The sequence below is a fragment of the Streptomyces sp. NPDC048636 genome (genome assembly GCF_040650655.1).
Classification (GTDB): Bacteria; Actinomycetota; Actinomycetes; order Streptomycetales; family Streptomycetaceae; genus Streptomyces.
On the sequence record NZ_JBEZHR010000015.1, the window covers coordinates 112,199 to 169,534 of the forward strand.

At 72.7% G+C, this 57,336-nt stretch carries 49 protein-coding genes, 1 pseudogene and 1 riboswitch (2 of these 51 only partly in view); of the genes and pseudogenes, 24 read left to right on the forward strand and 26 right to left on the reverse strand.

The genetic code is table 11. The features are described 5' to 3' along the window. The 4 genes from AB0C66_RS30255 to AB0C66_RS30270 form a co-directional block, all read left to right on the forward strand. Positions 1-1,319: the 3' portion of a penicillin-binding transpeptidase domain-containing protein gene (locus AB0C66_RS30255; protein ID WP_362445612.1), read on the forward strand. It extends 283 nt beyond the left edge of the window; 1,319 of the gene's 1,602 nt are visible here — the last part of the coding sequence; the start codon falls outside the window, past its left edge; the stop codon is at positions 1,317-1,319. Between the two features lie 168 nt (positions 1,320-1,487). Further along, positions 1,488-2,762, forward strand: a complete 1,275-nt coding sequence (locus AB0C66_RS30260) for an ROK family transcriptional regulator (protein WP_362445615.1) — start codon at positions 1,488-1,490, stop codon at positions 2,760-2,762. A gap of 16 nt (positions 2,763-2,778) precedes the next feature. Continuing rightward, positions 2,779-4,353: a glycoside hydrolase gene (locus tag AB0C66_RS30265; protein WP_362445618.1), complete on the forward strand. Its 1,575-nt coding sequence runs from the start codon at positions 2,779-2,781 to the stop codon at positions 4,351-4,353. Between the two features lie 12 nt (positions 4,354-4,365). Next, the gene (locus AB0C66_RS30270) at positions 4,366-7,293 is read left to right on the forward strand and encodes a glycoside hydrolase family 2 TIM barrel-domain containing protein (RefSeq protein ID WP_362445621.1); all 2,928 of its coding nucleotides are present in this window, start codon (positions 4,366-4,368) and stop codon (positions 7,291-7,293) included. Positions 7,294-7,365: 72 nt separating this feature from the next. On the opposite strand, the gene AB0C66_RS30275 is transcribed toward AB0C66_RS30270, so the two are convergent. From AB0C66_RS30275 to AB0C66_RS30295, 5 genes are all read right to left on the reverse strand, one after another. After that, complete coding sequence (locus AB0C66_RS30275; RefSeq protein ID WP_362445624.1) at positions 7,366-7,821, reverse strand: peroxiredoxin; 456 nt, start codon at positions 7,819-7,821, stop codon at positions 7,366-7,368. 125 nt (positions 7,822-7,946) lie between these two features. Next, positions 7,947-8,804: a glycoside hydrolase family 16 protein gene (locus AB0C66_RS30280; RefSeq protein WP_362445627.1), complete on the reverse strand. Its 858-nt coding sequence runs from the start codon at positions 8,802-8,804 to the stop codon at positions 7,947-7,949. A 173-nt stretch (positions 8,805-8,977) separates the two neighbouring features. Beyond that, the gene (locus tag AB0C66_RS30285; protein WP_362445630.1) at positions 8,978-10,204 is read right to left on the reverse strand and encodes an ROK family protein; all 1,227 of its coding nucleotides are present in this window, start codon (positions 10,202-10,204) and stop codon (positions 8,978-8,980) included. A 146-nt stretch (positions 10,205-10,350) separates the two neighbouring features. Beyond that, complete coding sequence (locus AB0C66_RS30290) at positions 10,351-11,601, reverse strand: ROK family transcriptional regulator (RefSeq protein WP_362445632.1); 1,251 nt, start codon at positions 11,599-11,601, stop codon at positions 10,351-10,353. A 101-nt stretch (positions 11,602-11,702) separates the two neighbouring features. Continuing rightward, the gene (locus tag AB0C66_RS30295; RefSeq protein ID WP_362445635.1) at positions 11,703-12,125 is read right to left on the reverse strand and encodes an ankyrin repeat domain-containing protein; all 423 of its coding nucleotides are present in this window, start codon (positions 12,123-12,125) and stop codon (positions 11,703-11,705) included. A 271-nt stretch (positions 12,126-12,396) separates the two neighbouring features. Between AB0C66_RS30295 and AB0C66_RS30300 the strand changes: the two genes are divergently transcribed. Both AB0C66_RS30300 and AB0C66_RS30305 read left to right on the forward strand, forming a co-directional pair. Further along, positions 12,397-12,591: a hypothetical protein gene (locus AB0C66_RS30300; protein ID WP_254741884.1), complete on the forward strand. Its 195-nt coding sequence runs from the start codon at positions 12,397-12,399 to the stop codon at positions 12,589-12,591. A 1-nt stretch (position 12,592) separates the two neighbouring features. Further along, the gene (locus tag AB0C66_RS30305; protein WP_362445638.1) at positions 12,593-14,260 is read left to right on the forward strand and encodes a hypothetical protein; all 1,668 of its coding nucleotides are present in this window, start codon (positions 12,593-12,595) and stop codon (positions 14,258-14,260) included. A 30-nt stretch (positions 14,261-14,290) separates the two neighbouring features. Here AB0C66_RS30305 and AB0C66_RS30310 read toward each other — a convergent pair whose 3' ends face one another. Continuing rightward, positions 14,291-15,814, reverse strand: coding sequence for a PLP-dependent aminotransferase family protein (locus tag AB0C66_RS30310; RefSeq protein ID WP_362445641.1), 1,524 nt, complete (start codon positions 15,812-15,814; stop codon positions 14,291-14,293). Positions 15,815-15,987: 173 nt separating this feature from the next. On the opposite strand from AB0C66_RS30310, the gene AB0C66_RS30315 reads away from it, so the two are divergent. Both AB0C66_RS30315 and AB0C66_RS30320 read left to right on the forward strand, forming a co-directional pair. Continuing rightward, positions 15,988-16,668 carry a hypothetical protein gene (locus AB0C66_RS30315; RefSeq protein WP_362445644.1) on the forward strand — a complete coding sequence of 227 codons (681 nt, stop codon included), beginning with the start codon at positions 15,988-15,990 and terminating at the stop codon, positions 16,666-16,668. A gap of 261 nt (positions 16,669-16,929) precedes the next feature. Beyond that, positions 16,930-17,304 (forward strand): RNA polymerase-binding protein RbpA, encoded by a 375-nt coding sequence (locus tag AB0C66_RS30320; RefSeq protein WP_014056358.1) that lies wholly within the window; start codon positions 16,930-16,932, stop codon positions 17,302-17,304. Positions 17,305-17,463: 159 nt separating this feature from the next. Here AB0C66_RS30320 and fxsA read toward each other — a convergent pair whose 3' ends face one another. From fxsA to AB0C66_RS30350, 6 genes are all read right to left on the reverse strand, one after another. Next, the gene (fxsA, locus tag AB0C66_RS30325; RefSeq protein WP_362445647.1) at positions 17,464-18,105 is read right to left on the reverse strand and encodes an FxsA family membrane protein; all 642 of its coding nucleotides are present in this window, start codon (positions 18,103-18,105) and stop codon (positions 17,464-17,466) included. A 179-nt stretch (positions 18,106-18,284) separates the two neighbouring features. Continuing rightward, positions 18,285-18,476, reverse strand: coding sequence for a Rho termination factor N-terminal domain-containing protein (locus AB0C66_RS30330; protein ID WP_362445650.1), 192 nt, complete (start codon positions 18,474-18,476; stop codon positions 18,285-18,287). An 85-nt stretch (positions 18,477-18,561) separates the two neighbouring features. Beyond that, complete coding sequence (locus tag AB0C66_RS30335; RefSeq protein ID WP_362445836.1) at positions 18,562-19,284, reverse strand: polyprenol monophosphomannose synthase; 723 nt, start codon at positions 19,282-19,284, stop codon at positions 18,562-18,564. 275 nt (positions 19,285-19,559) lie between these two features. Beyond that, positions 19,560-21,275 carry an apolipoprotein N-acyltransferase gene (lnt, locus tag AB0C66_RS30340; RefSeq protein ID WP_362445653.1) on the reverse strand — a complete coding sequence of 572 codons (1,716 nt, stop codon included), beginning with the start codon at positions 21,273-21,275 and terminating at the stop codon, positions 19,560-19,562. 573 nt (positions 21,276-21,848) lie between these two features. Further along, complete coding sequence (locus tag AB0C66_RS30345; protein ID WP_362445655.1) at positions 21,849-23,492, reverse strand: amidohydrolase; 1,644 nt, start codon at positions 23,490-23,492, stop codon at positions 21,849-21,851. Between the two features lie 92 nt (positions 23,493-23,584). Continuing rightward, positions 23,585-24,025 carry an Lrp/AsnC family transcriptional regulator gene (locus AB0C66_RS30350; RefSeq protein ID WP_020866923.1) on the reverse strand — a complete coding sequence of 147 codons (441 nt, stop codon included), beginning with the start codon at positions 24,023-24,025 and terminating at the stop codon, positions 23,585-23,587. A 228-nt stretch (positions 24,026-24,253) separates the two neighbouring features. Between AB0C66_RS30350 and AB0C66_RS30355 the strand changes: the two genes are divergently transcribed. After that, complete coding sequence (locus tag AB0C66_RS30355; protein ID WP_362445658.1) at positions 24,254-24,634, forward strand: hypothetical protein; 381 nt, start codon at positions 24,254-24,256, stop codon at positions 24,632-24,634. 94 nt (positions 24,635-24,728) lie between these two features. On the opposite strand, the gene AB0C66_RS30360 is transcribed toward AB0C66_RS30355, so the two are convergent. Continuing rightward, on the reverse strand, positions 24,729-25,901 hold the full coding sequence (locus AB0C66_RS30360; protein ID WP_362445661.1) for an acyl-CoA dehydrogenase family protein: 1,173 nt from the start codon (positions 25,899-25,901) through the stop codon (positions 24,729-24,731). A gap of 399 nt (positions 25,902-26,300) precedes the next feature. Between AB0C66_RS30360 and AB0C66_RS30365 the strand changes: the two genes are divergently transcribed. The 4 genes from AB0C66_RS30365 (at position 26,301) to AB0C66_RS30380 (ending at position 30,752) form a co-directional block, all read left to right on the forward strand. Further along, positions 26,301-27,557 (forward strand): glycoside hydrolase family 18 protein, encoded by a 1,257-nt coding sequence (locus AB0C66_RS30365; RefSeq protein ID WP_362445664.1) that lies wholly within the window; start codon positions 26,301-26,303, stop codon positions 27,555-27,557. Positions 27,558-27,730: 173 nt separating this feature from the next. Beyond that, positions 27,731-27,955, forward strand: coding sequence for a hypothetical protein (locus AB0C66_RS30370; protein ID WP_362445667.1), 225 nt, complete (start codon positions 27,731-27,733; stop codon positions 27,953-27,955). Continuing rightward, the gene (locus AB0C66_RS30375; protein ID WP_362445670.1) at positions 27,952-30,273 is read left to right on the forward strand and encodes a heavy metal translocating P-type ATPase; all 2,322 of its coding nucleotides are present in this window, start codon (positions 27,952-27,954) and stop codon (positions 30,271-30,273) included. The genes AB0C66_RS30370 and AB0C66_RS30375 overlap by 4 nt, the downstream gene beginning before the upstream one ends. Then, a complete protein-coding gene (locus AB0C66_RS30380; protein WP_362445673.1) occupies positions 30,270-30,752 on the forward strand; it encodes a copper chaperone PCu(A)C in 483 nt (160 codons plus the stop codon). The genes AB0C66_RS30375 and AB0C66_RS30380 overlap by 4 nt, the downstream gene beginning before the upstream one ends. 107 nt (positions 30,753-30,859) lie before the next feature. Here AB0C66_RS30380 and AB0C66_RS30385 read toward each other — a convergent pair whose 3' ends face one another. Then, complete coding sequence (locus AB0C66_RS30385; protein ID WP_362445676.1) at positions 30,860-31,447, reverse strand: sigma-70 family RNA polymerase sigma factor; 588 nt, start codon at positions 31,445-31,447, stop codon at positions 30,860-30,862. A gap of 46 nt (positions 31,448-31,493) precedes the next feature. On the opposite strand from AB0C66_RS30385, the gene AB0C66_RS30390 reads away from it, so the two are divergent. Further along, the gene (locus AB0C66_RS30390; RefSeq protein WP_362445679.1) at positions 31,494-31,685 is read left to right on the forward strand and encodes a zf-HC2 domain-containing protein; all 192 of its coding nucleotides are present in this window, start codon (positions 31,494-31,496) and stop codon (positions 31,683-31,685) included. A gap of 178 nt (positions 31,686-31,863) precedes the next feature. On the opposite strand, the gene AB0C66_RS30395 is transcribed toward AB0C66_RS30390, so the two are convergent. After that, positions 31,864-32,580 (reverse strand): hypothetical protein, encoded by a 717-nt coding sequence (locus tag AB0C66_RS30395; RefSeq protein ID WP_362445681.1) that lies wholly within the window; start codon positions 32,578-32,580, stop codon positions 31,864-31,866. Positions 32,581-32,787: 207 nt separating this feature from the next. Between AB0C66_RS30395 and AB0C66_RS30400 the strand changes: the two genes are divergently transcribed. From AB0C66_RS30400 to AB0C66_RS30415, 4 genes are all read left to right on the forward strand, one after another. Next, on the forward strand, positions 32,788-32,916 hold the full coding sequence (locus AB0C66_RS30400; protein ID WP_362445683.1) for a hypothetical protein: 129 nt from the start codon (positions 32,788-32,790) through the stop codon (positions 32,914-32,916). Between the two features lie 45 nt (positions 32,917-32,961). Beyond that, entirely contained in the window at positions 32,962-34,227 is a 1,266-nt protein-coding gene (locus AB0C66_RS30405; protein ID WP_362445686.1) for a GAF domain-containing protein, read from the forward strand. A 226-nt stretch (positions 34,228-34,453) separates the two neighbouring features. Continuing rightward, positions 34,454-35,977, forward strand: a complete 1,524-nt coding sequence (locus AB0C66_RS30410; RefSeq protein WP_362445689.1) for an aldehyde dehydrogenase family protein — start codon at positions 34,454-34,456, stop codon at positions 35,975-35,977. Positions 35,978-36,113: 136 nt separating this feature from the next. Continuing rightward, complete coding sequence (locus AB0C66_RS30415; RefSeq protein ID WP_362445691.1) at positions 36,114-36,497, forward strand: DUF779 domain-containing protein; 384 nt, start codon at positions 36,114-36,116, stop codon at positions 36,495-36,497. Positions 36,498-36,510: 13 nt separating this feature from the next. Here AB0C66_RS30415 and AB0C66_RS30420 read toward each other — a convergent pair whose 3' ends face one another. Beyond that, positions 36,511-38,757: an EAL domain-containing protein gene (locus tag AB0C66_RS30420; protein ID WP_362445694.1), complete on the reverse strand. Its 2,247-nt coding sequence runs from the start codon at positions 38,755-38,757 to the stop codon at positions 36,511-36,513. Positions 38,758-39,450: 693 nt separating this feature from the next. After that, complete coding sequence (locus tag AB0C66_RS30425; RefSeq protein ID WP_362445697.1) at positions 39,451-40,866, reverse strand: peptidase C39 family protein; 1,416 nt, start codon at positions 40,864-40,866, stop codon at positions 39,451-39,453. A 182-nt stretch (positions 40,867-41,048) separates the two neighbouring features. Here AB0C66_RS30425 and AB0C66_RS30430 point away from each other — a divergent pair, with 182 nt between their 5' ends. Beyond that, positions 41,049-41,723 (forward strand): hypothetical protein, encoded by a 675-nt coding sequence (locus AB0C66_RS30430; RefSeq protein ID WP_362445700.1) that lies wholly within the window; start codon positions 41,049-41,051, stop codon positions 41,721-41,723. Positions 41,724-42,134: 411 nt separating this feature from the next. Beyond that, positions 42,135-44,042, forward strand: coding sequence for an AAA family ATPase (locus AB0C66_RS30435; protein ID WP_362445703.1), 1,908 nt, complete (start codon positions 42,135-42,137; stop codon positions 44,040-44,042). A gap of 90 nt (positions 44,043-44,132) precedes the next feature. Here AB0C66_RS30435 and AB0C66_RS30440 read toward each other — a convergent pair whose 3' ends face one another. The 9 genes from AB0C66_RS30440 to ribD form a co-directional block, all read right to left on the reverse strand. Beyond that, complete coding sequence (locus tag AB0C66_RS30440) at positions 44,133-45,278, reverse strand: hemolysin family protein (RefSeq protein WP_362445706.1); 1,146 nt, start codon at positions 45,276-45,278, stop codon at positions 44,133-44,135. Then, positions 45,275-46,696, reverse strand: a complete 1,422-nt coding sequence (locus AB0C66_RS30445) for a hemolysin family protein (protein WP_362445709.1) — start codon at positions 46,694-46,696, stop codon at positions 45,275-45,277. Before AB0C66_RS30445 ends, AB0C66_RS30440 begins: the two co-directional genes overlap by 4 nt. Before the next feature lie 245 nt (positions 46,697-46,941). Next, a complete protein-coding gene (locus AB0C66_RS30450; protein WP_362445712.1) occupies positions 46,942-47,397 on the reverse strand; it encodes a PH domain-containing protein in 456 nt (151 codons plus the stop codon). 53 nt (positions 47,398-47,450) lie between these two features. After that, positions 47,451-48,299, reverse strand: a complete 849-nt coding sequence (gene hisG, locus AB0C66_RS30455; RefSeq protein ID WP_362445715.1) for an ATP phosphoribosyltransferase — start codon at positions 48,297-48,299, stop codon at positions 47,451-47,453. Positions 48,300-48,390: 91 nt separating this feature from the next. After that, positions 48,391-48,663, reverse strand: coding sequence for a phosphoribosyl-ATP diphosphatase (locus AB0C66_RS30460; protein ID WP_254741959.1), 273 nt, complete (start codon positions 48,661-48,663; stop codon positions 48,391-48,393). A gap of 36 nt (positions 48,664-48,699) precedes the next feature. Then, positions 48,700-49,185, reverse strand: a complete 486-nt coding sequence (gene ribH, locus AB0C66_RS30465; protein ID WP_362445718.1) for a 6,7-dimethyl-8-ribityllumazine synthase — start codon at positions 49,183-49,185, stop codon at positions 48,700-48,702. A 117-nt stretch (positions 49,186-49,302) separates the two neighbouring features. Then, positions 49,303-50,676: a bifunctional 3,4-dihydroxy-2-butanone-4-phosphate synthase/GTP cyclohydrolase II gene (locus AB0C66_RS30470; protein ID WP_362445839.1), complete on the reverse strand. Its 1,374-nt coding sequence runs from the start codon at positions 50,674-50,676 to the stop codon at positions 49,303-49,305. Positions 50,677-50,756: 80 nt separating this feature from the next. Next, positions 50,757-51,422 carry a riboflavin synthase gene (locus tag AB0C66_RS30475; RefSeq protein ID WP_362445721.1) on the reverse strand — a complete coding sequence of 222 codons (666 nt, stop codon included), beginning with the start codon at positions 51,420-51,422 and terminating at the stop codon, positions 50,757-50,759. 1 nt (position 51,423) lies between these two features. Beyond that, positions 51,424-52,503, reverse strand: a complete 1,080-nt coding sequence (ribD, locus tag AB0C66_RS30480; RefSeq protein WP_362445842.1) for a bifunctional diaminohydroxyphosphoribosylaminopyrimidine deaminase/5-amino-6-(5-phosphoribosylamino)uracil reductase RibD — start codon at positions 52,501-52,503, stop codon at positions 51,424-51,426. A 185-nt stretch (positions 52,504-52,688) separates the two neighbouring features. After that, positions 52,689-52,819, reverse strand: a riboswitch (FMN riboswitch). Positions 52,820-53,015: 196 nt separating this feature from the next. Here ribD and AB0C66_RS30485 point away from each other — a divergent pair. The 4 genes and pseudogenes from AB0C66_RS30485 to AB0C66_RS30500 form a co-directional block, all read left to right on the forward strand. Beyond that, positions 53,016-54,233 (forward strand): MFS transporter, encoded by a 1,218-nt coding sequence (locus AB0C66_RS30485; RefSeq protein WP_362445845.1) that lies wholly within the window; start codon positions 53,016-53,018, stop codon positions 54,231-54,233. A 102-nt stretch (positions 54,234-54,335) separates the two neighbouring features. Continuing rightward, positions 54,336-55,043 (forward strand): winged helix-turn-helix domain-containing protein, encoded by a 708-nt coding sequence (locus tag AB0C66_RS30490; protein WP_362445724.1) that lies wholly within the window; start codon positions 54,336-54,338, stop codon positions 55,041-55,043. 104 nt (positions 55,044-55,147) lie between these two features. Continuing rightward, positions 55,148-55,783, forward strand: a pseudogene (locus AB0C66_RS30495) (isocitrate lyase/phosphoenolpyruvate mutase family protein); the annotation flags it as partial. 293 nt (positions 55,784-56,076) lie between these two features. Beyond that, a protein-coding gene (locus tag AB0C66_RS30500) for a solute carrier family 23 protein (RefSeq protein ID WP_362445727.1) crosses the window boundary here: on the forward strand, positions 56,077-57,336 show its 5' portion. 123 nt of this gene lie beyond the right edge of the window; 1,260 of the gene's 1,383 nt are visible here — the first part of the coding sequence; it begins with the start codon at positions 56,077-56,079; its stop codon lies beyond the right edge, outside the window.

A 57,336-nucleotide genomic window follows, 5' to 3' on the forward strand; every position in this document is an offset into this window, starting at 1 on the left:
CGCTGACCCCGCGCACGGCGAAGGGCCCCACGGTGCCGTTCCGGGTCAAGGCCGAGATCCGCTATGGAAAGACCCGTTCGACCTGGAGCTATGACTCGCGGCTGACCGTGGTGCGCGGCCGGACGACCAATAAACCGCTGGTCGACTGGGCGCCCTCGGTCGTCCATCCGCAGCTGGTGAAGGGCCAGACGGTCCGGACGGATCTGGCGGAGAACGCGCCGATCCGGGTGCTGGACCGGCGCGGCAAGGAGCTGCGGCAGGGGCGCTTCCCCTCCCTCGATCCCCTGCTGACCTCCCTGAGGGCGCGGTACGGCGCCGATAGGGGCGGTACGGCACAGGTCGAGGTGTGGGCGGTGCGGCCGGACGGGACGGCCGGGGACACCCTGCATGTGGTGACGAAGGGCAAGCAGGGCACCCTGCGCACCACGCTCGACGCGGCGGTGCAGAAGAGCGCCGAGAAGGCCGTGGCCAAGCGGTTCGGCGCCTCCGTGGTGGCCCTCAAGCCCAGTACGGGCGAGATCCTGGCGGTGGCCAACTCCGACAAGGGCGAGTTCAACGCGGCGTTGCAGGGGCAGACGGCACCCGGCTCCACCTTCAAGATCGTCACTGCCGCCACCCTGCTGGAGAGCGGTTCGGTGACGCCCGGCCGCCGGGTGCCCTGTCCGAAGACGGTGGCGTACCAGCAGGGCAAGACCTTCCACAATGTCGAGGACAGCGAGAATCCGGGCGCCACCTTCGCACAGGACTTCGCGGCCTCCTGCAATACGGCGTTCGTGTCGCTCGCCGGGGCGGTTCCCGACGGTGCGGTGGCCCGTGAGGCACGGTCGGTGTTCGGGATCGGGCGCGACTGGCAGGTGGGTGTGTCCACGTTCGACGGTTCGGTGCCCGACGGCAGCGGGGACGACAAGGCCGCGGCCTTCATCGGCCAGGGCACGGTGCAGATGAATCCGCTCACCATGGCCTCGGTGGCCGCCACCGCCCAGACGGGCACGTTCAAGCAGCCCGTCCTGGTGCCGCGTTCGGTCGGCCACCGGCAGTTCGCCACCGGCGACCGCGCACTGAGCCCGTCCGTCGTCCAGCAGCTGAAGGGCATGATGCGGCTGACGGCGACCAGCGGCACCGCCGCACGGGCGATGTCCGGGCTGACCGGGGACATCGGCGCCAAGACCGGCTCGGCCGAGGTCGACGGCCAGCCGAAGACCAACGCCTGGTTCACCGCCTACCGGGACGACCTGGCCGCGGCAGCCGTGGTCACCCAGGGCGGCCACGGCGGCGACGCCGCGGGCCCCGTCGTCCGCGAGGTCCTCACCGCTCACTGACCCGGGCGCGGCCCGTGTCACCCCTCGGACACCTTCGTACGGCCCCTTTCCACAAGGGTTATGCAAAGGGGTTGTTCAAGCCGGATCCGCGCCCCTACCGTGACGCTCACGGCCGGACGCCGGTCGGCGAGCTCCCGCCCCACAGAGCCCTACGGAGGCGATCACGGCGTGAAGCGCACATCCCGCGACATCCGCACCGCGAACCGCTACGAGGTGCTGCGCCGCGTCATCGCCGAGTCCCCCGTCTCCCGGCAGCAGCTGGCCTCGGCGACCGGGCTCAGCCTGGCCACCGTCGCCACGCTCCTCGCTGAGCTGCTGCACCTCGGGGCGATCACCGAGGTCGGCTACGAGGACTCCGACGGCGGACGGCCACGCGGACTGGTGGCCGTCGACGCGTCCGGCGGTGCGCTGATCGGCGTGGACGTGGCCGAGACATACGTCCATGTCGAGCTGTTCGACCTCTCCCTCACCGTCCTGGCCCGCGCCGACGAGGAGTTGCGCCCCGAGCTTCCCGGTGAGCGCGGACCGGAGCGGGTGGTCGCGCGGATCGCCACCGCCGTACGAGCGGTGGTCGAGGCCGCGGGGATCCCCGACGAGCGGGTGCTGGGGGTCGGCGTCAGCATGCCGGGGCAGGTGGACCGCGAGGGCGGGGTGTCGGTGTTCGCGCCCAACTGGGACTGGCATGACGTCCCCGTGCTGGATCTGCTGGCCGCCCACCTCCCCCACCCCCTCCAGCTGGACAATCCGCTGCGCGCCTGCACCGTGGCCGAGATGTGGTTCGGGGCGGCCCGCGGACGGGACGACGCGGTGGTGGTCAATCTCGGTACGGGCGTGGGCGCCGGGCTCGCGCTCGGCGGCACCCTGCACCGCGGTGCGAGCAACAGCGCGGGCGAATGGGGACACACCACCCTGGTGCTGAACGGACGGCTGTGCCACTGCGGCGCCCACGGCTGTGTGGAGTCCTACGTCGGCGCCCCGGGCATCATGCGGAATCTGCGCGAGCTGAGCCCCGGCAGCCCGCTGCTGCACCCCGACGACCAGACCGCCACCGTCGCGGCGCTCGGCCGCGCGTTCGCCGACGGCGATCCGGTGGCCGTGAAGACCGTGCGGGACACCGCCCGCTATCTCGGCGCGGGCCTGGCCGACCTGGTCAATCTGCTCAACCCCGAAGTGATCGTGCTCAGCAGCTGGGTGGCGGCCGGGCTCGGTGAGGGGCTGCTCACCGAGGTGCGCTCCGCCGTGGCGGGGCGTGCCCTGCGCCGCCCGCTCGCGAGCACCGAGATCGTGCTCTCCCCGATACCGACCAATCCCGTGAGCCTCGGCGCGGCCACCTTCGCCCTGGAGGGCTGGCTCGCGTCGACCGGGCTCAAGAGCCGCACGCACACCGCCACCAGCACCAGCACCAGCACCAGCACCGCAAGGATCCGCAGCACACCCTCGTGACGACGGAAGGGTTGCCATGTCACAGAGCCGCACCCGGACCCTGCCCACACCCCCGCACCGCGCCAGGAGCCGCAGGCGCGCCCTCCTCCCGGGCGGAGCCGCCGCCCTCGCCCTGATCGCCTCCCTCTCCCCCGCCCCCGCCACCGCGGAGACCGCGAACAGCACCACGGGCGCGGACCCGGCCCACCCCGCTCATGTCTCCCCCGCCCCCGCCCAGACCATCGACAACATCGGTGCCTCGGGCGCCTGGTGGGTCAATGACCTGGCCGCCTTCTCCCCCTCCGCGCAGAACAGGGCCGCCCGGCTGCTGTTCGGCCGCGACGGGCTCGCCCTGTCCGCGTACCGCTACAACATCGGCGGCGGTGGCACCGGGGTGACCACCCCCGAGCGCGCCCCCGAGGACTTCCTCGCGGCGGACGGCGGCTACGACTGGTCCAAGGACCGGGGCGGCCGCACCTTCCTCCGCCAGGCCGCCCGCCATGGCGTCAAGGACCTGATCGGATTCGTCAACAGCGCCCCCGCCCGCTGGAAGACGAATGGGAAGAGCTGCGGCGGGTATCTCGAATCCGCCGACGAGCGGAAGTTCGCCCGCTACCTCGCCGATGTGATCGACCACTTCGCGCGGAAGGGGATGGCCCTGGACCACCTCAGTCCCTTCAACGAGCCGACGAACAGCTTCGCCGAATGCGGTCAGGAAGGCATGCTGGTCGGCGTCGGACAGCGGGACGACATCGTCCGGGCGGTCGGCGCGGAGCTGGCCGCGCGCCACTCCCGCGTCGGTATCACCGCCGACGAGTCCAGCAGCACCGAGGACTTCGTCACCCAGGTCCCGCAGTGGCTGAACACCCCCGGCACCGCGCGGTACGTCGACAAGCTGGCCCACCATACGTACAACAACCCGAGCGACACCGGCCGCGCCGATGTGGCCAGGACGGCCACGTCCCTCGGGAAGACGTCCTGGTCCTCCGAGATCTGCTGCTTCGGCAAGGGCGGTACGGGCTGGGCCCAGGAGTACGACCCGACCATCGACAACGCCCTGTCGATGTCCCGGATCATCCACAAGGACTTCACCGTCGCCCACGACTCGGCGTTCCAGTGGTGGACGGCACTGTCCAACAAGATGGGCGCCGACCCCCGGACTGGTGCCGACACCAAGAACGACCAGGGCTGGAACGACGGGCTGATCTACTACGACCCCGAGTACGCCGCCAACGGCAACCAGCGGCTGTACCTCACCAAGCGCTATTACGCGCTGGGGCAGTACAGCAAGTTCGTACGCCCCGGCGCCGTCCTGCACGAGGTGACCGGCGCGCCGGGCGATGTCGAGGTCACCGCCTTCCGGCAGGGGAGCCGCTGGGTCCTGGTGGTCAACAACCACCGCGGCGGCACCGCCGGGCTGAAGCTGGACCTGGGGGCCGGACAGCGGCTGTCCGCCGTCTCCGCGGTGCGTACCTCGGCCACCGAGAACTGGGCCGCGGTCGGCGAACCCACCGTGTCCGGCGGCACGGTCTCGGCCTCGCTGCCGGGCCGCTCCCTCACCACCTATGTGCTCGACCGGCGCGCGGCCACCACCGACCCGAATGAAGGCTGACCGAGGAGAAGGATGAGCTCCACGCAGCACACGCCGCTTCCGTACCACGAGGATCTCTCCCCCGGCAGTGGAGGGCTGCCGCCCCGCGCCTGGTCCGCCGAGACCGACGCGGCGCGGCTGAGCCTGGACGGCGTCTGGGCCTTCCGGCTGTCCCCGACCGCCACCGCCGAGGACGACGCGTTCGCCCGCCCCGGCTACGACGCCTCGGGGTGGGACGAGATCCCGGTGCCCGCGCACTGGGTACTGCACGGCCACGGCGCGCCGATCTACACCAACCACCGCTATCCGTTCCCGGTGGACCCGCCCCGGGTCCCCAGCGAGAACCCCACCGGTGACCATCTGCGCGTCTTCGACCTGCCCCCGGGGTGGCCGGACGGCGGTGACGCGGTGCTGCGTTTCGAGGGCGTCGAGTCCTGTGCCCGGGTCTGGCTCAACGGCGAGGAGCTGGGCACCTTCAAGGGCAGCCGACTGCCGCACGAGTTCGCCGTCGGCGGGCTGTTGCGCCCGCGCGGCAACGTACTCGCCGTACGGGTGCACCAGTGGTCCTCCGGCAGCTATCTGGAGGACCAGGACCAGTGGTGGCTGCCGGGGATCTTCCGCGAGGTCACCCTGGAGCACCGCCCCGAGGGCTGTCTCGAGGACTACTTCGTCCACGCCTCGTACGACCACCTGAGCGGCACGGGCACCCTCCGGATCGACGCCGACCCCGGCGGCCGGGTCACCGTGCCCGAACTGGGCCTGGACCTGGCCACCGGGGAGAGCGCCACCGTGCCGGTGGAGCCGTGGACGGCGGAGACCCCACGGCTGTACGAGGCGTGGCTGACCACTGTCGGCGAGAGCGTTCCGCTGCGCGTCGGCTTCCGCACCGTCGTGGTCGAGAACGGGCTGCTGAAGGTCAACGGCAGGCGGGTGCTGTTCCGCGGGGTCAACCGGCATGAGTTCCATCCGGAGACCGGCCGCGCGGTGGACCTGGAGACCATGCGCGCCGATCTGACACTGATGAGACAGCACAACATCAACGCCGTGCGCACCAGCCACTATCCACCGCATCCGGCCTTCTTCGGGCTCTGTGACGAGCTGGGGCTGTGGGTCATCGACGAATGCGACCTGGAGACCCATGGCTTCGTCGAGCAGGAGTGGCGGGACAACCCGGTGGACGACGTCCGCTGGATCCCCGCGCTGATCGACCGCGCCGCCCGGATGGTCGAGCGCGACAAGAACCACCCGTCGATCGTGATGTGGTCGCTGGGCAATGAGTGCGGCACCGGCCGCGGGCTGTCCGCCATGGCCGACTGGATCCGGGAGCGCGACCCGTCCCGGGTGATCCACTACGAGGGCGATCCGTCCTGCGCGGACACCGATGTCTACTCGCGGATGTACGCGCCGCATGACGAGGTCGAGCAGATCGGGCGGCGCGCCGAGCCGCCGTGGGGCGATCCTGAGCTGGACGCCGAGCGCCGCCGGCTGCCGTTCATCCAGTGCGAGTACGCGCATGCCATGGGCAACGGACCGGGTGGACTGAGCGAGTACCAGCGGTCGTTCGAGACCCATGAGCGCTGCCAGGGCGGTTTCGTCTGGGAGTGGATCGACCACGGTCTCGCCCGGCGCACCGCCGACGGCACGCCCTGGTTCGCGTACGGCGGGGACTTCGGCGAGGAGCTGCACGACGGGAACTTCGTCTGCGACGGTCTGGTCTTCCCCGACCGCACCCCCTCACCGGGGCTGGCCGAGTACAAGAAGGTCATCGAGCCGGTCCGGATCGACGGCGACGGGGTCGAGGGCACCGTGCGGATCGCCAATCACCACGACTTCGCCGATCTGTCCCATCTGGTCTTCAGCTGGGCGTACGAGGCCGAGGGCGAGGTGGTGGCCACCGGTGAGCTGGCGGTGCCCCCGGTCGGGCCGGGGCTCGCCGCCGACCTCAAGCTGCCCGCGCCACCGGAGACCGAGCCCGGGCAGGAGACCCGGTGGACCGTGGAGGCGCGGCTCGCCGCCACCACGGCGTGGGCGGCCGCGGGCCATCCGGTGGCCTGGGGCCAACTCCCCGCCCGGGTACGGACCGAGCCGCCGCACACCGCCGCACCGCAGGAGGCGCCGCGCCGCGCCACCGGGCGGATCGTCCTCGGCCCGGGCACCTTCGACGCGGCCACCGGTGAGCTCACGGCGCTCGGCGCGCTCGCGGTCACCGGACCGCGGCTGGATGTGTGGCGGGCGCCCACCGACAACGACAACGGCGCGTCCTGGCAGCCCGACGAGCGCTACGGGGTGCTCTGGCGGGAGCTGGGGCTGCACCGGATGCGGCACCGGGTGGACGCGGTGGAGCCGGACGGCACCGGGCTGACGGTGCGGACGCGGGTGGCCGCGGCCGCCACCGACCTGGCCCTGGAGACCGTCTACCGCTGGACCGCCGCCGGGGACCGGCTGCGGCTGGCGGTCTCGGTCACCCCGCACGGTGCATGGCCCTGTCCGCTGCCTCGGCTCGGCGTACGGCTGGGGGTCCCGGCCTCGCTGGGCCGGGCCGAGTGGTTCGGCGGCGGACCCGGCGAGGGCTATCCGGACACCCGTGCCGCGTGTCGGCTGGGGCGCTGGGCGCTGCCGGTGGACGCGATGCAGACACCGTACGTCCGGCCGCAGGAGAACGGGGCGCGGCCGGATGTCCGCTGGGCGCGGCTGTCCGCGCCCGACGGGCGGGGGGTGCGGATCGAGGGCGCCCCGCCGTTCTGGTTCACCGCGCGCCGCTGGACCAGTGAGCAGTTGGACGCCGCCGGGCACACCCCGGATCTGGTGCCGTCCGAGGACACGGTGTGGGTCAACCTCGACCACGGTCAGCAGGGCATCGGCAGTCAGTCCTGCGGGCCCGGGGTGCTCGAGCCGTACCGTCTTCCGGTCGCACCGGCGGCGTTCACCTTCGTCTTCTCCCCGGTGGCCCCGTTGGGGTGAGACGGGCCGACCACGGGCGGGCCGCCGGTCGGCTGCCCGCCCGTGGTCGGCACCCGCGCGCGGTCCGTACGTTCAGCCCGCCGCGTTCCGCAGCGCCTCCAGCGCCTTGTCCGCGTGCACCGACATCCGGAACTCGCTCTTGATGACCTCCAGCACCCGGCGATCGGTGCCGATCACGAAGGTGACCCGCTTGGTCGGTACGGCCGCGAGCCCGCGCTTGACCCCGAACCTCTCCCGTACGGTCCCCTCCGGGTCGGAGAGCAGCGGATAGCCGAAGGAGTGGCGGTCGGCGAACTCCGCCTGCCGCTCGACGGAGTCGGCGCTGATCCCCACCGGCTGGGCGCCCAGGGCCGTGAACTCGGCCGTGATGTCGCGGAAGTGGCACGCCTCCTTGGTGCAGCCGGGTGTCATGGCCGCCGGGTAGAAGAAGAGCACCACCGGCCCGTCCGTGAGCAAACCGCTCAGTGTGCGGGCCGTGCCGGTCTCGTCGGGAAGTTCGAAGTCGTCGACCACATCACCGATGTCCATGGGAGCACGCTACTCGGCCCCCGGACGCCCCGTGTGTCCCGGTCGGCAGGGGCCCGGTGCGGTCCGGCCGCGGCCCCGCGGGGTGCGGGACCGCGGCCGGTGTGGGGGGTCGGGGATGGCAGGTGTCAGTTGCCGCCGGTCACCTTCACATAGTCGACGACAAGCTGCTGCGGGAAGGTGGTGCCGCCGTCCGGGTCACCCGGCCAGTAGCCGCCGACGGCCAGGTTGAGGATGAGGTAGAAGGGATGGTCGAACACCCAGCGGTTGCCGCCCAGGTCGGCCGGGGTGCGGGTCTGGTAGACCTGTCCGTCGACCGACCAGGTGATCTTGTCGGGCGACCAGTCGATGGCGAAGGTGTGGAAGTCGTCGGCGAACGCGGCTCCGCCCGGGAGGGTGTAACCGGCGCCGATCCCGCCCGAACCGGAGTAGCCGGGGCCGTGGATGGTGCCGTGCACGGTGCCCGGTTCGAAGCCGACGTTCTCCATCACATCGATCTCACCGCAGTTGGGCCAGCCCGCGCCGCCGATGTCCGTGCCCAGCATCCAGAAGGCGGGCCACATGCCCTGGCCGCGCGGGACCTTCAACCGGGTCTCCACATGTCCGTAGGCGGTGCTGAAGGTGCGGGCGGTGGAGAGCCGGGCGGAGGTGTACTCGCACCGGCCGTACCAGCAGGCGTAGTCGGCCGGGTTCTCCTTGCGCGCGGTGATGACCAGATTGCCCTGGCCGTCGAGCGCGGCGTTCTTGGTGCCGTCGGTGTAGTACTGCCGCTCGTGGTTGTTGACGTTGTCGCCGGTCTCATAGCCCCAGCGGGAGCCGTCGACGGCACCGCCCGCGGGGCCGTCGAAGTTCTCGGTGAAGGCGGCGGCGCCTGCCTTCCCGGTTTGCGGCCCGGTGGCGGTGGCAGGGGTGGTGAACCAGGGAGTGGCCGCGAGCGCGGTGGCCGAGAGCAGGCCGATCACAGTGGTGCGCAGGGTCCTTCGCATGGAACCGGGGTGCCTTCCTGTGGGGGGCGGTCCGGTCGTCGCCGGTCCGTGGGGGGGGAAGGTGCTGCGGCCGGTGCGGTCACGGCCGGTGGAACGTCTGCGGGGAGCGTGGGGAAAGCGTGGGGGAAGCGGGTCGCGAGGGGCGGGTTACGGGCTACGGGGCGAACGGGCCGCTAGGACACGGGAGTCCGGGGCGGATGCGCACCGTCGGCGAGGTAGCGCCGTACCGGGAGCGTCGCGGCGCCGAGCGCGACACCGTCCCGTCCCAGCCGCCCCAGTTCGATGGCGGTATGGGCGTACGGCCGCCGCAGCGCCTGCGCGGCCACCGACTCCCGGATCCGGGGCAGCATCCGGGCGCCGAACGACAGTCCTGCCCAGCCGCCGAGGACGATGCGCTGCGGGTTGAAGAGGTTGACCAGATTGGCGATTCCGGCACCGAGATACACCGCGGCCTCCTCCAGGACGCGCTGTGCGGCGGGGGAGGTGTCGGCCGCGGCCAGTAACGCGGTGAACGCGGACTCCTCGTCCTCCCCCGGGACCGGGCGGCCACGCCGGGCCTGACGGAACCGCTCCAGGACCGCCGCGGCGCCCACATACGCCTCCAGGCAGCCGCGGGCACCGCACCGGCAACGGCGGCCCCCGGCCTGGACGGTGGTGTGCCCCCACTCCCCCGCGCTGCTGGTGGCGCCCCGGTAGGAGGTGCCGTGGGTGATGACACCGGCCCCGACACCGGAGCCGATCAGCGCGACCACCACATGCTGGGCGCCCCGCGCGGCGCCGAACCACTGCTCGGCCTGACCCATCGCGCTGGCGCCGTTGTCGATGAACAGCGGCAGCGCCGTGCCCGCGCGCAGCAGCCGCTCCAGCGGCACCGCGTCCCAGCCGATGGTCTGGCCGTGCACAAGGGTGTCGGCGCCGCGCTCCACCACACCGGAGACCCCGATGCCGACGCCGAGGATCGCGGACAACGGCACCCCTGCGGTGCCGATGACGCTGTCGATACCGGTGAGGATGTGGCCGACAACGATGTCGGCGTCGTGTCGGCCGGGGTGCAGTGGATGGTCGGCGGCGGCCCGCTGGTGCAGTGCCAGGTCGAACAGGGCGACGCGCACCCGGGTTTCGCCGATGTCGACGCCGATGACGTACCGGTGCGTGGGGGCCGTCCGGAGCCGGGGTGGGCCCGGTCGGTCCGCCTCCGGCTCGAAGAGGAGGACGCCCTCGAGGAGCAGTTCACCGACGGCGCGATCCACGGCGGTGGCATCAAGGCCCGTACGCAGCACAAGCTGCTGTCTGCTGAGCGGGGGGTCGAAGTACAACGCCCACAGGACCGAGGAGCGGGCGCCGCGCCGCGGGTCGCGCACGGCGGTGCGCGGGTGGGGCTGGGCTGCCTGGACCGTCATACATCACCTCCCGGGGAGACCCAATGTCCAGCCGGGTTCGGGCCATGTCAACAGGTCTGGACCTTCTTGGTTCAAAGAACTTGAGACGGCGGCTGCCTCAACTCCCCTGAAACGGACAGAAGTCGAACCCAGCGGTCCGGGAGCCCTCAGAACACCCCACCGGTGGCGAGGAAATGGGCCAGCGGAAGGGTGGCCGCGCCCAGCGCCACGGCGTCCGGACCGAGCGCCGCCGGGGCGATCTCGGTCCGCGCCAGCGGGCGGCGCAGCGCGTAGCGGGCGGTGGCCTCCTGGATCAGGGGCAGCGCGTGGGTGCCGAGCAGCGCTCCGGCCCAGCCGCCGAGGATGATCCGCTCGGGGTTGAAGAGGTTGATCAGGTCGGCGATGCCCGCGCCGAGGTAGGCGGCGGTCTCCTCCAGCACCTCGCGGGCCCGGGTGTCGGTCCCGTCCGCGGCCCGCAGCAGCGCGGCGAACGCGTCCCGCTGCCCGGCGGCGGAGCCCGCGGCGGAGGCCGGATCGGCGCCCGTGGCCGGATCGGCACCGGCGGCGACGCCACGTCCGGCGCGGGCCCGGTAGCGGTCCAGCACCGACCGCGCCCCGATGTACGCCTCCAGACAGCCGACCGCCCCGCACCGGCAGGTGCGCCCGCCGACCTGGACGACGGTATGACCCCACTCCCCCGCGCTGCTGGTCGCGCCCCGGTACGGTGCCCCGCCGGTCACGATGCTCGCGCCGACGCCCGAGCCGATCAGCGCGATCACGGCGGTTTCCGCGCCGCGCCCGGCGCCGAACCACATCTCGGCCTGCCCCTGTGCCGTGGCGCCGTTGTCGATGAACAGCGGCAGCGCCGTGCCCGCGCGCAGCAGCCGCTCCAGCGGCACCGCGTCCCAGCCGAAGGTCTGGCCGTGCACGACGGCCTCGGGCTCCCGCTCGACGATGCCCGGGACCCCGACCCCCACGCCGATGACCGCGTCCGCCGCCACCTCACCCTTGGCCAGGACCATGTCCAGCCCGGTCAGGATGTGGTCGACGATCGGTCCGGCCTCATAGCGGCCGGGGGGCAGCGGATGCTCCCATCGGGCGAGTTCGGTCAACGCCAGGTCGAACAGCGCCACCCGGACGTGGGTTTCCCCGATATCGACCCCGAGGAGATGGCCGCTGCCGGGGGCCACCCGGAGCAGTGTCCGGGGGCGGCCGCCGTCGGAGTCCAGCGAACCGGCGTCCTCCGCGAGTCCGTCGGCGAACAGATCGCTCACGACGTTGCTCACCGAGCCCGCGCTGAGCCCGGTGAGCTCCCCCAGCTCCTGGCGGCTCACCGGCCCCCGGAAGTACAGCGTGCGCAACAGTGTCGAGCGGTTGCCGCGCCGCAGATCGCGTACGGTGCGCCGGTTTTCGGCCATCGGACTCCTTCCCCCAGCCCGAATCTACCGGCCCCGCACACCCTCACGCAGCCCTCCGCGCCCCTTCGGTCACACCGTGAACGAAGCGCTCCACGGCGGCACTAGTCGGTCTCCGGCGTCCCGAACAGGGTCAGCAGATCCTCCCGCCCGAACATCCGCGCCGTCTCGACCGCCGAGGGCGATCCGGCCCGCGGATCGGCACCCCCGGCCAGCAGCACCCGCAGCACCTCCTCCTCGCCCTTGAAGGCGGCTCCGGCGATGGGGGTCTGCCCCCTTTCGTTGACGCGGTTGGGGTCGGCGCCGCGGTCCAGCAGGGCCGATACGGTCGCGGGGTGGCCGTAGTAGGCCGCCAGCATGAGCAGCGAATCACCCTTGTCGTTGGTGAGGTTGGCCGGGACACCCGCGTCCACATAGGCGGCGAGGGTGTCCGTGTCACCGCGCCGGGCCAGGTCGAAGACCTTGGCGGCCAGCTGCAACACCTCCGGGTCGTGCGGGGGCTCGGTCTCGGGGTTCGGCTCGCTCATGGCGTCTCGCCTCCGGCTCGGCTTCCGGCTCGTCTGGGCATGTGAGCACTGCTACGGATCACTTCTACGCGATCACGTACACCCTAGGGACGGCGGGGCCGAGGAGCCGACCCCCGCGCCGGAGCCGTACCGGGCCGCGCGCAACCCCATCACACACCCATTGAGGTGATTACACCGATAATCGACCCATTTGCACCTTTCCCTAGATGGATACATGCTGTGAGCCTGGAACAACTCATGGTGACCGTCCCCCACCAGCCAGGAGACCGTGATGATCCTCTCCATTTCCGGTGTCGTACTGCTCGGCATCGTCGTCTTCGTGTTCTTCCGCAAGGACGGACTCAAGGGGTCCCACGCCATCGTCTGCGCCCTCTTCGGCTTCTATCTGGCGAGCACCGCGATCGCCCCGAGCATCAAGGCGGGCGGCGCGAGCCTGGCCAGCCTGCTGGGCGGAATCAAGATCTGACGTGGTCCGGCTCCCCCGCCTCCGCCCCGGCAGCGCCCCGGCCCCGCTGCTGCGCGGCCGCGACTTCGCCCGTACGGCGGCCGACAGCGCCGCCGATGTGCTCCACCCGCTGATCGCGCTGACCCGGGGGCTGCGCGTGCTGGCCGCCGCCGGACGGCGGACGTGGGTGGAGCTGCCGGGCGAGCGCCGCGGCCCCGCGCTGTTCCTCGCGGCCTGCGGGCTGTTCGTCGTCTTCCTGCTGCCGTACGGGCCGCTGGTGGCCGCCGTCTGTCTGATGGCGGTGGCCTGCTGGGCGGGCCGGGAGCGCGCGGCCACGGCGGCGAGCGGCCCCGGTCCGGACGGCACCGAACGGCTGCGCACGCTCTACGAGGCCCTGGTGCCGTACTTCTCGGCGGCCGAGGACCCGAGCCCGCTGTACGCCCACGGCGGGGACTGGTCGAGCGCCTTCGACTCCTACGCGTTCGACGAGGGCGGCCGGCTGACCAAGCTGCACCTGCGCTACCCCGCGTACTTCACCGACGGCGAACCCTCCTCCCGGGCCCGGATCGAGCAGTTGCTCCACGCCAAGTCCGGACGCGGCCGGGAGTACCTCTTCGCATGGGACGAGGAGGCGAACCGGCTCACGCTGACGGTGCTGCCCCCGCTGTCCACCGCGATCTGCGCCCAGCACTTCGTCACCACCCCCGGTGAGACGGTGCTCGGCTTCACCGACACCTCGTCCGTCCAGCGCACTCTGCCGGTGCTCGAAGGCGCCGAGAACGCCGAGGGTGCCGACGACGGCGAGGGCGGCGGCGCGGGTCCCGGCGCGGACGGCTCCGCCGGTCCCGGCGGAGCCCGGGGCGGCGCGGCCGCCGAGGCCGCGACCCGCGATGTCCCGCCGGTGGTCTGGCGCACCGGCCCGCGCTCCACCGAACCGCATCTGCTGGCCCTCGGCCAGCCCGGCAGCGGCACCACCACCCTGGTGCGCTCCATCGCCCTCCAGGCACTGCACCACGGGGACGTCCTGGTGGTGGACGGCAGCGGCACCAGCGAGTACGCGTGTCTGGCCGGACGGGCCGGGGTGCTGGCCGTGGAGTGCGGGCTGGCGGGGACGCTGGCGACGCTGGAGTGGGCGGGGCACGAGACCGAGCGCCGCCTGATCGCCGCCAACCGCGCACGGCAGCTGGGCCATCCGCTGCCCGACGACATCCAGCGCCCGCTGTGGATCCTGCTGGACCGCCCGTCGGTGCTCAGCCATCTGGCCGCCGCCGACGGCCGCCCCGATCCGCAGGATCTGCTGGCGGTACCGCTGCGGCACGGCCGGGCGGCCAACGTACGGGTCGTGGTGGCCGATCAGCTCGACGCCGCCGACGGGCTCAGCGAGGCCGTACGGACCCACACCCGGGCCCGGGTGCTGCTGGGCCCGGCCTCGTTCGACCAGGCGGCGGCCGTCCTCGGCGCGCCCCCGCACACCACGCCGACGCCGGAGATGCCCGCGGGCCGCGGCTACGCCCGGCTGGGCACCGGTCCGGTGCACCGGCTCCAGGTGCCCGCCACCCCGGATCCGTACGACGACGCGACGAGCGAGGCACAGCGGCAGGCGGTGCTCAGGCTGCTGCCGCGGCCGGAGGCCGCCCCGGACGAGCAGCCGGCGCGGCAGCCCCGGACCTCGGCCCCGTCCGGCGCCTGAGCCCCGCGCCGCCCTCGTACCGGGCCGGGCTCAGGCGACGTGGGTACGCGGGGCCTCGGCCTCGGTGACGGCGCCGGTGGCGACCAGTCGGGCCGCGGCGGCGAGCCGGGTGGCGGCCTGTTCGGCGACCGCGCCGCCGACGGTGAACGGCAGCCGCACATAGCCCTCGAAGGCCCCGTCCACGCCGAAGCGCGGCCCGGACGGCACCCGCACCCCCAGCCGCGCACCCGCCTCCGCGATCCGCGATCCGGAGAGGCCGCCGGTGCGCGCCCACAGGGTGAGCCCGCCGTGCGGCACGGTGTACTCCCAGTCGGGGAGATGACGGCGCAGGGCGTCGATGAGCGCGTCACGGTGGTCGCGCGCGAGCTCACGGCGGATCGCGACGGCCTCCTCCCAGCCGCCGGTGTTCAGCAGCCAGGTGACGGCGAGCTGTTCGATGACGGGGGTGCCCAGGTCGGCGTAGGCGCGGGCGGCGACAAGGCTGCGGATCACCTCCGGTGCGGCGCGCACCCAGCCGATCCGCAGCCCGGCCCAGAAGCTCTTGCTCGCCGAGCCGACGGTGATCACGGTGGAGCCGGCCGGGTCGAAGGCACAGAGCGGAGGCGGCAGTTCCACGTCCTCGTCGAGCCGCAGTTCGGCCATGGACTCGTCGGCGACCAGGACGGTCCCCGCCGACCGCGCGGCGTCCACGAGCTGACGTCGCTGCTCCTCGGTGGCGAGCGCGCCGGTGGGGTTGTGGAAGTCGGCGACCACATAGGCCATCCGTGGCGCGGCGGCGCTGAGCACCTGGCGCCAGGACGGGATGTCCCAGCCACCGAGCCGGTCGGCCATCGCCACGGGGACGAGCCGGGTGCCCGCCTCCCGCATCAGCTGGAGGATGTTGGCGTACGAGGGCGATTCGACGGCGACCCGCTCACCGGGGCGCACCAGCAGCCGCGAGGCGGCCGCCACCGCGCCCATGGCACCGGTGGTGACCATGATCTGCTCGGGCATGGTCGGAATGCCACGCGCGGTGTAGCGGTCGGCGAGCGCCTGGCGCAGGGCGGGCAGTCCGGCGGGGTAGTCGCCGTGGGTGTGGGCGTACGGCGGGAGCTCGTCCAGGGCGCCACGCATGGCGCGGGTGAGCCAGGGCTCGGGGGCGGGCAGCGCGGCACAGCCGAGGTCGATCACGGAGGCCGCGTCCTCCGGGGGCAGCGGGTCCAGCCCCCGGGTGGGCAGCGGGCTCCCGGCGGGCATCGCGGTCCAACTCCCGGCGCCGCGCCGCGACTCCAGGAACCCCTCGCCGCGCAGCGCCTCGTAGGCGGCGGCCACGGTGGTGCGGCTGACCTCGAGGGCGGCGGCGAGTTCGCGCTCGGCGGGGAGCCGGGCGGCGACCGGAACCCGGCCCTCCAGAATGAGCAGCCGCACCCCGTCGGCCAGGGCGCGGTACGCGGGCACCCGGCGGCCGCCGTTCAGGGAGGCGACCGCGCCCGCGGGCAGGCGGTCACGGGGGTGCTGTGATCCGAGCAGTCGCGCCAGTTGCGGTGCCCCCACCGCCGAGGTCCACGGACTCATCGAAAACGGTCCACCTTTCCCGGATTGGCCATGGAACTGGACTGGTCCCGGACCACAGAGTGACATGTCACCGGCCATCGCCACCAGGCCGGTCGGCCACCGGGCCGCGAAGCGACCGCGAGGAAGCCTGAAAGCCTGCCGCCTGACCGAAGAACAGCAAGAGGGAGGACGCGTTGCCCGAAGACCCGCCGGGGGGATCCCGCCGCCTCGCCCGCCGTCTCGTCCAGCTCTACGCCGGGCTCGCGCTGTACGGCACCTCCATGGCACTGCAACTGCGGTCCACCCTCGGTCTCGACCCCTGGGACGTCTTCCACCAGGGCGTCGCCAAGCGCGTACCGCTCACCTTCGGCACGGTGACGATGGTGGTGGGCACCGCCGTGCTGCTGCTGTGGATACCGCTGCGGCAGCGGCCGGGGCTGGGGACGGTGTCCAATGTGCTGGTGGTGGGACCGGCGGCGGACGCCACCTTGTGGCTGGTACCGGCTCCCGAGTCACTGGCGGTACGGATTCCGCTGCTGCTGTTCTCGATCGTGCTGTGCGGCGCGGCCACCGGTCTGTACATCTCCGCGCGGTTCGGGCCCGGCCCCCGGGACGGGCTGATGACCGGACTGCACCGGCGCACCGGCCGCTCGATCCGCCTGGTGCGGACCGGGATCGAGGTGGCGGTACTGGTGACGGGATACGTCCTGGGCGGGTCGGTGGGCGCGGGCACGGTACTCTTCGCGCTGACCATCGGGCCGCTGTCCCAGCTCTTCCTGCGCCTCTTCGCGATCCCCAGCGCCGTCCCGAAGGACTCCGAGGTGGTCGCCCGGGGCGGCACCGAAGGCCGGGTCCCGGACAGAACAGGGACCTGATTTCGAGCTCGAGGCAGTGGAGCGGTAGTGTACGCCCTTGGCCTACCAGGCGGACCGTTACTGCGCGCTAAAGTACCAGAAACGCTGGGTGACATCTGCTGCCAGATGTGACAAACCGGGCGCCTGTGGGTAGAACAACGGGGCGGCACGACGGGCGACGCATGTCCCAACACGGGAATCTTCACCGCCGACCGGACGTTGACCGGATGACGACGACAGCGACACCTGTCCTGTGGGCGACAAGCCCGGGAGGCACGATTCATGAGTGAGCGAGCTCTCCGCGGCACGCGACTCGTGGTGACCAGCTACGAGACCGACCGCGGCATCGATCTGGCCCCGCGCCAGGCGGTGGAGTACGCATGCCAGAACGGCCATCGATTCGAGATGCCGTTCTCGGTAGAGGCGGAGATTCCGCCGGAGTGGGAGTGCAAGGCGTGCGGCGCCATGGCACTCCTGGTGGATGGCGATGGTCCTGAGGAGAAGAAGGGCAAGCCCGCGCGCACGCACTGGGACATGCTCATGGAGCGGCGCACCCGCGAAGAGCTGGAGGAGGTGCTGGCCGAGCGGCTGGCGGTCCTGCGCTCCGGCGCCATGAACATCGCCGTGCATCCGCGGGACACCCGCAAGTCCGCCTGATCCGAGGATCTGCGGAAGCACTGATAGAAGCACTGACAACTGAATGACGAGGGCCGGGGCCACCGCCGAGCGGTGGCCCCGGCCCTCGTGCGTCCACATCCCGGTCGGCCCCGGACCGCCGGGCGCCGGACTGCCGGGCGCCCGGGGCGCGGGCGCGGCTCAGTCGCGGTGCGCCGAGCGCGGACCGTCCTCGTCGCCCCGGATCTCACCCCGGATGGTCTCGCGGCCGTCCCCGCGACCGCCGTCACGGCCGTCGGCGGGGCCGTCGTCATGGATCACCTCGCCCTGGATGACCTGACCGCCCTCCCCCGGGCGCTCCCGGCCGCCCCGGCCCGGGTGGCCCTGGAGGAACGGATCGCCGGGCGCCCCCGGTACGTAGCCCAGCCGGCGCGACAGCGCACCCTCGGCACGGCGCCGCAGCAGCGCGCGGGTCGGCGGGAACAGACACACCAGCGCGGCCAGGTCGGAGATCAGCCCCGGCACCATCAGCAGCAGACCGCCCAGCATGGTGAACGAGGAGCCCGGTCGCGCCGCGGGCTCGGCCGGGTCGGCGCCCGGCTGCATGGACTGGGTCAGGCTCTGCCAGGCCCGGCGTCCGCCGCGCTTGACCACGGCCGCGCCCACCACCACCCCCGCCACCAGCAGCAGGAAGACGGTCAGCCCATTGGTGGCCCGGGCCACCACGGTCAGCAGCCAGATCTCCAGCACCAGCCAGGCGGCGATGGCCAGGGGTACGAAGGTACGGGCGCGCGAGCGCTTGGGGCGGTTCGGGTCGCTCTGCGGCGATGCGCCGGTCGTCATGGCTCCCAGTGTGCCCCGACCCCCGGGCGGCGCGGACCCCGGGGCCGTGGATCCCTCCCGGATCCCGGATCCCGGTGGCCTCGGCCGAGGCGGCAACGGGCCCGGACAGAGGTGGTCCCCTGCCCCCCGCCCCTCCCGCGGGCGGGGGGCAGGGGCAGGGGAACCGCCCGCGGCCGGTGTCAGCGGTGCCGCAGTGCCGAGATGAGCTCGCTCTTCGACATCTGCGACCTGCCCTCGATACCGGCCTTCTTGGCCTTGCGGTAGAGCTGTTCCTTGGTCTGCGCTTCCATCGTGCCGGCCTTGGCGCCCCGGCGGGGCATCGTCGTCCGGCGCGATGAGCTCTTGCTGCTCTTCATGGTCGTTTTAGGCATGTTCCGCCTCCTTCCGCCTCAAGTCTCGGGGACGGAACGGCCGGATGCCCGTGGGACTACTCCGAGCGGTAAACGCAGGCCCTGACTAGGCGTTCTTACGGCCCAGCAGCTTGTTGACCCGGCTGCTGACACCCCAGGTCATGACCCGCCACGCCGCCTCGGTGACGATGTCGCGGCTCATCTTGCTCTCACCGCGCTCGCGTTCGATGAAGGTGACCGGGACCTCGATGACGTGGAAGCCCGCCTTGGCGGCGCGCCAGGCCATGTCGATCTGGAAGCAGTAGCCCTGGGAGGCGACGGCCTCCATGCCCAGGCCCTCCAGCGTCTCCTTGCGGAAGGCGCGGAACCCGGCGGTCATATCCCGGATCGGGACGTCGAGCAGCAGCCGGGAGTAGGTGCTGCCGCCCCGGGAGATGAACTCACGGGACTTGGGCCAGTTGACGATCCGTCCGCCCGGCACCCAGCGCGAGCCGATGACCAGGTCCGCGCCCTTGAGCGCGGTCAGCAGCCGGGGCAGCTCCTCGGGCTGGTGGGAACCGTCGGCGTCCATCTCGACCAGGACGCCGTAGCCGTGCTCGATACCCCAGCGGAACCCGGCCAGATAGGCGGCGCCGAGGCCCTCCTTGCCCTTGCGGTGCAGCACCCGCACATGGTCGTCCTCGGCCGCGAGTTCATCGGCGACCTTGCCGGTGCCGTCCGGGCTGTTGTCGTCGGCGACGAGGATGTGCGCGTCGGGCACCGACTCACGGACCCGGGCGACGATCGGCTTGATGTTCTCCGCCTCGTTATAGGTCGGGATGATCACCAAGGTGCTGCCGAGCGGGCCGTATGTGCGGCGGCCGCCCTCGTCCTGGGGGGCGCGGCGCGGCTCCCCGCCCGTGTCCCCGGCAGCCGGCCGCTCCACGTCCCCGCCGACCGGCTGGTCGGCCGTGGTCCCCGGCTGGTCGGCCGTGCTCTCCTGCTGACCGGCCTCACGTGCGGCGTCGCTCACGGCACCGTCTTGTTCGCTTCTCCGCCCGTGAGGCGAATCGTCGCTTTCGTTGCTCCGGCGCGGCTGGTCGGCCTCGCGTGCGTCGCTCACGGCTACTGCCCCTTCTCGTCCGTACGTCCCCGACGGCCGATCATGATCGCGGCCGCGCAGGACAGAAGGCCCACCATAGCGAGCACCCACTCCGGGGTCGCACCGACGCGGTCGGCGAGGGTCTTGCCGTCACGCAAGGGGATGCGCGCGGTGAGCACATCTTGCGTGAATTCTTTCGTCCGCTGCTCGATCGTGCCATCCGGGGAGACAACGGCGCTGATCCCGCTGGTGGCCGCCGTGATCACCGGACGGCCGTGCTCGATGGCCCGCAGCCGGGACATCACCAGCTGCTGATCCGGCTGACCGCTGCGGCCGTAGGTGGCGTTGTTGGTCTGTACGACGATCGCGCGGGCCCCCGCGTTGACCGTGTCGCGGACGATCTCGTCGTACGCCACCTCGAAACAGATCACATCGCCCAGCCGGGCCGGGCCCACCTGGAGCACGCCCGTGTGGTCACCGGGGTAGAAGTCGCGCGGCACCCGCTGGAGCCGGGTGATGACCTTGCTGAGCTGCTGGCGGAAGGGCACGTACTCGCCGAACGGCACCGGGTGCTGCTTGGTGTACGAGGCGCCGGGGCCCTTCTGGGGGTCCCAGACGATGCCCTGGTTCTCCACGTAGCCCTCCTTGGTGGGGTGGTCCACCAGGGCGCCGACCAGCACCGGGACATCGATGGCCTGCACGGCCTCGTCGATCCGGGCGTATGCCTCCCGATACTGGAAGGGGTCCAGGTCGGAGGCGTTTTCCGGCCAGATCACCAGATCCGGCTTCTTGATCCGCCCGGCCTTGACGTCCTTGGCCAGATCGAGAGTGGCCTCGACATGGTTGTTGAGGATCTTCATGGGACGGCCCAGGAAGTCCATTCCGGGCTGCTGCACATTGCCCTGGACCACCGCGATGTCCACCGACTTGGCGGCACCGGTCGGGATGGGCACCGTGGACCCGGCCGCGGTCACCGCCCCGGCGACCACCAGGGCGCCCACGGCGGGCAGCACGGCACGCGGCGAGAAGGCGCCGCGCAACCGCCATACGACGAGCAGCGCGGAGGCCAGCAGCCCACCGGCCAGCGCCACCCCGAAGGTGACCAGCGGGGCGCCGCCCAGCGCGGCGAGCGGGGTGAACGGCGAGCCGGTGTTGGCGAAGGCCAGCCGCCCCCACGGGAAGCCCCCGAACGGCGTCCGGTCGCGGGCCCATTCCTCGGCGACCCACAGACAGGACGTCCACAGCGGCCACAGGGCCGGCACCGGAAGCCGGGAGACCAGCGCGAGCCCGGCGCCCAGCAGCGCCATGAAGGCCGCCTCGATGACGGACAGGCCGATCGACGCGTCCCAGCCGACCACGCTGAGCCACTTCAGCAGCAGCACGAAGAACGGCACCCCGAAGGCGAACCCCGTCCAGGCGCCCTGCCGGGCGGTACGGCCGTGGGTCAGCAGCGCCAGCGCGGCCACCGCCAGCAGGGACAGCGGCCACACGCCGAACGGCGGGAAGGCGAGGCCGAGCGCGAGGCCGCTGACGGCCGCCAGCAGGCTGCGGAGCGCCTCACGGCGGGCCAGCAGCCCCAGACGCCGGAACCGGCCCGGCCGGTCCACGGCGGCGGGCACGGGCGCTCCGGCCTCGCCGTCGCCGGACGAGGCGGCGGCGGGCCTGGGCGTCTCGCCCGGTCGGTCTGCGGCCGGGCCGGGCGAGGCGGCTTCGGCGGTGGTGTCGGAACCCGAGGGCACGGTGCGGCCTTCCTGCCATGCATGCTGTGGTGAGGTGACCGTACAACGCGGGCTCGCGGAAGTGGTCCCGAGGTGGGGAAAGTGCTCCCGGGGTACGGAACGCCCCGGCCACGGCCGAGGTTCCCGCGGGGCTCGGCGGCGCCGCCCCCGCGACCGGGGGCGGTCCGCCGTGTGCGTGCGGATGGGGGCCCGACGCCCTTCGGGCCGACCTGGGACCCGCTGGCTGCGGGTCGACCGAGAGCCGTTGTCTACTGAGCGTCCGGGCCCCTCCCGGGTCGCACCTGCCGACCCGGCGATCCCTCCCTCGCCCCCGTGCGCTGGACCTGGCTCCCAGTGGTGGCGCACCGGTGCGGTGCGTCTCCCTCTGGCCCAGCGGCGTTCGACGACTGCGTGAAGATTCCCCGGTCGGGCGTCCAGTGGTGGACTCGGCCGAACCTACCGGCCACCGCCCGCACCCTGTCAACAGCCGCATGACCTGCGCCGTTTCCTCAAATGACCAGGTCAGTACGGACGGTGTTCAGATGCCGCGACAGGCCGGGGGAACATCGTTCGGCGGTACGGGGCGCCGCTTCGTCACTCGTCCGGCCGGAGGTGCACGGTGCGTCCGCCGACCACCGTGCGCACACACACGGGCAGTTGACCGCCGGGGGTGAGGTCGGGCAGGCCGGGCGTGCCGGAGCGCGGATCGGTGGACCATCCGGCGACCCGCGTGTCGGGGACCTGGACGACCAGTTCGCCGGTGCGCCACACCGCGTAGTCCGCGGGCGCGCCGGGTACCAGGACGCCCGCGTCATCGCGGCCGATGGCCCGCCAGCCGCCGCGCGTATGGGCGGTGAAGGCGGCGCGGACCGACACGCGGTGCTCGGGGGTGCGGTGGAAGGCGGCGGCGCGCACGGTGCCCCAGGGGTCGAGCGGGGTGACCGGGCTGTCGGAGCCGAGGGCGAGGGGGACTCCGGCACGGAGCATGGCCGCGTAGGGGTTGAGGGTCCGGGCCCGTTCGGCGCCCAGGCGCTGGACGTACATGCCGTCCTCGCCGCCCCAGGCGGCGTCGAAGGCGGGCTGGACGGAGGCGGTGAGGCCGAGTTCGGCGAAGGCCGCGATGGTCTCGGGGGTCATCATCTCGGCGTGTTCCACCCGGTGCCGGGCGGCGCGCACCCGGGCCAGCCCGACCTGTTCGGCGGCGGCGCGCACGCCCTCCACCACGGCGGTGACGGCGGCGTCGCCGATGGCGTGGAACCCGGCCTGGACCCCGGCCTCGGTGCAGGCGGCGACATGGGCCGTGACGACCGCCCGGTCCAGACAGGCGGTGCCGGTGTGCGGCGTGTCGGCGTAAGGCTGGTGGAGACACGCCGTGTGGGAGCCGAGCGAACCGTCCACGAAGAGATCACCGGCGGCGCCGAGGGCGCCGAGCTCGCGCACCTTCGCCAGGTCGGCGGCGGTCTCCGCGGCCTCGGCCCAGTAGCCGAACACCCGGGGCCCCGGCTCCTGCGCGGCCAGCTCCAGCAGCCCGGTGAGGTCGTCCTCGCCGGAGATCTCGGGGCCCGCGCACTCGTGCAGGGAGCCGATGCCCAGGGACGCGGCGCGGGCCAGGGCGGCGCGCTGGGCGTCGGCGCGCTGCCGCGGGGTCACACTCGCCTGGGCGGCGGCGCGTACGGCGTGATGGGCCGCGCCGGTCAGCGGCGCGTCGGAGTGGTAGCCCGCCAGGTCCGACACGCCCGGCACCAGATCCAGCAGGGCGGTGGTGACCACCGCCGAGTGCACATCGACACGGGTCAGATAGAGCGGCCGGCCACCGGTGGCCTCGTCGAGCTCGGCGCGGCGCGGCGGACGGCCCTCGGGCCAGCCGCCGGCGTCCCAGCCGTGGCCGAGCAGCACCCGGTCGTCGGGGCGGGCGGCGGCGTGGGTACGGACCCGGTCCAGGGTGTCGGCGAGCGTACGGGCGCCCGCGAGATCCAGTCCGGTGAGGGCGAGCCCGGTGGCGGTCGTGTGCACATGCGCATCGGTGAACGCGGGTGTCACCAGCGCCCCGTCCAGCTGGATCACCTCGTCGACCCCGTCGGCGAAGCTGTCGGCGGCGCCCTCGGAGCCGACCCAGGCGATGGCGCCCCGTTGGACGACCATCGCGGTCGCGAACGGATCGGCGGGGCTGTGGACCTCGCCGCCGCGCAACAGCACGGTGCGGCCCTCGGCGGTCCGGTCAGGGGTGCGGTCGTTCACGCGGGCTGCCTCGTGGAGTCGGTCTGGGACGACGCGCGCCGGGCGCGTCCGGTCGGGGTCGGACACGCCCGGATGGGCGCGCCCGGGGCGGGTCAGACGCGCGGCGGACGCGCTTCGTAGGGAGTGGAGAGGACCACCGTGGTGCGGGTGGAGACCCCGGCCAGCGAGCGGATCCGGCTGAGCAGATGCTCCAGCTCCAGCGGGGTGGCGACACGCACCTTGAGGATGTAGTTCTCATCTCCCGCGACGCTGTGGCACGCCTCGATCTCGGGCACCTCGGCGAGCCGCTCGGAGATGTCGTCGGGCGCGCTGGGGTCGAAGGGTTTGACCGAGATGAAGGCCGTCAGCGGCAGGCCGACGGCCTCCGGATCCACCACGGCGGCATAGCCTCGGATCACCCCGCGCTGCTCGAGACGGCGGACCCGCTGATGCACGGCCGATGTGGACAGGCCGGTGGCCTTGCCCAGGTCCGTGTAGCTCATCCGCCCGTCCTTGACGAGCAGCTCCACGATTTGTCTGTCCAACTCCTCCACAGCCGATCACCTTATGTGGTCGTGGGCGTTCCGGCACAGCGGGTGCGCCGGACCCGGTACGGGGGCCGGACGGCCCTTGTTCACCGCATCTGCGCCCGGCGTGTGACGAACGCCACATCCCGTCGGGGGTGTCCACGGAAGTGCGGAGATTACCTGCGGTGCGGCGCGGGAAATGCTTGCTGTGGTCGAGGCCGACGCGCCTGACCAGCCCACCCGAGGGGGAAACTCATGCCCTACCTTGAGCGCCTCGACGAAGGCGACGTCGATTCCCACGAGAACGAGACCTACGAGATGTTCCGGGTCGTGTGCCCGGACTGCGCGCGGCCCATCGCCCTGCTCGCGGACGAGGACGTCCTCCCGGAGCACGCGCTGTGCCCGTCCCCGTGGGACCCGTTCGGGCTCACGGTGTGCGCCGGTACGGGCCGCGGGGTGGCCGACGCCTCCCCGGCCGACGCCTCGCTCGAAGCCCAGGAGCAGGACGCGGCGCTGCTGCTGACGCTGCCGGAGGGGCTGGACTGGCGCACCCAGCCGTTCTCGCACATCGGCGGCCCCGGCTCGCAGCCGATCCATATGCCGGTCCTGCGGCGGGGAACGGCGCCACGCGTCTAGGCCGCCCTGCCCGCCGGGTGGCGGGGGCCCGGCGCCGCCGCGCCCCCGAGCCGCGAGAGCGTGCCCGACCCGCGAGAGCGCGGCCCCGACCGGGTCAGCGGCTCTCCGGACCCGCCAGGGCACGGGCGATGACGACCCGTTGGATCTGATTGGTGCCCTCCACGATCTGGAGCACCTTGGCCTCGCGCATGAACCGCTCCACGGGGAAGTCCACCGTGTAGCCGTAGCCGCCGAGCAGTTGGACCGCGTCGGTGGTGACGCGCATCGCGGTGTCGGTGCAGAACAGCTTGGCCATGGCCGCCTGCTTGGAGAACGGGCGGCCCGCGTCCCGCAGCCGGGCGGCGGTCAGATAGAGCGCGCGCCCGGCCTCGATCTGGGTCGCCATGTCCGCCAGCATGAAGCGCAGCCCCTGGAAGTCGGCTATCGGCCGGTCGAACTGGCGGCGTTGCGCGGCGTAGCCGAGCGCCTCGTCCAGGGCTGCCTGGGCGACGCCGATGGCGCAGGCCGCGATGCCCAGCCGCCCCGCGTCGAGGGCGGAGAGGGCGATGGCGAAGCCCTGGCCCTCGTCACCGATGCGCCGTGCGTCGGGCACCCGGACGCCGTCGAAGTGGACCTGTGCGGTGGGCGAACCGTTCATGCCCATCTTGTGCTCGGGCGCGGCGGCGCTGAGCCCGGGGGTGTCCCCGGGGACGAGGAACGCGCTGATGCCGCGGGTGCGCTCGGGGCCGGTGCGGGCGAGCACCGTATAGAAATCGGCCACACCGCCGTGGGTGATCCACGCCTTGGTGCCCTCCAGCGTCCAGGTGCCGCCGTCGCGGGTGGCACGGGTGGTCAGCGCGGCGGCGTCGGAGCCGGAGGAGGGCTCGGACAGGCAGTACGCGCCGAGCAGTCCGCCGCCCAGCATCGCGGGCAGATGCTCGGCCAGCTGCCGCTTGCTGCCGAATCGGGCGAGCGCGTGGCAGGCCAGGGTGTGCACGCTGACGCCGAGGCCCACGGTGAGCCGGGCCGCGGCCAGCTCCTCGAGCACCTGGAGATAGACCTCGTACGGCTGGTCGCCGCCGCCGAACTCCTCGGGATAGACCAGCCCCAGCAGCCCGGACTCGGAGAGCAGGGCGAACAGCTCGCGGGGGAAGCGGCCGGCCGCCTCCTCCTCGGCGGCATGGGGCCGGATCTCGCGGTCGATCAGCTCACGTACGAGCGCGATCAGATCGCGGGCCTCCTCGGTGGGCAGTTCGCGTTCCACCGGCTGCGGGCCGTGGTCGGTCATGGCGGCGCTCTCCTCTCCCTGTCGGGCGCGGCGGCGGGCGGCCGAGGGTGTGGCGGCGCCGCCGTGGGTCACCGCTGGCCGGCCGGTTCCCGTCGGGTCTCGAGCGGGTGATGACCTGCACCGCGGCGGTTGGAGTATGCCCGATAGGCAGCGCTCCGTCACCGGTCGATCGATCTTCAACCACCTTCTCGGACAGCTTCTCGGACAGCGCGCGGGACGGCATGTCGGACGGTCCGCGTACGGGCCGTGTGCGACGCCGAAAGAGCATTGGCCCAGACCATTGACCCTACTGGTCTAGTCCTTCTACCGTTTCAGCACCGCGTCCTGCGCGTGCATGTCAAGATTTGGGCAGGTCGTCGGGCACTTCACTCTCCCCTCACCCCCCACCGAGGAGATTCCATGCTCAGACCACGCGGACTGCTCGCCGCTCTCGCGGCGCTCTGTACGGCGGTGTTGGCCGCCACCCTGCTCGCGGGATCGGCCGTGGCCGGTGAACGCCGGACCACCGAAAACCACACCAACGCACACCACGCCACCGGAAACCAGGCCGCCGGGAACAAGGTCGTCGGCTACTTCACCGAATGGGGCATATACCAGCGCAACTACCATGTGAAGAACATCGAGACGTCGGGCTCGGCGTCCAAGCTGACGCACATCAACTACGCCTTCGGCAACGTCACGGGCGGCAAATGCGCCATCGGCGATGCCTATGCCGACTACGACAAGGCCTATGACGCGGCGACCAGCGTCGACGGCAAGGCCGACACCTGGGACGCGGGCGCGCTGCGCGGCAACTTCAACCAGCTCCGCAAGCTCAAGAAGCTGCACCCGGAACTCAAGGTGCTGTGGTCCTTCGGCGGCTGGACCTGGTCCGCCGGGTTCGGCGAGGCCGCGAAGAACCCCGCCGCCTTCGCCCAGTCCTGCTACGACCTGGTCGAGGACCCGCGCTGGGCCGATGTCTTCGACGGTATCGACATCGACTGGGAGTATCCCAACGCCTGCGGCAACACCTGTGACAGCAGCGGCAAGGACGCCTTCCCCAAGCTGATGTCCGCGCTGCGCGCCAAGTTCGGGCAGAACAACCTGGTGACCGCGGCCATCACCGCCGATGCCTCCTCCGGCGGCAAGATCGACGCCGCCGACTACGCGGGCGCCGCACAGTACGTCGACTGGTACAACCCGATGACGTACGACTTCTTCGGTGCCTGGGCGGCCCAGGGGCCGACCGCCCCGCACTCCCCGCTCACCTCCTACAGCGGCATCCCGCAGCAGGGCTTCAACACCGACGCCACCGTCCAGAAACTCAAGGGACTCGGCATCCCGGCCTCGAAACTGCTGCTGGGCATCGGCTTCTACGGCCGCGGCTGGACCGGCGTCACCCAGAGCGCCCCCGGCGGTACGGCGACCGGCGCCGCCCCCGGTACGTACGAGGCGGGCATCGAGGACTACAAGGTGCTCAAGAACTCATGCCCGGCCACCGGCACCGTCGCCGGCACGGCCTACGCCCACTGCGGCAGCCAGTGGTGGAGCTACGACACCCCCGCCACCATCGCCGGAAAGATGAACTACAAGCAACAGCAGGGACTGGGCGGCACCTTCTTCTGGGAGCTCAGTGGCGACACCACCAACGGTGAGCTGATCAAGTCCATCAGCTGACCCCATCGCACCACCCCCAGGGCGGGGAGCCGGAGCGCGGCTCCCCGCCCGTGCGCCGCGCCACGTCGTCCACGGGGGCGCTCCGGTTCCCCGGAGCGAGCGGGAGGAATGTCACCCACCGGAGCCGGGCCCGCGGGGCGGCCGGGCGGCCCGGGCCGTGCCACGATGCGGCGATGACCCCACGTCAGCACCGCCCCGCCGTGCTCCTGACCGCCTTCGCCCTGCTGCTCGCCGCGATGTTCGGCGCGGCCTACGCCGTCGGGGCGACGATGGGTCCCGTCGCCCCCGGAATACGCGACAGCGGCGGTACGGGGCACGACGGCGGTGGCGGCAGCGGCGGTAGTGGCGACGACGGCGGTGGCATGGGCGGGATGCACGGTATGGGCGGCGCCCGATGAGTGCGCCCACGGACACCCGATCTGCCATCCTCACCACCGAGTTGGTGGTCGGTGGCATGACCTGTGCGGCCTGTGTGCGCCGGGTCGAGAAGCGGCTCGGCAGGGCCGCCGAAGGCGTCGAGGCGAGCGTCAACCTGGCCACCGGGCGGGCCCGGGTGACCCATCCGGTCACCGTGCCGACGGCCGAACTGGTGGCGGCCGTCGAGGGCGCGGGGTTCACCGCCCGGGTGGTGCCACCCGCGGCACCACCCGGGCGGCGCGACCGGGACGACCCGTCAGCCGAGGCGTCACCGGAGGCGTCGCCGGTCACGGACGAGGCGGCCGACCGGCACCGCGTACGGGTCACCGCACTGCTCGCGGTACCGGTGCTGGTGCTCTCCATGGCCCCGGCCCTCCAGTTCCGCGACTGGCAGTGGCTGTGCTTCGTCCTGACCGCCCCGGTGGTGGTGTGGAGCTCCTGGCCGTTCCACACCCGCGCGCTGCGCGGGCTGCGGCACGCCGCGGCGACGATGGACACCCTGGTCTCGCTGGGCGTCCTCGCCTCGTTCTCCTGGTCCGCGTACGCCCTGTTCCTCGGCGGCGCCGGGGATCCGTCGATGCGGATGCCGTTCTCACTGCTGCCGAGCGCTCCCGGCGGCACACCGCACATCTACCTGGAAGCGGCCGTCGGTGTCCCGCTGTTCGTCCTCACCGGACGGCTGCTCGAGGCGCGCGCCCGGCGCGGCACCGGCTCCGCGCTGCGCGCCCTGGCCTCGCTGACCGTCAAGGACGTCGTCCTCGCGGCGGACGGGAAGACGCCCGAACGCCGGGTCTCCATCGGTGAGTTGCGCGTCGGCGACCGGTTCGTGGTGCGTCCCGGGGAGCGGGTGGCCACCGACGGTGTGGTGACGGCGGGCGGTTCCGCCCTCGATCTGTCGCTGGTGACGGGCGAGAGCGCACCGGTCGAGGTGGCCCCGGGCTCGCCGGTCGTGGGTGGCGGGGTGAACTCCGGCGGGCTGCTCGAGGTACGGGCCACGGCGGTCGGCGCCGACACCCAACTGGCCCGCGTCGCCCGCCTGGTGGCCGACGCCCAGTCCGGCAAGGCACGTGCGCAGCGGCTGGCGGACGCCATCGCCGCCGTCTTCGTACCGGCCGTGCTCGCGGTCGCCGTCAGTGTGCTCGGCTTCTGGCTGGGCGCGGGCGCCGCCCCCGAGGCGGCCGTCACGGCCGGGGTGGCCGTCCTGGTCGTGGCCTGCCCCTGCGCACTGGGCCTGGCCACCCCCACCGCCCTGCTCGCCGCCACCGGCCGCGGCGCCCAACTGGGCATCCTGGTCAGCGGTCCGCGCGCGCTGGAACGGCTGCGGCGGGTGGACACCGTGGTCCTCGACAAGACGGGCACGCTGACCCACGGCGTGATGGAAGTGGCCACGGTGACGACCCGCCCGGACGGCCTCGGCCGGGACGAGGCGATCCGGCTGGCAGGCGCCGTGGAACACGGCTCCGAACACCCCGTGGGCCGCGCCCTCGCCGGGTACGCGCGCGCCGCCCTCCCGCCGGGCATCGCACTGCCCGCCGTGACGGACTTCGCGGCCACGGCGGGGCTGGGCGTGGCGGGGGACGTGGCGGGCCACCGGGTGGAGGTGACCCGCCCGGACGAAGACACCCTTCCGCCCGGACTCCACGACGCCGTGCGGGCCGCCGAACGGGACGGCCGCACCGCCGTGGTACTGCGGGTCGACGGGCGCGCCGAGGCGGTCTTCGCGCTCGGTGACGGCGTCCGCTCCGGGGGCTACCGCGCGGTCGACCACCTCAAACGGCTGGGACTGCGGCCCGTACTCGCCACCGGCGACGGACCGGCGGCGGCGCACTCCGCCGCCGGACAACTCGGCATCGACGAGGTACACGCCCGGATGACGCCCGAGGGCAAGGCCGAGCTGGTGAAGGGGTTGCGGGAGCGCGGACACCGGGTCGCGTTCGTCGGCGACGGTGTGAACGACGCCGCCGCCCTCGCCCACGCCGACCTCGGCATCGCCATGGGCGGCGGCACCGACGCGGCGATCGGCGCCGCCGATGTGACACTGATGCGCGAGGACTTCCACGCCCTCGCCGACGCGGTACGACTGGCCCGGCGCACCCTGGGCACCATCCGGGCCAATCTGCTGTGGGCCTTCGGCTACAACCTCGTCACCCTGCCACTCGCGGCCGTCGGACGGCTCAGTCCGATGGTGGCCGCCGCCGCGATGTCCGTCAGCTCGGTCGTCGTGGTCGGCAACAGCCTGCGGCTGCGCGGCTGGCAGCCGTCCGGGGCGCACGGTGCGCAGGGGAGGTCCCGCCGGTGACCACCTCCCTGCTGCGCGCCGCGCTCGCGCCCGTCATCGCCTGTGCGCTCACCCTCGCCGGGCTCGCGGCCTGGACCGCGTCCGGTGCCGCGGGCTCCCCCGCCGACGTCGAGGTCACCCGCGCCCGTGTACTGCTGCCCTCGAACCCCGAAGCCACCGCCGCCTTCTTCGACCTCCGCAACGCGGGTGGTGGCGAGGACGAACTCCTGCGCGTCACCACGCCGTTGGCCGACCGCGCGATGCTCAGCCGCCGGATCGTACGGCGTGGCGCGGGCTCGATGCGGATGGTGCCCTCGGCCCGCGTCCCCGCCCGCGGCACCCTCCGGATGTCGGCCGGGACACTGGATGTGATGCTCCAGCCCGCCCCGCGACGGCTGCGCACCGGCGACCGGGTGCCGTTCGTTCTCCACCTCCGCGAAAGCGGCCCGATCCAGGTCACGGCAGTGACCATCCGACCGGGCACCGCCGCGACCGACTGAGCGGGCCGGTCCCGAACCACTTTCACCCTCACCGGTCCCCGGCCGCATGGGCTGACCGCGTGGCCCCGGCCGGTCACCCCACGGGGGTGTGACCGGCCGGTCGGCCGCTAGCCGGTGGCCGCCAGGGCGGGTTCGGTGGGGTGGTCCGGCGCTGTGAGTTGGCCGATCAGGGCCTCGCGGGCACGGGCCACCCGAGAGCGGACCGTGCCCACCGGGCAGCCCGCGACGACGGCCGCCTCGGCGTACGGCAGACCCAGCATCTGGGTCAGTACGAACGCCTCGCGCCGCTCGTACGGCAGCAGCGCCAGCAGTTGCGTCAGCGCCACGCCCTCGTCGAAGCCGACGACCGGCAGGCCCCGGCCCTGGGTGCGTTCGGCGGCCGCCTGCCAGTCGTCGGTGTCCGACAGCCGTGGTCGGGCCGCGTTGCGGCGCAGCCGGTCGACGACCGCACGGCGGGCGATCGACAGCAGCCAGGTGCGCGCGGAGGACCGGGCCTCGAAGCGCGGCAGCCCGCGCAGCGCACGCAGATACGTCTCCTGGACGAGATCGTCGGCCGACTGCGGATCGCTCAGCCGCGACACATAGCGCCACACATCGCGCTGGGTGGCGCGGATGAAGCGGTCCACGGCCTCGGGGTCGCCACCCCGCGCGGCGAGCGCCCAGGCCGTCACGGCCTCGTCATCACGTTCCGGCACGGACACCTCCGGTCGCGCGACGGACACCGTCGGGGACGATGAGGGAGTGAGCTGCGCAGAGTTCCGTATCGCCCTTTCCACACATGTCGACGGCGAGGCGCTCCCGCCGGAGGTGTCGGCGGCGGCGCTCGAGGCCCATCTGCGGATATGCCCGGAGTGCCGACGCTGGGGTGAACGGGCCCGGGAACTGCGGGAGTTGGCGGCACGCCTGGACGAGACGGGCCTCGACGGGGAATGAGCTCCCCGGGACGCCCGGGGCGGATGGAGCAGTGGCCGGGGCCGGATGCCGTCGTGGCACGGCCGGACAGCTGTGGGCAGGGGTCATCGCCTGCGGTCCTTCCTGGAATCCGGACAACCCGCCGAGCGGCCGGTCATCCGGTGACGTGGTTCGTGCGCGTGCCGTCGCGGGAGGCCCGTCAGCGGGCGTGGACGACGGCGGACCGCACCGGCGGACCACGGGTGGCGATGACATGGACGAGCAGCAGTCGGCGCAGCCGCTGCGCGGTGCCCTCGCGCGCGGCGCGCGGAAGCGCCGGGCCGGGCGGCGGCGCGGCACCCAGCAGCAGGGCCAGCAGGGGTGCGAAGAGGCGCGTGGCCCGGGTGCGGACCAGCCGGAACAGCCGGAACGCGGCCTGTTCACCACCCGAGAGCCACATCCCGCACACCAGGGCGGCGAGGACATGGGCCGACCACATGCCGAGCGCGCCGTGGCCCATCGCGCCATGGGCCATGGCCCCGTGCGAGGCCAGGGAGTCCATCGGCATGGGGTGCGTGGACATCGTGTCCATGGAGTCATGGGCGTGGATGTGCGCATGCGCCATCCGCGCGGCGTGGTGGGCGTGTCCCGCCTCGCCCCTCGCACCCGCCGCCCCGCCCGCCAGCTCCTGCGCGAGCGTGAACCCCGCGTGCAACGCCGACTGCGCCCCGACGGTCGCGGCGGTGACCAGCAGCGGCCCCCGCTCCCGGCCCGCCACGGCCCACGCGGCACCACCCGTGACCAGCACGGCCGCCGCCACGGCCCACCACGGCACGCCGACACCGGACATCACCGCGTGGCCGAGCGCGGCGAGCAGCACACAGACCGCCGCGAACACCGTTGCCCGCAACGCCCTCAGCCCACGCCCCGCTTCCATGACGCCCTCATCGTCCCATTCGAGGCTTCCGCGCCGACGCCGGGGGCGCATCGACACACCGCACCACCACCGCACCACCCCGTGAACGCGGAGAGGCGTCACGCCGTACCTGAACGCGACTTGTTCTGACTATTGCGGGGCAGCCGCCTCACAAGGAAATCTGAACGCGGGCGGCCCACCGCCCGCGTATGAACCGAAGGATCGATCATGAGTTCCGAGCAGTGCCCGAACTGCGGTGGCCATCTCGCGGTCAACCAGGACGGGTGGAAGATCTGTCACTCCTGCGGCTACGCCTCGCCACCCGGCGTCGCCCCCGCCCCGTCCCTCCGCATCTGAGCCCCTCCCCCGACCCACCCGTCCGCACTGCTGAGCGAGGCCCCCGTGGTCAATCCCTGGCTGGCGATGGCACCCGGTACGAACCCGGCGGAGCGCACCCGCGCCGTGCGCCGCGCCCATGAGGAGTTCCTGGCGGAAGGGGCGCTGGACCCGGCGGTCCGCCCGGTGGTGGCGGACTCATGGCGGCGTTCGGCCGACGCCCGGGTGGCACAGGAGTGCGTGGCGCCGATCGAGATGGCGGACGACACGCTGGAGGCGTACCGGGCCGACCATCCGCTGGCGCGGGTGATGCCGCTGTTCCGGGAGCTGCTGGGCACGATCGCCTACGACGGGGCCCATCTGATGGCGGTCTGCGACGAGCAGGGGCGGATGCTGTGGGTGGAAGGACACACCGGCGTACGGGACCGGGCCGAGCGGATGAACTTCGTGGCCGGGGCGCGCTGGGACGAGCGCCACGCGGGCACCAACGCGCCCGGCACGGCCCTCAGCGTCGACCACGCGGTGCAGATCTTCGCCACCGAGCACTTCAACCGCACCGTGCAGCCGTGGACCTGTGCCGCCGCCCCGGTCCACGATCCGCACACCGGGCGGCTGCTGGGCGCGGTGGACATCACCGGCGGCGACCATCTGGCCGCCCCGCACAGCCTGGCCCTGGTGCAGGCGACCGCGCGCGCCGCCGAGGCACAGCTCGCCGCCACCGCGCCCCGGCCGCGCGGCCCCCTGGTCAGCCTCTCGGCGCTGGGCCGGGACGAGGCGCTGCTGGTGACCGACGGCCACCGGCTGCGGCTGGGGCGGCGGCACAGCGAGATCATGGTGCTGCTCGCCGGCCACCCCGAAGGGCTCGGTGGCGACCGGCTGGCGCTGGAGCTGTACGGCCAGCGCGCCGACCGCCAGTCCCCGGTGACGCTGCGCGCCGAGCTGTCCCGGCTGCGGCGTCTGGTCGGACCGCTGCTGGGCTCGCGTCCGTACCGGCTGTGCGCGCCGGTGCGCACCGATGTGGCGGTGGCGGCCGACGCACTGGCTGCGGGTGACGCGCGGGCGGCGCTCGGCGCGTATCCCGGGCCGCTGCTGCCGCAGTCGGAGGCACCGGGGGTGTGCCGGATGCGCCATGTCCTGGAGGACGGGCTGCGGCGCGCCGTGCTGTCCCACGGCGATCCGGAGCTGCTGCGCCGGTGGGCGCAGACGCCGTGGGGCGAGGACGACCTCGAGGTGGCGGAGGCGCTGGTGGCGGCGGTACCGGAGGGTGCACCGGGCCGGGCGGTGCCGGCGGCGCGGGCACGGCGGCTGCGCGAGGTGTACGGGCTGGTGTGAACCGCCCGCCCCCAGGGAGCCCGAGGCCCGCCTCCCGGGGAGCCCGAGCCCGTCGCGCGCCCCTGGCCGAAACCATCCGTAGCGGCGCAACGTCGGCGCAACGTCCCGGTGCCTAGCCTCGTTCCGTCTTCGACGAGGATGCCGCAGCCACGAGGAGCGCCGCCGAGGAGCGGTGGTTCCCGGGGCGAGCGGCCGAGCAGAGGAACACCCACGGGAGGGCCGCCCCATGACGCGCTACGCAACCCCGGGCTCCGAGGGTTCGGTCGTCAGTTATCAGCCGCGCTACGACCACTGGATCGGCGGCGCGTATGTACCGCCCGCCCAGGGGCAGTACTTCGAGAACCCGAGTCCGGTCAACGGCAGGACCTTCACCGAGATCGCCCGGGGCACCGCCGAGGACGTCGAGCGGGCCCTGGACGCCGCGCACGCGGCCGCCCCCGCCTGGGCCCGTACCGCGCCCGGGGACCGGTCGTCGGTCCTGCTGAAGATTGCCGACCGGATGGAACAGCATCTGGAGGCGCTGGCGGTCGCCGAGAGCTGGGAGAACGGCAAGCCGGTGCGCGAGACACTGGCCGCCGACATCCCGCTGGCCATCGACCACTTCCGCTATTTCGCGGGGGCGATCCGGGCCCAGGAGGGCAGTCTCTCCGAGATCGACGACGACACGGTGGCGTACCACTTCCATGAGCCGCTGGGGGTGGTCGCGCAGATCATTCCGTGGAACTTCCCCCTTCTGATGGCCACCTGGAAGCTGGCCCCGGCGCTGGCCGCGGGCAATACGGTGGTCATCAAGCCCGCCGAGCAGACACCCGCCTCGATCCACCTGTGGATGAGCCTGATCGCCGATCTGCTGCCGCCGGGTGTGGTCAACATCGTCAACGGCTTCGGCGTGGAGGCCGGAAAGCCACTGGCGTCCAGTCCGCGGGTGGCGAAGGTGGCCTTCACCGGTGAGACCACCACCGGCCGCCTGATCATGCAGTACGCCAGCGAGAACCTGAAGCCGGTCACGCTGGAACTGGGCGGCAAGAGCCCGAACATCTTCTTCGACGACGTCTGGGCGGCCGACGACGACTTCCGGGACAAGGCGCTGGAGGGGTTCACCATGTTCGCCCTCAACCAGGGCGAGGTGTGCACCTGTCCCTCCCGGGCGCTGGTGCAGAGCGGCCACTACCAGGAGTTCATGGACGCGGCCGTGGCCCGCACCGAGAAGATCGTGCAGGGGCACCCGCTGGACACCGACACCATGATCGGCGCCCAGGCCTCCAACGACCAGCTCGAGAAGATCCTCTCGTACCTGGACATCGGCAAACAGGAAGGCGCCCGCATCCTCACCGGCGGCACCCGGGCGGAGCTCGGCGGTGAGCTGGAGGGTGGCTACTACGTACGGCCCACGATCTTCGAAGGCGCCAACCATATGCGGGTCTTCCAGGAGGAGATCTTCGGCCCGGTGGTGGCGGTCGCCCAGTTCGCCGACTTCGGCGACGCGATCGAGATCGCCAACGACACCCTCTACGGTCTCGGCGCGGGCGTCTGGACCCGTGACGGCTCCACCGCCTACCGCGCCGGACGCGCCATCCAGGCGGGCCGCGTCTGGACCAACTGCTACCACGCCTACCCGGCCCACGCCGCCTTCGGCGGCTACAAACAGTCCGGCATCGGCCGCGAGACCCACAAGATGATGCTGGACCACTACCAGCAGACCAAGAACCTGCTGGTGTCCTACTCGCCGAAGAAGCTCGGCTTCTTCTAGACACGCAATGAGGGGGCGCGTGAGCGGAAGGCGCCTGCCCGGACAGCCGGTCGGGCGCGGTCCGCGCACCCCCTCATCGGCGCTTGGCACACTATTTCTCATACCGTGGGATCACGGTGCGGAGAGGAGCCGCAGGATGTCCGAGGTGTCGCGGATCGCGTTGACCCCGGCCGCCGCCGATCTCATCCGCCGACTGAGCGCGGTCCACGGGCCGCTGATGTTCCATCAGTCGGGCGGCTGCTGCGACGGCAGTGCGCCGATGTGCTATCCGCTGGGCGAGTTCCGTACCGGTGGCTCCGATGTGCTGCTCGGCGAGCTGGTGGTGGAGGGGGTGGAGCGGCCGGTGGGGTTCTGGATGTCGGTCTCGCAGTTCGAGCGGTGGCGGCACACCCATCTGACGGTGGATGTGGTGCCGGGACGGGGCAGCGGTTTCTCGCTGGAGGCACCGGAGGGCGTCCGGTTCCTCATCCGCTCACGGCTGCTGGACACCGGAGGGGACACCGGACGGGACATCGGTTAGCGGGCGGCGCCGGTCAACTGGCGTCGGCCAGCGCCAGGGTGTGCAGCCGCTCGGGCGGGCCGGGGCGGGCGTAGTACCAGCCCTGCGCGGTGTCGCAGCCCAGCATCCGCAGATGCTCGGCCTGTACCGCGGTCTCCACGCCCTCCACGGTCACCGCGAGATCGAGGGTGTGGGCGAGCGAGACGATCCCCTCGACGATCTTGACGTCCACCGGATCGGCCGGGGCGCGCTGCATTCCGCGGGTGAAGGACCGGTCCAGTTTCAGCTGGCTGACCGGCAGTCGGCGCAGATACGAGAGGTTGGAGTAGCCGGTGCCGAAGTCGTCGAGGGCGATGTCCACGCCCAGGTCGGCGAGTTGGCGCAGCGGCCGCAGGGCGTCCTCGTCGGCGCCGATGAGGTCGTTCTCGGTGACCTCCAGGCACAGGGTGCTCGGGCAGAGCCCGGCGTTCTCCAGCACCGCCACCGTGTCGGAGACCAGGGTGGGGTGGCTGAGCTGGCAGGGCGAGAGGTTGACGTTGACGCGCAGCGGGTCACCGTCGCCCTCGGCGCCGTCCCGCCACTTCCGGGCCTGCCGGGCGGCCTGCTCCAGCACCCAGCGGCCGAGCGGAACGATCAGACCGGTGTCCTCGGCGAGCGGGATGAACTGGTCGGGGCCGAGCACCCCGTGCACCGGGTGCAGCCAGCGGACCAGCGCCTCGGCGCCGCGCACGGTGCCGTCGGTGAGCCGTACCAGGGGCTGGTACTCGATGAAGAACTCGCCCTTCTCCAGGGCGGAGGGCAGACCGTTGGTGAGGCTGTGCCGGGCGATCACACGGGCGTTGGAGTCGGCGTCGGCGAGTTCGTAGCGGTTGCCGCCCGCGGCCTTGGCCCGGTACATGGTGATGTCGGCGCTGCGCAGCACCTCGGCGCGGCCGATCTCCCCAGCCCGTCCGTCGACGACGCCGATGCTGCCCCGCACCTGGAGCTCGCGGCCCTCGACGCGGACCGGTTCGGCCAGCGCGGCGAGCATCCGGCGGGCCAGCGCGGTGCCGTCGGTCTGCGCCGAAGGGCCGGTGACCAGGGCCATGAACTCATCGCCGCCGACCCGGGCGATGAGTTCGTCGGGTGAGGTGAGACAGGCATGCAGCCGTTCGGCGACGGCCATGAGCATCCGGTCCCCGGCGGCGTGGCCGAGGCTGTCGTTGACGGCCTTGAAGCCGTCGAGGTCCAGGTAGCAGACGCCGAACCGCTCCGCGTCCGCGTCGGCCGCGAGCACCTGGTCGAGGCGTTCGAGGAAGAGGGTGCGGTTGGGCAGTCCGGTCAGCTCGTCATGGGTGGCCTCGTAGCGCAGCCGCTCCTGGAGTTCGCGGTGCTCGGTGATGTCCTCGGCGAGGGTGAGCTGGTACTGCGGGGCGCCGGTGGAGTCGCGGAGCAGGGTGACCGTCAGATTGGTCCACAGCACGCTGCCGTCGTCGCGGTAGTGCGGCTTCTCGATACGGAAGTGGTCGCGCTCGCCGTGCACCAGCTGGCGGTAGAGCTCATGGGCGCCCGGCGCGTCGTCGGGGTGGACGAACTCGTTGACGTTGCGGCCGGGCCGGAAGAAGTCGCGGCCGCCGAACATGGCGGCCATGGGGTCGTTGACGACGAGGATCTCGCCGTCGAGCGCGGCGATGCCGACGCCGATGACGGCGCCCTCGAACACCGCCCGGAACTTGGCCTCGCTGGCGTGCAGCGCCTTCTCGGCCTCGGTACGGGCGGCCAGCGCGGCCCGGGAGATGGCCTGTTGGGCGGCGCGCTCGCGGGCGCGCAGCTCACGGACGAACCCGGCGGCCAGCGCGTGCTGCAAGCGGGCGCAGCGGGCGCGTGTCTCGGCGTCGTCCCGTTCCTCCGCCTCGTCCGGCGGGCAGTGGTCGACCAGATGGGCGTCGACGGCGCCCAGTACGGCGGGCAGCGCCTCGGGTTCGGTGCACTGGGCGTCGACCAGTGCGGCCCCGACCTCGTAGGCCACCGTGGTGTCGAAGGGGCGGGCGTGCAGTGCGTCGGCCAGCTGGCGGGCCAGCGGGAGCAGACGGTCCGCGAGCTCCTCGGGGGACAGGGAGGTGGCCGCGACCGGGTGGACGGCGCGGCTCCAGAGGGCCGCGAACCGCTTCAGCCCGGTGTGCTCCGGGGCGGCGGTGTCGCGGGCGGTGTGCTCGGTGTCCTCGGTACGGGCCCCGACGGTGTCCCCGGCGGCTTCTCCGGCGCCGCCGTCACGTCTCGGTCCGCCCGGCTCCGACGTCATATCGCATGCTCCGCGGAATGGCCCGTACGGACCGTTCCGTCCTTGCCCGCGGCGTTCATTCCCTCCGGCCGCCAGTCCACGTCCTGCACTTCCTTCGCCCTCTTCCGGCTTCCGGGGCCGCCCTCGGGTCGTCCGCGTCCTCGGGGAAGTGGAGCACGACGAAGAGCGGCAGGGCAACCCGCTGCTGGGGCGAGATTACTGATCAACCGCCCGGCGGGGAGCGGAAAAACGGAAATCGACGGTCCGCATCCGATCGGGGAGGAGGGAGAAGCCGGGCGAAGACGGGCACCTGTCAGAGGCATCTGCCAACGTCCGGATCGCGCCATCGTGAACCCCTCGAAATGCGGCCCCGCCGCAGGACGACGCGGCAATCGGCGGTCCCGCGGGGGCGGCTGCCGGAGTGCTCACGGGGCGTATGCCGAGACGTCCGGGGCCACGGCGGCCGGTGGGGCCGATGGGGCCGTTCCAAACGGTTTTCGGCCGTCCGGAACGGCGACGGTGATGCTGAGCACACCGGCCGCCAATCCGCCCCGACCCGGGGCGAAGTGTGCCCCTCGTCCCCCATCTCGGGTGGTGTGCACGGTCGTTGAACACTTCACATCATCGCGTACCGCACCTCGGCCCCCTCCGCCGCCGGCACCCCGGGCGCCACCGGTGGAACCACTGGCGGCGTGGTCGGCCGGTGGCGCGCCGCTACCGGATGCCGAGTTCCTTCAGCACCCGGGACTGGGCGGCGGTGGGCTTGGCCGGGAAGTAGAGGTAGCAGACACCGCCGGTGCCGGAGACCACCTTGCCGTCGGTGTTGTACCGCTTGGTGCGCAGCCAGATGTTCTCCCACTGGCGCCGCTTGTAGATGTGGCGGACGGCGTCGTTGCCCGATGAGGCCGGGTCATTGGCGATGACATCACCGTCGGCGGTGAAGCCGACGACGGTCATCAGATGGCCCGCGGTGCCGTAGCCCGCCCCGTCCAGCTCGGTCTTGAGGAAGGACTGCGAGGTGATCAGCGGAATCCCGGCGCCGACCAGTTTCTCGGCGTCGGTGAGCGAACCGAGCCGGGTGACGACTCCCTGGAGGTCGCGGTAGGTGGCGGCGTAGGCGGCGTTGAAGGGCCAGTTGCCACAGCCGTCGTACTGGTAGTCGAAGGTGGCACGGGCGGCGTGGCAGACCTGCGGGTCGGCGTAGTCGGGGTTGACCCAGGCCAGGTCCTCGGCGGTGGGCTCGCGGCCCCAGTACTCGATGATCATCTGCGAGGAGGTGGGGCTGCACCATGCCTCGCCGCCGTTGTCGTACTCGGGGTACTGACCCTTGTGGATCTCCTGCGAATAGCTCGGCACGGTGAGCTCGTGCCCACCGCTCAGGCCCGGCTCGGAGGCGGGCACCTCGAAGCGGTCGGGGACGTCCGAGCCCATCGCGCCGACCCGCCACACGGTGGGGGTGAGCGTGGTGCCGGGCTTGCGGTGGAGGGTGAGCCGGATCCGGTAGGAGACCAGCCGCAGCCCGCTCGCCGGGTCGTCGACGGAGAGGGTGTCGGTCCATACCGAGCTCTTGTTGTCGCTCTGGTCGTCCACCGAGGTGCGCCGGATGGAGGAGGGGCCGTCGTCGGAGGCCCAGCGGCCCATCACGTACCAGGGCGTGCTGGTGGAGTCGGAGTAGGTGCCCTTCAGCTCGGCCTGGATCCAGGTGCCGGCCGGGGTGCGGGCGTTCCAGGAGACGATGGCCTCGGTCGCGGGGACGGAGAGCTCGCGCACCGGGGAGGTCCAGGTGGCGTACTCCCAGGTGGCCTTGGTGCCGGTGTGCGGATCGGTGTAGTCCGTGCTGCCCGCGGGGGTGGCGATCACGATGCCGGGGCGGGTCTTGGACTGGACGCGGACGCCCTTGGCGGTCCCGGCCTTCCAGTCGGCGCCGCTGCTCCAGCCGTGGTACTCGGCGACCTTCGCGGCCTTGTGGCCCTTGGGCACGGCGGCCCTGCCCGGCTCCGGCCGCCGCGCCCCGGCCGGGCGGGCGGCCCCGGCGGCCGAGGCGGCGGTGGTGGAGATGGCGGCCGCGCCCGCGACACCGAGCGCGGCGGTGAGTACGGAACGGCGGGGTGTGGATCCGGATCTGCTCATACGGGGTTCCCCCAGTCGTCGTCCAGTCGGCCAGTCGCCCCGTGGGGCGGCGGGTGCGTGACGTCGCCCCACTATGGCCGCTGCGGATGGTCTCGGACCAGTGATTCCCCCGCCGTCCGCACATCAATATGGGTATGGACCAGTGGAGTGAACGGGGTGGCGGGAGCCGTAGGCTGGCGGCGATGGACTCATCCGAACCGACCGGCACACCCGGTACGGACGACCCCACCGGCACCCCCGGCACCACCGCCGCGCTCGGCGCGCTGGCCCGGCGGCTGCGCGCCCTGCCGCCCTCCTGCGGCGCGGTGCGGATCGTCGCCGTGGACGGCCACGCCGGGTCGGGGAAGACCACCTTCGCGGAGCGGCTGGGGGCGGCGCTGGGGGGCGTCCCGGTGCTGCACACCGACGACCTCGCCACCCATGACGAGCTCTTCGGCTGGCCGGAGCGGCTGCGCCGCCAGGTGCTCGATCCGCTCGCCCGTGGCACCGCCGCCCGGTACGCCCCGTACGACTGGGTGGCGCGCCGCTTCGCGACAAAGGAGCGGCGGCTGGACCCGGCGCCGGTCGTGCTGCTGGAGGGGGTGGGCTGCGGCCGTCGCGCCGTACGCCCTTATCTGGCCCGGCTGTTGTGGATGGATCTTCCCGGCCATGTCTCGTGGCGGCGGGGCGAGCTCCGCGACGGACCGGAACTGTCCGCATTCTGGGACGGGTGGCGAAATGCCGAGCGGCTGCACTTCGCCGCCGACCCCTCGCGTCCCTATGCCCACACCCTGGTGACGGAGGGAAAGAAGGGGTACGTGTTACTGCCGGGACCGGCGGAGGTCGACCGAAACGACTCCCCACCTCACACAGCGTGAGCTAGCCTTGCCGACCAGTCCGCACCCGGGCGCCCGAGGTGCGACGCGTGCCCCAACTCGGCTTGACCTGGGGGCCATACAGGTCTTACGTTCTCAATGTGCGACTCGTACGAGTCGCCCCACAACGCGAAGCCCCCGGTTGTTCCCCCGTGATCGGGGGCTTCGTCCTGTCTGGGCCCGGTTTCCCGGCGCCGTGCGCATCGTCCATCTCACCCTCGGTGACCATGGACCGCCCGGCCCGACCTGCCCGTTCGCGCCCCCTATACGCCCCCCGCGCACACCCGCTCGGCATTGTGCGATTGCGACGAACAACAGTGCGGCACCCTCGGCCGGTGCGGCCTGCGCAGGTACGATGCCCAAGGGGCAGTCGCCCCTGCGGCATCCACGGGGGCAGGGGTTGTGGGGGACGTGATGGATTTCGGCACGCAAGGATCGCACGCCCCGGCCGACCTCGCCTGGCTGCGGGCCGTCGACGCCTACACGATGGGCGCTTACGCCCAGGCCGAGGAGGAGTTCCGGATCGCCGTCCGGCAGGACCCCGGGATGGCCGACGCCTGGCTCGGTCTGCACGCCCTGCGCGCCGACACCGCCACCGCGCTGCTGCGGATGTACCGCCACCGCGACCGCTTCGGGGAGCAGCGCGCCCGCCACCGCCGCACCCTCAACTCCTGGTACTGGCTGGGCTGGTGGGTTCAGCCGGTGCTCGAGACCAGCCGCGATCTGCTGCTGGCCCACGCCTCCCACTGGCTGGACGGCCGCCATGTCCCCGAGCTGGACCGGGCGCTGGCCGGCTGCCCCCCGGTGGAGGCGGACCCCCAGGCCCGCTTTCTGCACGCCTGCCGCGCCTACCTGGTCAAGGACTGGGAGCAGTTGGTGCGCCACACCGAACCGCTGCTGGACGATCCGCTCCTCGGTATCGAGGCGGGGCTGTTCGGCGGGATGGCCCGGGTCCGGCTGGAGATGTTCGGCCAGGCCGAACCGCTGCTCGCCGCCGCCCTGATGCGCTGCCGCAGTGAACAGCCCCAGCGCAAGGAGCTGCGCTACTGGCTCGCCCGCGCCCATGAGGGCACCGGGCGCAGCGCCGCCGCGCTCCCCCTGTACCGCGCGGTGCACCGGATCGACCCCACCTTCATGGACACGTCGGCGCGGCTGGCTGCGATAGCCGAGTCCGACGGGCTGGACGAGCCCGCGGACCTGGCGGCCGTCTCGCTGGCCGGAGTCGGCGGCCAGGACGCGGGCGATGTCCGCGACGGCACGGCCACCGACCCCGATCCGCTGCCCGCCGCCGACCCGGGCGACGGCCGCGAGCTGCGGACGGGCGGGGAGGCGGGCCCCGGCCCCGGCGGTGCGGCGCTTCTCGGCTCCGCCGTGGTGGGCTCCGGCGGCACCCGCGAGCGGTCCGGGGCGCCCGCGCAGCCCGGGCCCTCCGATCCGGCGCTGCTGGAGAGCGCGTTGCAGGAGCTGGAGCGCATGGTCGGGCTGGAGCCGGTCAAGCGGCAGGTGCGGGCGCTGTCCGCACAGCTCCATATGGCACGGCTGCGTGCCGGTCAGGGTCTGCCGGTCCAGCCGCCCAAGCGGCATTTTGTCTTCTCCGGCCCCTCCGGCACCGGTAAGACGACCGTGGCCCGCATCCTCGGCCGGGTCTTCTACGCGCTCGGGCTGCTCGGCGGGGACCATCTGGTGGAGGCCGGGCGCGCCGATCTGGTCGGCGAGTACCTGGGCCAGACGGCGGTGAAGGCCAATGAGCTGATCGACTCGGCGCTGGGCGGGGTGCTGTTCGTGGACGAGGCGTACAGCCTGTCCAACTCCGGTTACAGCAAGGGCGACGCGTACGGCGATGAGGCCCTTCAGGTTCTGCTCAAGCGCGCCGAGGACAACCGCGACCGGCTGGTGGTGATCCTGGCGGGCTATCCGGAGGGCATGGACCGGCTGCTGGCCGCCAACCCCGGCCTCGGCTCACGCTTCACCACCCGGGTGGACTTCCCCAGCTACCGCCCGCTGGAGCTGACCCGTATCGGCGAGGTGCTGGCCGCGGAGAACGGCGATCTGTGGGACGAGGAGGCCGTGGAGGAGCTGCGCAGCATCAGCGGCCATGTGGTGGACCAGGGCTGGATCGACGAGCTGGGCAACGGCCGCTTCCTGCGCACGCTGTACGAGAAGAGCTGCGCCTACCGGGATCTGCGGCTGTCGGGGTGGACGGGCATCCCGACCCGTGACGATCTGGCCACGCTGCGGCTGCCGGATCTGATGCAGGCGTACGGGGAGGTCCTGTCGGGCCGCGGTCCGATGTACCGCGACCCGCAGGACCCGCTGAGCTGACCTCCCCGGCCGCGACCCGAAGGAGCGCGGGGAACCGCGCGATCAGCCGCCGCCTGCCGACGGCACCCACGGCGATTCCCCGCGGAGCCCTCAGCGCGCGACCATCGCGGGCTGCTCGGCCGGTTCCGTTCCGGACGGCCGAGCGGGCTCCGGAGTGGACGGCTCGGCCACGGCGCCGCGCGGCTCGGCGACCCGGCGGCGCTTCTTGGCCCGGTGGGCGGGGTCCGTGACCTCGCCGACCAGCATCTCCAGGACGTCCTCCAGCGCCACCAGCCCCAGCACCTTCCCCGAGGCGTCGGTGACGGCCGCGAGATGCGAGGCCGCCCGGCGCATCACGGTGAGCGCGTCGTCCAGCGGCAGCTCCGCGCGCAGGTTCTCGATCGGCCGCCAGACCCGCTGCGGTACGGCGCGCTCCGCGAACTCCAGGTCCAGGACGTCCTTCACATGCAGATAGCCCATGAAGGCGCCGCCGGGACCGCGCACCGGGAAGCGGGAGTAGCCGGTCCGTACGGTCAGCTCCTCGATCTGCCGCGGGGTGACCGAGGGGTCGACGGTGACCAGGCCCGCCGGGTCGAGCAGCACATCGGTGACCGGGCGGCTGCCCAGCTCCAGGGCGTCGGCGAGCCGCTCGTGCTCACCGGGTTCGAGCAGTCCGGCCTGCCGGGAGTCCTCCACCAGATGGGTCAGCTGTTCACTGGTGAAGACCGCCTCGACCTCGTCCTTGGGCTCGACGCGGAACAGCCGCAGCACCACCCGGGCCGAGGCCCCGAGCGCCGCGGTGACCGGGCGGCACAGCCGTGCGAAGCCGACGAGGCCCGGGCCGAGCCACAGCGCGGTCTTCTCCGGCGCGGCCATGGCGAGGTTCTTCGGCACCATCTCGCCGATGACCAGGTGGAGGAAGACCACCGCGGCGAGCGCTATCGCGTAGCCGAGGGGGTGGACCAACTGGGCGGGCAGATGGGCGGCGTGGAAGACCGGCTCCAGCAGATGGGCGACGGTCGGCTCGGCGACCGCGCCGAGGGTCAGCGAGCAGACGGTGATACCGAACTGGGCGGCCGCCATCATCTGCGGCAGGTTCTCCAGTCCGGTGAGCACCGTACGGGCACGGCCGGAGCCCTCGGCCGCGCGCGGCTCGATCTGACTGCGGCGCACCGAGACAAGGGCGAACTCGGCGCCCACGAAGAAGCCGTTGGCGAGCACCAGCAGGGCGGCGAAGAGCAGTTGGACGAGACTCATCGCTCGGTCCCCTTCCCGGCGGCGATACCGGCGGCCGTACCGGCCGCCGGACAGGTGGCGGTGGTGGCGACGGCGGTACCCGTCTGCCCCACCGGCGTACCCGTCTTGACGCGGACGATGCGTACCAGTTCGGCCCGGTGGTGGCCGACCTGCCGGACGGCCAGTTTCCAGCCGGGCAGCTCGGCGGTGTCGCCGGGGACGGGGATGCGCGCCAGCAGGTCGGCGACGAGTCCGGCGACGGTCTCGTACGGACCGTCGGGCGCCTCGAGGCCGATCCGGCGCAGGGTGTCGACGCGGCAGCCGCCGTCGGCGTCCCAGGTGTGACGGCCGTCGTCGGTGACGATCTGGACGAGATCGGGTATATCGGCGGCCTCGTCGTCATGCTCGTCGCGGACCTCGCCGACGAGTTCCTCGACGATGTCCTCCAGGGTGACCACCCCGGCCGTGCCCCCGTACTCGTCGACGACCACGGCTATGGGCTGCTCGCTGCGGAGCCGCTCCAGCAGCGGCTGGACCGGCAGGGTCTCGGGCACCAGCAGCGGGGCCTGGGCGATCCGGCCGACGGGGGTGCGCAGCCGGTCGTGGGCGGACACCGCGAGGGCCTCCTTGAGGTGCACCATTCCTATGACCTCGTCCAGGCGGTCGCGGTAGACCGGGAACCGGGAGAGTCCGGTGGCCCGGGTGAGGTTGAGCACGTCCTCGACGGTGGCCGTGGACTGGAGGGCGCTGACCCGCACCCGCGGGGTCATCACATGCTGTGCGGTGAGATCGCCCAGGGACAGGGTCCGGACGAACAGATCGGCGGTGTCCTGCTCGATCGCGCCCGCGCGCGCCGAGTGGCGGGCGAGCGAGACCAGCTCACCGGGGGTACGGGCGGAGGCCAGTTCCTCGGTCGGCTCCACGCCCAGCATCCGCACCAGCCGGTTGGCGACCGTGTTGAGCAGGGCGATGACCGGCCGGAAGAAGCGGGCGAAGGCGTACTGCGGGCCCGCCACGAACCGGGCGACCTGGAGCGGCCGGGAGACGGCCCAGTTCTTGGGCACCAGTTCGCCGATGACCATCTGTACGGCGGACGCCACCAGCATGCCGATGACCACGGCCACACCGGGTACGGCTCCGTGCGGCAGCCCGGTGGCCCCCAGCGGCACGGTCAGCAGATGGCCGAGCGCGGGCTCGGCGAGCATGCCGACCACCAGGGAGGTGATGGTGATGCCCAGCTGGGTGCCGGAGAGCTGGAAGGACAGCTCGCGCAGCGCCTCGACGACGGTGCGGGCGCGCCGGTCGCCCTCGTCGGCGGCCCGCTCGGCGTCCGGTCGCTCGACGGTGACCAGACCGAATTCCGCCGCCACGAAGAAGCCGTTGGCGAGGATGAGAACGAGTGCCGCGCAGAGCAGCAGAAGAGACAGGGTGGTGCTCATGCCGCCGCCTTGGGGTCGGCGGCGGCGCAGGTACTACAGGACGATCCGTCCATCTGCGGAGGGAGTCACTCCTCGGGTCGCAGGGAAGCCCGCCGGCCGCGCGCGGGGCGCGCGGACAGGAAGAGGCGGGGTGGGGCACCGTTCGGCCCCGGCAACAGGGTAATCAAGGATGGGGCGTCACGGGCAGGCCCTTCGGCCCGATCGAGTGCCGCCCGGCCGCCGCGGACCGGCCGCGAACGCCAGGATCAGGCCGATTCACCGCCCGTGCCGTGCCGCTCGGCCAGGGCCCGCAGCGCCCGCGCGTCATGGATGGCCCGCTCCTTGGCGATGCCCGGCTGGATGCCCATGGCGGGCAGGCTGGTGCCGTCCGCGAGGTCCAGGAAGACCCATGGATCGCCGGGCCGCAGATTGACCCGGAGCACCTCGGCCCACTCCAGACGGCGCTTGGTGGTGAGGTTGACCACGGTCACCCCGTCCGCGTCGGCCACCACCTTGGGGCGGCTGAGCAGCACCAGCACCCCGAAGAAGATCAGGCCGGTGATGATGAAGCTGGCCTTCTCTCCCGGGCTCAGACGCTCCAGGAGCAGACCGACCGCGGTGAGCGCGAGGACAACGGCGGTGCCGACGGTCATCAGGACCGCCCGGGTCCTGGTCGGCCGGAAGGTGACGGGCAGGGCGGGCAGGGGCGCGGCGGAGGACACGTGGGCGGTCTCTCGTGGGAGGTGGGTGGGCGGGGTGGCCGGGGTGGCCGCGGTCAGAGCCGGCAGGCGTGGATCCCGGTGGTGAGGATCGCCCGGGCACCCAGGTCGTACAGCTCGTCCATGATCCGCTGGGCGTCCTTGGACGGGACCATCGAGCGGACCGCGACCCAGCCCTCGTGGTGCAGCGGGGAGACGGTGGGCGACTCCAGACCGGGGGTGAGCGCCACGGCGCGCTCGACGTGTTCGACGCGGATGTCGTAGTCCATCATCACGTAGCGCCGGGCCACCAGGACGCCCTGCATCCGGCGGAGGAACTGCCGCACCTTGGGGTCGTCCGCGGGGGCGCCGGTACGGCGGATGACCACGGCCTCCGACTCCAGGATCGGTTCGCCGATGATCTCCAGACCGGCGTTGCGCAGGGTGGTGCCGGTCTCCACGACATCCGCGATGATCTCGGCGACCCCGAGCTGGATGGCGGTCTCGACGGCGCCGTCGAGGTGGACCACATCGGCGTCCACGCCGTGATCGGCGAGGTGCTTGGTGACCAGTCCGGCGAAGGAGGTGGCCACCGTCTTCCCGCCGAACTCGCTGACGTCCGCGGCGGTGCCGGGGAGGGTGGCGTAGCGGAAGGTGGACCCGGCGAACCCGAGCTGCATGATCTCCTCGGCCTTGGAGCCGGAGTCCAGCAGCAGATCCCTGCCGGTGATGCCGATGTCGAGGCGGCCGGAGCCGACGTACACGGCGATGTCCCGGGGGCGCAGGAAGAAGAACTCCACCTCGTTGTCGGAGTCGACGAGGACGAGCTCCCTGCGGTCCTTGCGCTGCCGGTAGCCCGCCTCATGGAGCATCGCCGACGCAGGCTCGGACAGTGAACCCTTGTTGGGGACGGCGATGCGCAGCATGGGCGTTCTTTTCCTTCGGTAGCGATCGGTGGTGCGGGAGAGCGGTGGTGCGGGAAAGGGGTGGCGTGCGGCCCGGAAACCCGGAGACGGCTCAGAGGTGAGCGTAGACGTCGTCGAGGGAGAGGCCCTTGGCGACCATCATCACCTGAAGGTGGTAGAGGAGCTGGGAGATCTCCTCGGCGGTCGCCGCGTCGCTCTCGTACTCGGCGGCCATCCACACCTCGGCGGCCTCCTCCACCACCTTCTTGCCGATGGCGTGCACACCGGACTGGAGCAGCTCGGCGGTGCGGGAGGTGGCGGGGTCGGCCGTGGCGGCCTTCTGCTGGAGCTCGGTGAAGAGCTCCTCGAACGTCTTGTTGGCCATGATGCCCGTCATCCTACTGGTGCGGGCCGACCCGGCTCAGCGCCAGGGTTCGGCGACCGAGCGCAGGGTGGTGGCGGTGGCGACGGCGGCGGTGACCGCCTCGTGGCCCTTGTCCTCGCTGGATCCGGCGATCCCGGCCCGGTCGAGCGCCTGCTCCTCGGTGTCGCAGGTCAGCACGCCGAAGCCGATGGGGACTCCGGTGTCCACGCTGACCTGGGTGAGGCCCTGGGTGACGCCTTGGCACACATACTCGAAATGCGGGGTGCCGCCGCGGATGACCACGCCCAGGGCCACGATCGCGTCGTAGCCGCGGCCCGCCAGGACCTTGGCGACCACCGGCAGCTCGAAGCTGCCGGGCACCCGCAGCACGGTGGGCTCGGAGATGCCGAGCTCGCCGAGGGCGCGCAGCGCGCCGTCGACCAGCCCGTCCATCACCTGCTCATGCCACTGGGCGGCGATGACGGCCACGCGCAGATCGCCGCAGTTCTTCACGGACAGTTCAGGGGCGCCCTTACCGCTCACGTCTCTCCTCGGTGCGTGTTGTGCCCCCGTACGGCTTCCGTACGGGTCGTGCTGAAGTCGTGCTGATGGGACTCGTCGTGCTGATGGGGCTCGGTGGTGGTGTGCTCGGGTGCGCGGCTACTGGTTGCCGCAGGCGGACACGGGTTCGGCGCGGTCGCCGTCCAGCCAGGGCAGATCGTGCCCCATCCGGTCCCGCTTGGTCCGCAGATACCGCAGATTGTGCTCGCCGGCCTGGACCGGCATCGGCTCCCTGCCGAGGACCCGCAGACCGTGGCGGACCAGGGCCGTGGTCTTCTCGGGGTTGTTGGTCATCAGCCGCAGCGAGCGCACTCCGAGATCGGCGAGGATCTCCGCGCCCGCGGCGTAGTCCCGCGCGTCGGCGGGCAGCCCCAGCTCCAGATTGGCGTCCAGGGTGTCCCGGCCCAGCTCCTGGAGCTGGTACGCGCGCAGCTTGGACAGCAGGCCGATGCCGCGCCCCTCGTGGCCGCGCAGATAGAGCACCGCACCGCGGCCCTCCGCGGCGACCCGCTCCAGCGAGGCGTGCAGCTGGGGGCCGCAGTCGCAGCGCAGCGAGTGGAAGACATCGCCGGTCAGGCATTCGGAGTGGACGCGCACCAGCACGTCCTCGCCGTCGCCGAGCTCGCCGTGGACGAGCGCGATGTGCTCGACGCCGTCGGCGGTGGAGCGGTAGCCGTACGCCTGGAAGTCGCCGAAGGCGGTGGGCAGCCGGGTCTGGGCCTCGCGCCGCACACCGGGCTCCAGCGCCTTGCGGTGGGCGATCAGGTTCTCGATGGAGATGATCGCCAGATCGTGCTTACGGGCGAACGCGACCAGGTCGGGCAGGCGCAGCATCGCGCCGTCCTCGCCCGCGATCTCGACGATCGCGGCGGCCGGGCGCAGCCCCGCCAGCCGGGCCAGGTCGACCCCGGCCTCGGTGTGGCCGTCGCGGGAGAGCACCCCGCCGGGGCGGGCGCGCAGCGGGAAGATATGGCCGGGGCGCGCGAAGTCGCCGGGGACGCTGTGCGGATCGGCCAGCAGCCGCAGGGTGGTGGCCCGGTCGGCGGCGGAGATACCGGTGCTGACGCCGTGCTCGGCGGTGGCGTCGACCGAGACGGTGAACGCGGTGCGCATGGACTCGGAGTTCTGCTCCACCATCTGGGGCAGCTCCAGCCGGTCCAGGTCGGCGCCCTCCAGGGTGGCGCAGATCAGCCCGCGGCACTCGGACATCATGAAGGCGAGGATCTCGGGGGTGACCTTCTCGGCGGCCACGATGAGGTCGCCCTCGTTCTCCCGGTCCTCGTCGTCCACGACCACCACGGGGCGGCCCGCGGCGATCTCGGCGACGGCGCGCTCGACGGAGTCCAGCGCCAGCTCGTCGGGCCACTCCCCGGCGGTGCGCGCGGCCCGCAGCGGGGCGGGGGACGGTGTCGGCTGCGCATGCGGCTGCGGCTCGGCGGTCTGCTGCGCGGTCTCCGCGTATGCCTCGCTCATGAGACTCCTTCCAAGGGCGGGCGCGCTCTCGGCCTCGCGGTGGATCGGTCCGGGCCCGGCGTCCAGCCGGTCGGCGACGGTCATGAGACGGCCTCCCCTTCGGTGGTTCCGGACGCGGGGGTGGGGCTGGGGGCGGCGCCCGGGGCGCGGTCGCCGAGCATCCGCTCGACGTACTTGGCGACCACGTCCACCTCGAGGTTGACCGGGTCGCCGGGCTGTTTGACGCCGAGGGTGGTGAGGGCGAGCGTCGTGGGGATCAGGCTCACGGTGAAGTGGTCGGAGCCCGCGTCGACCACGGTCAGGCTGATGCCGTCGACGGTGATGGAGCCCTTCTCCACGACGTAGCGGCTCAGGTCGGCGGGGAGCGAGATCTTGACGATCTCCCAGTGCTCGGAGGGTGTCCGCTCGACGATGGTGCCGGTGCCGTCGACATGCCCCTGGACGAGGTGGCCGCCGAGCCGTCCGCCCAGCGCCATGGGGCGCTCCAGGTTGACGCGGGAGCCCACGGCGAGCGCGCCGAGGCTGGACCGCTTCAGGGTCTCGGCCATCACATCGGCGCTGAACTCACCGCCCGCGGAGCCCTCTTCGCGGTCCACGACGGTGAGACAGACACCGTTGACCGCGATGGAGTCGCCGTGCTTGGCGCCGTCGGTGACGACGGGGCCGCGCACCTGGAAGCGGGAGGCGTCGCCCAGGTCCTCGATGGCGACGATCTCACCCAGCTCTTCGACAATTCCGGTGAACACTTCAGTTCTCCTCGGCGAGGGGGGCTGCGGGAACAGCGGTGACGCGCAGATCGGGCCCGAGCCGGGTGATATCGGCCGTGGTGAGGCGCAACGCCTGCGCGATGGTGGTGATTCCGGCGTCGGCGAGGGCGGCGGGGCCCGCGCCGAGCAGAACGGGCGCCAGATAGCCGACGACCTTGTCGACGGCCCCGGCGGCGAGGAACGCCCCGGCGAGCGTGGGCCCGCCCTCGAGCAGTACCGAGCGCACCGAGCGGGCGTGCAGGACGGCCAGCAGCGCGGTGATGTCGAGCCCGGCACCGGGGGTGTCCGTGGCACGCGGCAGCCGTACGGTCTCCACCCCCGGCAGATGGCCGGTGTCGGCGTCCTCGGCGACGGCGATCAGGGTGGGCGCCGTATCGTCCAGGACCCGGGCGCCGGGGGTGACGGTCGCGCGGGTGTCGACCACGACGCGCAGCGGCTGGGTCGCCCCGTCCCGGCCGCGTACGGCCAGCTGGGGGTCGTCGGCGCGGAGCGTGCCGGAGCCGACGACCACGGCGTCCGCCTCGGCGCGCAGCCGGTGCACATCGGCGCGGGACGCGGCCGAGGTGATCCAGCGGCTGGTGCCGTCGGCCGCGGCGCTGCGGCCGTCCAGGGTGGCGGCGTACTTCCACAGCACGAAGGGGCGGCCGCGGCGCGTCGAGGTCAGCCAGGCTTCGTTGACCGCCTCTGCCTCGTCGGTCAGCGGCCCGGCCGCCACGTCGATCCCGGCGGCCGCGAGGGTGGCGGCGCCGCCCCGGGCCTCGGCGGTGGGGTCGGCGACGGCGTAGCGGACGCGGGCGATCCCGGCGTCGAGGAGCGCCTGTGCGCAGGGGCCGGTGCGGCCGGTGTGGTTGCAGGGTTCGAGGGTGACCAGCGCGGTCCCGCCCCGGGCCCGCTCCCCCGCGGCGCGCAGTGCGTGGACCTCGGCATGCGGCCCACCGGCCCGCTGGTGCCAGCCCTCGCCGACGGTGCGGCCCCGTGCGTCGAGGATGACGCAGCCGACGACGGGGTTGGGGCTGGTGTGGCCGAGGCCGCGGGCTGCGAGCGCGACGGCATGACGCATGGCGTCCGCTTCGGCTGCGGCTTCGGTGGCCACCGGGTCCTCCTGCCTCTTCGGGCACGGACTCCGGGGCTGTCGAGAACGACACGAACGAACTACGGCGCCGCCAGTACACCGGGATCGGCAGACGGGCCCACACCTGTGCAGCGCGGACCGCCGATGGCGGCGCACCGGTGATGTCGCATTCGCCGCGCACTGCCTCCCATCCGGACTTTCACCGTCGGTCCAGGAATTTCACCTGGTCAACCGACCGCTGGCGGCGGACGGGTCGCGGACTGTAACCGCCGGTTCGGATTTTCACCGACCCCGGAGTGCGCTGACGTCACTGGTACGGGCCCAGTGTGCCACGACGATCAGCAGACATGGAGGCCCACCCCCTGTGGCCTCCCTCACCCGGACGGGTGGCGGTCCGGCCGGTGGACGGCTCCCGGGTGCCGGAGGCCGGGGGCCGGGGCGCGGGATAGTTTGCCCACCGGTACCAACCGAGACCAGGGGAGGGAGCGACAGCCATGAGCATGGTCCCGGTACGGCGGGCGCGGTGGGCCGTCGCCGCGGTGTTCGCGGTGCACGGCGCGGTCACCGGCAACTTCGCCACCCGCATCCCCTGGATCCAGGAGCGGTTGGACATCGGCGCGGGCCAACTCGGCCTGGCGCTCGCCTTCCCCGCGATCGGGGCGTCCTTCGCGATGCCGCTGGCGGGGCGGATCAGCCACCGCTTCGGGGCCCGCGCGGCGCTGCGCGGACTGCTGGCGCTGTGGTGTCTGTGGCTCGCGGTGCCCGCGCTGGTGCCCGGTCCGATGTGGCTGTGCGGCGCGCTGTTCGTGTTCGGCGCGACGGCCGGGATGTCCGACGTCGCGATGAACGCCCTCGGCGTGGAGATCGAGACCCGGCTGGGCCGCCCCATCATGTCCGGGCTGCACGGGATGTGGAGCGTGGGCGCGCTCATCGGCTCGGCGGCGGGCACGGTCGCGGCCCACGCGGAGGCGGACGCCCGGCTGCATCTGGCCCTCGCCGCCGGGACGCTGACGGTGCTGGGCACGATCGCCTGTCACCGGGTCCTGGACCCGCGCGGCGCGGCCGAGGAGCATCCGCCGCCGCGGTTCGCGCTGCCGCCGCGATCCGCGCTGATCATCGGCGCGGTGGGGTTCTGCGCGGTGTTCGCCGAGGGGGCCAGCCTCGACTGGTCGGCGGTCTATCTGCGGGACGTCATGGACTCCTCCCCCGGGGTCGCCGCCGCCTGCACCACGGCCTTCTCCTGCACCATGGCGGCGGCCCGGCTGGCGGGCGACGCGATGGTGGGCCGGTTCGGGGCGGTACGCACGGTACGGGTGGGCGGGGTGCTCGCCACGCTCGGCGGCCTCGGTGTCGTCACGGCGCCGCACGCGGGGCTCGCGATCGCGGGCTTCGGCCTCATCGGGCTGGGCATCGCGGTCGTCGTACCGCTGGCCTTCGCGGCCGCGGGCCGCAGCGGTCCGGCCCCCAGCCAGGCCATCGCGGGCGTGGCCACGATCACCTACACCTCCGGTCTGGTCGCCCCCGCGGCGATCGGCTCGATCGCGGACATGACCTCGCTGACGGTGTCGTTCTGCCTGGTCACCGTCCTCGCCCTGGGATTGGTGGCGGGCGCGGGCGTACTCCGCGGCGCGGCCCATGAGCCGGGCCGGGAAGCCGCGCACACGCCGGGCGAAGCGGCCGCCGCGCCCGACGCGACGCAGCGCACACCCTCCGGCTGACGCCATCCACGCCGGACCGTGCGTACGAGGGGCACGCACACCCCGCACACCGCCCGCGACGGTTCGGCCGCCACCGAACGGTCAGGGGCGCACCATGGAGACATGACGCCATCACCGCACCGCGGTCCGCGGCTCGCACGGCTGGCCGCGCTGCTCGCCGACGAGACCCGTGCCGCCATGTGTCTGGCGCTGCTCGACGGACGGGCGTGGACCGCGGGCGAGTTGGCGCGGTACGCCGGGGTGGCCGCGTCGACCGCCACCGAGCATCTGAACAAGCTGATCGACGGCGGACTGCTGGCCCAGGAGCGGCAGGGCCGGCACCGCTATGTGCGGTTGGCCGGACCGCAGGTGGCGCAGTTGATCGAGGATCTGTCCGCGCATGCCGCACCGCCGCCACCGCCGCGTACGCTGCGCGCCTCCGGCGCGAGCGGGGCGCTGGCGCGGGCGCGGACCTGCTACGACCATCTGGCCGGACGGCTGGGCACCGCGATCACCGACGCGATGCTCGAGCGCGGACTGCTCCAGGGGTCGACGGGGTTCGCGGTGACCGACAGCGGTATGGGCTGGTTCCGGGAGCTGGGCGTCGATCTGACGGCGGCCGCCTCGCGCGGACGGCGGCCGATGGCCCGCAGCTGCCTCGACTGGACCGAGCGGCGGCCGCATCTGGCCGGGGTGGCCGGGGCCGCGCTCTGCCGCCACGCCCTGGACACCGGCTGGTGTGTACGCATCGGCAGCGGCCGCGCGCTGCGCGTCAGTCCGGACGGCGAACGGGCCCTGCGCGAGCTGCTGGGCGTCGGCTCCATGGCCTGAACGCGCCCCCCGCGACGGTTCGGTGGGGACCGAAGCGATACGGACCTACCGTCGGATCCATGAGCGATCACCAGGACTCCACGGGCCCCTCCGCCTTCCACCGGATGCACCACGGCGCACGGCCGCTGCTGCTCCCCAACGCCTGGGACCACGCCTCCGCCGCCGCCCTGGTCCGCCGCGGCTTCCCCGCCGTCGGCACCACCAGCCTGGGGGTGGCCGCCGCGGCCGGGCTGCCGGACGCGACCGGGGCCACCCGCGCCGAGACCCTCGCCCTCGCCCATGGGCTGGCCCGGCTGTCCGTGCCGGTGAGCGTGGACATCGAGGGCGGGTTCGGCGAGCGGCCCGAAGAAGTCGCGGCCCTCGCGGCCGAGTTGGACGCGGCCGGGATCGCCGGGGTGAACATCGAGGACGGCCGCCCCGACCACACCCTCGCCCCGCTCGCCCGGCAGTGCGCGGTGATCGCGGCGATCAAGGAGCGGGCTCCCCGGCTGTTCGTCAACGCGCGCACCGACACCCACTGGCTCGCCGCCACCGGCGCCGCCGACACACCCCGGCTGTCGGTCACCGCCGAGCGCCTCGAGGCGTACGTCCGGGCGGGGGCCGACGGCGTCTTCGTCCCCGCGCTCACCGACGCACACCACATCGCCGCGCTCGCCGACGACCTCGGCGACACCCCGCTCAACATCCTGTACTCCCCCGGCCACCACAGCTACGAGCGCCTGGCCGAGCTGGGCGTACGGCGGATCAGCTGCGGTTCGCTGCTCTTCCGCGCCGCGCTGCACCACGCGGTCGAACTGGCCTGGTCCCTCGCCCACCCCGGGGCGGACACCCCGAGGACCGCCACACCGAGGACGGCCGCGCCGAAGAGAGCCACCCCGCCCCGCCCGGTTACGGGGACGCGCAGTCGCTGGCGGACGCCTTCACGGAAGCACAGGCGTAAGAAGCGCATTTTCGGCCAACTAACATTGCTCCGATTTCCCCGCGGACCTCTCTCAGCCCCGCGGAGATGCCCCAGCAAGGAAGTGGAGCGGTTATGGGCCTCGGCGTGCGCTGGACCCTGCACGGCGACGGGCGCACCCCGGCCCCCGGAGCCGTCGTCAAGCCGGATGAGCGGCTGTCCTGGCCGAGAACGGCGGGTCTGGGCGCACAGCATGTGGTCGCGATGTTCGGGGCGAGCTTCGTCGCCCCGGTGCTGATGGGGCTCGACCCCAATCTCGCGATCATGATGTCCGGGGTCGCGACCATCCTGTTCCTGCTGGCGACCCGCGGCAGGGTGCCCAGCTATCTGGGGTGCAGCCTGTCGTTCGTCGGCGTGGCCGCGGTGATCAGGGCGCAGGGCGGCGGCACCGCGGCCGTCACCGGCGCGATCCTGGTGGTCGGCGGCGCGCTGCTGCTGAGCGGGCTGGCGGTGCGGTATTTCGGCGCGCGGATCATCCACGCCGCGATGCCGCCCGTGGTCACCGGCGCGGTGGTCATGCTGATCGGGTTCAATCTGGCGCCGGTGACCGCCGGGACGTACTGGCCCGCGGACCAGTGGACGGCACTGCTGACGATGCTGGTCACCGGCGCGGCCGTGGTCTGTCTGCGCGGGTTCTGGTCACGTATCGCCATCTTCCTGGGGCTGCTCTTCGGCTATGCCGTCTCCTGGCTCTTCGACCGCGTCTTCGGCAAGATCCACTCGATCGACGGCAGCGGAAAGATCACCGACCACTGGCGGCTGGACCTGTCGAAGGTGTCCTCGGCGGACTGGATCGGTCTGCCCTCCCTGCACGCGCCCAGCTTCGGGGGGTCCGCCGTGCTGGTCGCCCTGCCGGTGGTCATCGCGCTGATCGCGGAGAACGCCGGACATGTGAAGGCCGTCGGCGAGATGATCGGCGATCCGCTGGACGACCAGCTCGGTACGGCCATCGCCGCGGACGGCGCGGCGACCATGCTCTCCACGGCGGTCGGCGGCCCGGCCACCACCACCTACTCGGAGAACATCGGCGTCATGGCCGCCACCCGCGTCTACTCCACCGCGGCGTACTGGGCGGCGGCGTGCTTCGCACTGCTCTTCGGCCTCTGCCCCAAGTTCGGCGCGGTGGTCGCGGCCGTCCCCGGCGGGGTGCTGGGCGGGATCACCGTGATCCTCTACGGCATGATCGGGCTGCTCGGCGCGCAGATCTGGGTGCACAACGCGGTGGATCTGCGCAATCCGCTGAATCTGGTGCCGGTCGCGGCCGGCGTGGTCATCGGCGTCGGCGGGGTCGGTCTGAAGATCAGCGAGAACTTCGAGCTGAGCGGGATCGCGCTG

Coding starts and splice junctions, on each gene's coding strand:
- AB0C66_RS30265 (WP_362445618.1), top strand. CDS start 2,779: ATGTCACAGAGCCGCACCCGGACCCTGCCCACACCCCCGCACCGCGCC.
- AB0C66_RS30270 (WP_362445621.1), top strand. CDS start 4,366: ATGAGCTCCACGCAGCACACGCCGCTTCCGTACCACGAGGATCTCTCC.
- AB0C66_RS30275 (WP_362445624.1), bottom strand. CDS start 7,821: ATGGACATCGGTGATGTGGTCGACGACTTCGAACTTCCCGACGAGACC.
- AB0C66_RS30280 (WP_362445627.1), bottom strand. CDS start 8,804: ATGCGAAGGACCCTGCGCACCACTGTGATCGGCCTGCTCTCGGCCACC.
- AB0C66_RS30285 (WP_362445630.1), bottom strand. CDS start 10,204: ATGACGGTCCAGGCAGCCCAGCCCCACCCGCGCACCGCCGTGCGCGAC.
- AB0C66_RS30290 (WP_362445632.1), bottom strand. CDS start 11,601: ATGGCCGAAAACCGGCGCACCGTACGCGATCTGCGGCGCGGCAACCGC.
- AB0C66_RS30295 (WP_362445635.1), bottom strand. CDS start 12,125: ATGAGCGAGCCGAACCCCGAGACCGAGCCCCCGCACGACCCGGAGGTG.
- AB0C66_RS30300 (WP_254741884.1), top strand. CDS start 12,397: ATGATCCTCTCCATTTCCGGTGTCGTACTGCTCGGCATCGTCGTCTTC.
- AB0C66_RS30310 (WP_362445641.1), bottom strand. CDS start 15,814: ATGAGTCCGTGGACCTCGGCGGTGGGGGCACCGCAACTGGCGCGACTG.
- AB0C66_RS30320 (WP_014056358.1), top strand. CDS start 16,930: ATGAGTGAGCGAGCTCTCCGCGGCACGCGACTCGTGGTGACCAGCTAC.
- fxsA (WP_362445647.1), bottom strand. CDS start 18,105: ATGACGACCGGCGCATCGCCGCAGAGCGACCCGAACCGCCCCAAGCGC.
- AB0C66_RS30330 (WP_362445650.1), bottom strand. CDS start 18,476: ATGCCTAAAACGACCATGAAGAGCAGCAAGAGCTCATCGCGCCGGACG.
- AB0C66_RS30355 (WP_362445658.1), top strand. CDS start 24,254: ATGCCCTACCTTGAGCGCCTCGACGAAGGCGACGTCGATTCCCACGAG.
- AB0C66_RS30360 (WP_362445661.1), bottom strand. CDS start 25,901: ATGACCGACCACGGCCCGCAGCCGGTGGAACGCGAACTGCCCACCGAG.
- AB0C66_RS30365 (WP_362445664.1), top strand. CDS start 26,301: ATGCTCAGACCACGCGGACTGCTCGCCGCTCTCGCGGCGCTCTGTACG.
- AB0C66_RS30370 (WP_362445667.1), top strand. CDS start 27,731: ATGACCCCACGTCAGCACCGCCCCGCCGTGCTCCTGACCGCCTTCGCC.
- AB0C66_RS30375 (WP_362445670.1), top strand. CDS start 27,952: ATGAGTGCGCCCACGGACACCCGATCTGCCATCCTCACCACCGAGTTG.
- AB0C66_RS30395 (WP_362445681.1), bottom strand. CDS start 32,580: ATGGAAGCGGGGCGTGGGCTGAGGGCGTTGCGGGCAACGGTGTTCGCG.
- AB0C66_RS30400 (WP_362445683.1), top strand. CDS start 32,788: ATGAGTTCCGAGCAGTGCCCGAACTGCGGTGGCCATCTCGCGGTCAAC.
- AB0C66_RS30410 (WP_362445689.1), top strand. CDS start 34,454: ATGACGCGCTACGCAACCCCGGGCTCCGAGGGTTCGGTCGTCAGTTAT.
- AB0C66_RS30415 (WP_362445691.1), top strand. CDS start 36,114: ATGTCCGAGGTGTCGCGGATCGCGTTGACCCCGGCCGCCGCCGATCTC.
- AB0C66_RS30420 (WP_362445694.1), bottom strand. CDS start 38,757: ATGACGTCGGAGCCGGGCGGACCGAGACGTGACGGCGGCGCCGGAGAA.
- AB0C66_RS30425 (WP_362445697.1), bottom strand. CDS start 40,866: ATGAGCAGATCCGGATCCACACCCCGCCGTTCCGTACTCACCGCCGCG.
- AB0C66_RS30430 (WP_362445700.1), top strand. CDS start 41,049: ATGGACTCATCCGAACCGACCGGCACACCCGGTACGGACGACCCCACC.
- AB0C66_RS30435 (WP_362445703.1), top strand. CDS start 42,135: ATGGATTTCGGCACGCAAGGATCGCACGCCCCGGCCGACCTCGCCTGG.
- AB0C66_RS30440 (WP_362445706.1), bottom strand. CDS start 45,278: ATGAGTCTCGTCCAACTGCTCTTCGCCGCCCTGCTGGTGCTCGCCAAC.
- AB0C66_RS30445 (WP_362445709.1), bottom strand. CDS start 46,696: ATGAGCACCACCCTGTCTCTTCTGCTGCTCTGCGCGGCACTCGTTCTC.
- hisG (WP_362445715.1), bottom strand. CDS start 48,299: ATGCTGCGCATCGCCGTCCCCAACAAGGGTTCACTGTCCGAGCCTGCG.
- AB0C66_RS30460 (WP_254741959.1), bottom strand. CDS start 48,663: ATGGCCAACAAGACGTTCGAGGAGCTCTTCACCGAGCTCCAGCAGAAG.
- AB0C66_RS30470 (WP_362445839.1), bottom strand. CDS start 50,676: ATGAGCGAGGCATACGCGGAGACCGCGCAGCAGACCGCCGAGCCGCAG.
- ribD (WP_362445842.1), bottom strand. CDS start 52,503: ATGCGTCATGCCGTCGCGCTCGCAGCCCGCGGCCTCGGCCACACCAGC.
- AB0C66_RS30485 (WP_362445845.1), top strand. CDS start 53,016: ATGGTCCCGGTACGGCGGGCGCGGTGGGCCGTCGCCGCGGTGTTCGCG.
- AB0C66_RS30490 (WP_362445724.1), top strand. CDS start 54,336: ATGACGCCATCACCGCACCGCGGTCCGCGGCTCGCACGGCTGGCCGCG.